The 56,797-nt window shown below is 67.9% G+C and carries 53 protein-coding genes (2 of these 53 running past the window's edge); 31 read left to right on the top strand and 22 right to left on the bottom strand.

Annotation, left to right across the window (positions count from 1 at the left end; genetic code table 11):
- A protein-coding gene (locus J2S97_RS08105) for a sigma-70 family RNA polymerase sigma factor (RefSeq protein ID WP_307048168.1) crosses the window boundary here: on the top strand, positions 1-417 show its 3' portion. Its footprint begins 384 nt before the window's first position; 417 of the gene's 801 nt are visible here — the last part of the coding sequence; the start codon falls outside the window, past its left edge; the stop codon is at positions 415-417.
- Here J2S97_RS08105 and J2S97_RS08100 read toward each other — a convergent pair.
- The gene (locus J2S97_RS08100) at positions 375-1,316 is read right to left on the bottom strand and encodes a glycosyltransferase family 9 protein (RefSeq protein ID WP_307048167.1); all 942 of its coding nucleotides are present in this window, start codon (positions 1,314-1,316) and stop codon (positions 375-377) included. The genes J2S97_RS08105 and J2S97_RS08100 overlap by 43 nt on opposite strands.
- A gap of 112 nt (positions 1,317-1,428) precedes the next feature.
- Here J2S97_RS08100 and J2S97_RS08095 point away from each other — a divergent pair, with 112 nt between their 5' ends.
- From J2S97_RS08095 to J2S97_RS08065, 7 genes are read left to right on the top strand one after another with little or no spacing between them, the layout of a single operon-like run.
- A complete protein-coding gene (locus J2S97_RS08095) occupies positions 1,429-1,983 on the top strand; it encodes a D-glycero-alpha-D-manno-heptose-1,7-bisphosphate 7-phosphatase (protein WP_307048166.1) in 555 nt (184 codons plus the stop codon).
- A complete protein-coding gene (locus J2S97_RS08090; protein WP_307048165.1) occupies positions 1,980-3,056 on the top strand; it encodes a glycosyltransferase family 9 protein in 1,077 nt (358 codons plus the stop codon). The genes J2S97_RS08095 and J2S97_RS08090 overlap by 4 nt, the downstream gene beginning before the upstream one ends.
- Entirely contained in the window at positions 3,053-4,069 is a 1,017-nt protein-coding gene (locus J2S97_RS08085) for a glycosyltransferase (protein ID WP_307048164.1), read from the top strand. The genes J2S97_RS08090 and J2S97_RS08085 overlap by 4 nt, the downstream gene beginning before the upstream one ends.
- On the top strand, positions 4,066-5,322 hold the full coding sequence (locus tag J2S97_RS08080) for a glycosyltransferase (protein ID WP_307048163.1): 1,257 nt from the start codon (positions 4,066-4,068) through the stop codon (positions 5,320-5,322). The genes J2S97_RS08085 and J2S97_RS08080 overlap by 4 nt, the downstream gene beginning before the upstream one ends.
- Positions 5,319-6,044 carry a D-sedoheptulose-7-phosphate isomerase gene (locus J2S97_RS08075; RefSeq protein ID WP_307048162.1) on the top strand — a complete coding sequence of 242 codons (726 nt, stop codon included), beginning with the start codon at positions 5,319-5,321 and terminating at the stop codon, positions 6,042-6,044. The genes J2S97_RS08080 and J2S97_RS08075 overlap by 4 nt, the downstream gene beginning before the upstream one ends.
- Positions 6,041-7,447 carry a PfkB family carbohydrate kinase gene (locus J2S97_RS08070; RefSeq protein ID WP_307048161.1) on the top strand — a complete coding sequence of 469 codons (1,407 nt, stop codon included), beginning with the start codon at positions 6,041-6,043 and terminating at the stop codon, positions 7,445-7,447. Before J2S97_RS08075 ends, J2S97_RS08070 begins: the two co-directional genes overlap by 4 nt.
- A 41-nt stretch (positions 7,448-7,488) precedes the next feature.
- Complete coding sequence (locus tag J2S97_RS08065) at positions 7,489-8,247, top strand: SDR family oxidoreductase (protein WP_307048160.1); 759 nt, start codon at positions 7,489-7,491, stop codon at positions 8,245-8,247.
- Here the strand turns inward: J2S97_RS08065 and J2S97_RS08060 are convergent.
- Positions 8,201-9,433 carry a glycosyltransferase family 9 protein gene (locus tag J2S97_RS08060; RefSeq protein ID WP_307048159.1) on the bottom strand — a complete coding sequence of 411 codons (1,233 nt, stop codon included), beginning with the start codon at positions 9,431-9,433 and terminating at the stop codon, positions 8,201-8,203. The genes J2S97_RS08065 and J2S97_RS08060 overlap by 47 nt on opposite strands.
- 241 nt (positions 9,434-9,674) lie before the next feature.
- Between J2S97_RS08060 and J2S97_RS08055 the strand changes: the two genes are divergently transcribed.
- The 3 genes from J2S97_RS08055 to J2S97_RS08045 all read left to right on the top strand — a co-directional run bounded on the left by J2S97_RS08055 (position 9,675) and on the right by J2S97_RS08045 (position 13,684).
- Complete coding sequence (locus J2S97_RS08055; protein ID WP_307048158.1) at positions 9,675-11,150, top strand: aldehyde dehydrogenase family protein; 1,476 nt, start codon at positions 9,675-9,677, stop codon at positions 11,148-11,150.
- A gap of 95 nt (positions 11,151-11,245) precedes the next feature.
- Positions 11,246-12,736, top strand: coding sequence for a D-glycero-beta-D-manno-heptose 1-phosphate adenylyltransferase (gene rfaE2, locus J2S97_RS08050; RefSeq protein ID WP_307048589.1), 1,491 nt, complete (start codon positions 11,246-11,248; stop codon positions 12,734-12,736).
- A gap of 90 nt (positions 12,737-12,826) precedes the next feature.
- Positions 12,827-13,684 (top strand): spermidine synthase, encoded by an 858-nt coding sequence (locus J2S97_RS08045; RefSeq protein WP_373460531.1) that lies wholly within the window; start codon positions 12,827-12,829, stop codon positions 13,682-13,684.
- 213 nt (positions 13,685-13,897) lie between these two features.
- On the opposite strand, the gene J2S97_RS08040 is transcribed toward J2S97_RS08045, so the two are convergent.
- Both J2S97_RS08040 and J2S97_RS08035 read right to left on the bottom strand, forming a co-directional pair.
- Positions 13,898-14,626, bottom strand: coding sequence for a GAF and ANTAR domain-containing protein (locus tag J2S97_RS08040; protein WP_307048156.1), 729 nt, complete (start codon positions 14,624-14,626; stop codon positions 13,898-13,900).
- 193 nt (positions 14,627-14,819) lie between these two features.
- A complete protein-coding gene (locus J2S97_RS08035; RefSeq protein ID WP_307048155.1) occupies positions 14,820-15,716 on the bottom strand; it encodes a LysR family transcriptional regulator in 897 nt (298 codons plus the stop codon).
- Between the two features lie 134 nt (positions 15,717-15,850).
- On the opposite strand from J2S97_RS08035, the gene J2S97_RS08030 reads away from it, so the two are divergent.
- From J2S97_RS08030 to J2S97_RS08010, 5 genes are all read left to right on the top strand, one after another.
- Positions 15,851-15,997, top strand: a complete 147-nt coding sequence (locus J2S97_RS08030) for a hypothetical protein (RefSeq protein WP_307048615.1) — start codon at positions 15,851-15,853, stop codon at positions 15,995-15,997.
- A 77-nt stretch (positions 15,998-16,074) separates the two neighbouring features.
- Positions 16,075-16,824 (top strand): 3-hydroxybutyrate dehydrogenase, encoded by a 750-nt coding sequence (locus J2S97_RS08025; RefSeq protein ID WP_307048154.1) that lies wholly within the window; start codon positions 16,075-16,077, stop codon positions 16,822-16,824.
- Positions 16,825-16,877: 53 nt separating this feature from the next.
- On the top strand, positions 16,878-17,249 hold the full coding sequence (locus J2S97_RS08020; protein WP_307048153.1) for a hypothetical protein: 372 nt from the start codon (positions 16,878-16,880) through the stop codon (positions 17,247-17,249).
- Positions 17,246-17,584 (top strand): YciI family protein, encoded by a 339-nt coding sequence (locus J2S97_RS08015; RefSeq protein WP_307048587.1) that lies wholly within the window; start codon positions 17,246-17,248, stop codon positions 17,582-17,584. The genes J2S97_RS08020 and J2S97_RS08015 overlap by 4 nt, the downstream gene beginning before the upstream one ends.
- A gap of 93 nt (positions 17,585-17,677) precedes the next feature.
- Positions 17,678-18,148 (top strand): YybH family protein, encoded by a 471-nt coding sequence (locus J2S97_RS08010; RefSeq protein WP_307048152.1) that lies wholly within the window; start codon positions 17,678-17,680, stop codon positions 18,146-18,148.
- Between the two features lie 56 nt (positions 18,149-18,204).
- On the opposite strand, the gene J2S97_RS08005 is transcribed toward J2S97_RS08010, so the two are convergent.
- The gene (locus tag J2S97_RS08005) at positions 18,205-18,840 is read right to left on the bottom strand and encodes a LysE family translocator (protein ID WP_307048151.1); all 636 of its coding nucleotides are present in this window, start codon (positions 18,838-18,840) and stop codon (positions 18,205-18,207) included.
- 36 nt (positions 18,841-18,876) lie between these two features.
- Complete coding sequence (locus J2S97_RS08000) at positions 18,877-19,155, bottom strand: hypothetical protein (RefSeq protein ID WP_307048150.1); 279 nt, start codon at positions 19,153-19,155, stop codon at positions 18,877-18,879.
- A 332-nt stretch (positions 19,156-19,487) separates the two neighbouring features.
- On the opposite strand from J2S97_RS08000, the gene J2S97_RS07995 reads away from it, so the two are divergent.
- On the top strand, positions 19,488-20,300 hold the full coding sequence (locus J2S97_RS07995; RefSeq protein ID WP_307048149.1) for a hypothetical protein: 813 nt from the start codon (positions 19,488-19,490) through the stop codon (positions 20,298-20,300).
- 28 nt (positions 20,301-20,328) lie between these two features.
- Here J2S97_RS07995 and J2S97_RS07990 read toward each other — a convergent pair whose 3' ends face one another.
- The gene (locus J2S97_RS07990) at positions 20,329-21,849 is read right to left on the bottom strand and encodes an amino acid permease (protein ID WP_307048148.1); all 1,521 of its coding nucleotides are present in this window, start codon (positions 21,847-21,849) and stop codon (positions 20,329-20,331) included.
- 247 nt (positions 21,850-22,096) lie between these two features.
- On the opposite strand from J2S97_RS07990, the gene J2S97_RS07985 reads away from it, so the two are divergent.
- The gene (locus J2S97_RS07985; protein ID WP_307048147.1) at positions 22,097-23,818 is read left to right on the top strand and encodes an HNH endonuclease signature motif containing protein; all 1,722 of its coding nucleotides are present in this window, start codon (positions 22,097-22,099) and stop codon (positions 23,816-23,818) included.
- A 7-nt stretch (positions 23,819-23,825) separates the two neighbouring features.
- Here the strand turns inward: J2S97_RS07985 and J2S97_RS07980 are convergent, their stop codons facing one another.
- Positions 23,826-24,743, bottom strand: coding sequence for an SDR family oxidoreductase (locus J2S97_RS07980; protein ID WP_307048146.1), 918 nt, complete (start codon positions 24,741-24,743; stop codon positions 23,826-23,828).
- 228 nt (positions 24,744-24,971) lie between these two features.
- Here J2S97_RS07980 and J2S97_RS07975 point away from each other — a divergent pair, with 228 nt between their 5' ends.
- The 4 genes from J2S97_RS07975 (at position 24,972) to J2S97_RS07960 (ending at position 29,749) form a co-directional block, all read left to right on the top strand.
- Positions 24,972-25,799 carry an IclR family transcriptional regulator gene (locus tag J2S97_RS07975; RefSeq protein ID WP_307048145.1) on the top strand — a complete coding sequence of 276 codons (828 nt, stop codon included), beginning with the start codon at positions 24,972-24,974 and terminating at the stop codon, positions 25,797-25,799.
- A gap of 231 nt (positions 25,800-26,030) precedes the next feature.
- Positions 26,031-27,758: a urocanate hydratase gene (locus J2S97_RS07970; protein WP_307048144.1), complete on the top strand. Its 1,728-nt coding sequence runs from the start codon at positions 26,031-26,033 to the stop codon at positions 27,756-27,758.
- Positions 27,755-29,347, top strand: a complete 1,593-nt coding sequence (hutH, locus tag J2S97_RS07965) for a histidine ammonia-lyase (protein ID WP_307048143.1) — start codon at positions 27,755-27,757, stop codon at positions 29,345-29,347. The genes J2S97_RS07970 and hutH overlap by 4 nt, the downstream gene beginning before the upstream one ends.
- A gap of 165 nt (positions 29,348-29,512) precedes the next feature.
- Positions 29,513-29,749, top strand: coding sequence for a hypothetical protein (locus J2S97_RS07960; RefSeq protein ID WP_307048142.1), 237 nt, complete (start codon positions 29,513-29,515; stop codon positions 29,747-29,749).
- 63 nt (positions 29,750-29,812) lie between these two features.
- Here J2S97_RS07960 and J2S97_RS07955 read toward each other — a convergent pair whose 3' ends face one another.
- The 9 genes from J2S97_RS07955 to J2S97_RS07915 all read right to left on the bottom strand — a co-directional run bounded on the left by J2S97_RS07955 (position 29,813) and on the right by J2S97_RS07915 (position 38,048).
- Positions 29,813-30,049, bottom strand: a complete 237-nt coding sequence (locus tag J2S97_RS07955) for a hypothetical protein (RefSeq protein ID WP_307048141.1) — start codon at positions 30,047-30,049, stop codon at positions 29,813-29,815.
- Positions 30,050-30,181: 132 nt separating this feature from the next.
- Positions 30,182-31,195: a cation diffusion facilitator family transporter gene (locus J2S97_RS07950; RefSeq protein ID WP_307048140.1), complete on the bottom strand. Its 1,014-nt coding sequence runs from the start codon at positions 31,193-31,195 to the stop codon at positions 30,182-30,184.
- Positions 31,192-31,659 carry a transporter substrate-binding domain-containing protein gene (locus J2S97_RS07945; RefSeq protein ID WP_307048139.1) on the bottom strand — a complete coding sequence of 156 codons (468 nt, stop codon included), beginning with the start codon at positions 31,657-31,659 and terminating at the stop codon, positions 31,192-31,194. Before J2S97_RS07945 ends, J2S97_RS07950 begins: the two co-directional genes overlap by 4 nt.
- Positions 31,660-31,826: 167 nt before the next feature.
- Complete coding sequence (locus J2S97_RS07940) at positions 31,827-32,687, bottom strand: phosphogluconate dehydrogenase C-terminal domain-containing protein (RefSeq protein WP_307048138.1); 861 nt, start codon at positions 32,685-32,687, stop codon at positions 31,827-31,829.
- Position 32,688: 1 nt separating this feature from the next.
- Positions 32,689-33,522 carry a sugar phosphate isomerase/epimerase family protein gene (locus tag J2S97_RS07935; protein ID WP_307048137.1) on the bottom strand — a complete coding sequence of 278 codons (834 nt, stop codon included), beginning with the start codon at positions 33,520-33,522 and terminating at the stop codon, positions 32,689-32,691.
- Positions 33,519-34,337 carry a triose-phosphate isomerase family protein gene (locus J2S97_RS07930; protein ID WP_373460520.1) on the bottom strand — a complete coding sequence of 273 codons (819 nt, stop codon included), beginning with the start codon at positions 34,335-34,337 and terminating at the stop codon, positions 33,519-33,521. The genes J2S97_RS07935 and J2S97_RS07930 overlap by 4 nt, the downstream gene beginning before the upstream one ends.
- On the bottom strand, positions 34,315-34,785 hold the full coding sequence (locus J2S97_RS07925; protein WP_028270688.1) for a ribose-5-phosphate isomerase: 471 nt from the start codon (positions 34,783-34,785) through the stop codon (positions 34,315-34,317). The genes J2S97_RS07930 and J2S97_RS07925 overlap by 23 nt, the downstream gene beginning before the upstream one ends.
- On the bottom strand, positions 34,782-36,527 hold the full coding sequence (locus J2S97_RS07920) for a dihydroxyacetone kinase family protein (RefSeq protein WP_307048135.1): 1,746 nt from the start codon (positions 36,525-36,527) through the stop codon (positions 34,782-34,784). The genes J2S97_RS07925 and J2S97_RS07920 overlap by 4 nt, the downstream gene beginning before the upstream one ends.
- Positions 36,528-36,683: 156 nt before the next feature.
- Positions 36,684-38,048: an MFS transporter gene (locus J2S97_RS07915; protein WP_307048134.1), complete on the bottom strand. Its 1,365-nt coding sequence runs from the start codon at positions 38,046-38,048 to the stop codon at positions 36,684-36,686.
- 215 nt (positions 38,049-38,263) lie between these two features.
- Between J2S97_RS07915 and J2S97_RS07910 the strand changes: the two genes are divergently transcribed.
- Both J2S97_RS07910 and J2S97_RS07905 read left to right on the top strand, forming a co-directional pair.
- A complete protein-coding gene (locus tag J2S97_RS07910; RefSeq protein ID WP_307048133.1) occupies positions 38,264-39,007 on the top strand; it encodes a FadR/GntR family transcriptional regulator in 744 nt (247 codons plus the stop codon).
- A 123-nt stretch (positions 39,008-39,130) separates the two neighbouring features.
- A complete protein-coding gene (locus tag J2S97_RS07905) occupies positions 39,131-41,119 on the top strand; it encodes a hypothetical protein (RefSeq protein ID WP_307048132.1) in 1,989 nt (662 codons plus the stop codon).
- A gap of 9 nt (positions 41,120-41,128) precedes the next feature.
- Here the strand turns inward: J2S97_RS07905 and hutG are convergent, their stop codons facing one another.
- Both hutG and J2S97_RS07895 read right to left on the bottom strand, forming a co-directional pair.
- A complete protein-coding gene (gene hutG, locus J2S97_RS07900) occupies positions 41,129-42,100 on the bottom strand; it encodes a formimidoylglutamase (protein WP_307048131.1) in 972 nt (323 codons plus the stop codon).
- Positions 42,101-42,196: 96 nt separating this feature from the next.
- Positions 42,197-43,642: an NCS2 family permease gene (locus J2S97_RS07895; RefSeq protein ID WP_307048130.1), complete on the bottom strand. Its 1,446-nt coding sequence runs from the start codon at positions 43,640-43,642 to the stop codon at positions 42,197-42,199.
- 111 nt (positions 43,643-43,753) lie between these two features.
- Between J2S97_RS07895 and J2S97_RS07890 the strand changes: the two genes are divergently transcribed.
- Positions 43,754-44,392, top strand: a complete 639-nt coding sequence (locus J2S97_RS07890) for a copper resistance CopC family protein (RefSeq protein ID WP_307048129.1) — start codon at positions 43,754-43,756, stop codon at positions 44,390-44,392.
- A gap of 40 nt (positions 44,393-44,432) precedes the next feature.
- Here J2S97_RS07890 and J2S97_RS07885 read toward each other — a convergent pair whose 3' ends face one another.
- The gene (locus J2S97_RS07885) at positions 44,433-45,065 is read right to left on the bottom strand and encodes an NAD(P)-binding protein (protein ID WP_307048585.1); all 633 of its coding nucleotides are present in this window, start codon (positions 45,063-45,065) and stop codon (positions 44,433-44,435) included.
- 456 nt (positions 45,066-45,521) lie between these two features.
- On the opposite strand from J2S97_RS07885, the gene J2S97_RS07880 reads away from it, so the two are divergent.
- The 5 genes from J2S97_RS07880 (at position 45,522) to J2S97_RS07860 (ending at position 52,731) form a co-directional block, all read left to right on the top strand.
- A complete protein-coding gene (locus J2S97_RS07880) occupies positions 45,522-46,553 on the top strand; it encodes a universal stress protein (RefSeq protein WP_307048128.1) in 1,032 nt (343 codons plus the stop codon).
- A gap of 97 nt (positions 46,554-46,650) precedes the next feature.
- On the top strand, positions 46,651-49,386 hold the full coding sequence (locus J2S97_RS07875) for a PEP/pyruvate-binding domain-containing protein (protein WP_373460519.1): 2,736 nt from the start codon (positions 46,651-46,653) through the stop codon (positions 49,384-49,386).
- Between the two features lie 135 nt (positions 49,387-49,521).
- Complete coding sequence (locus J2S97_RS07870) at positions 49,522-50,754, top strand: LolA family protein (protein WP_307048127.1); 1,233 nt, start codon at positions 49,522-49,524, stop codon at positions 50,752-50,754.
- Positions 50,751-51,806 carry an ABC transporter ATP-binding protein gene (locus J2S97_RS07865; protein ID WP_307048126.1) on the top strand — a complete coding sequence of 352 codons (1,056 nt, stop codon included), beginning with the start codon at positions 50,751-50,753 and terminating at the stop codon, positions 51,804-51,806. Before J2S97_RS07870 ends, J2S97_RS07865 begins: the two co-directional genes overlap by 4 nt.
- Positions 51,807-51,930: 124 nt before the next feature.
- On the top strand, positions 51,931-52,731 hold the full coding sequence (locus J2S97_RS07860) for an ABC transporter permease (protein WP_373460530.1): 801 nt from the start codon (positions 51,931-51,933) through the stop codon (positions 52,729-52,731).
- A gap of 61 nt (positions 52,732-52,792) precedes the next feature.
- On the opposite strand, the gene J2S97_RS07855 is transcribed toward J2S97_RS07860, so the two are convergent.
- Positions 52,793-54,241 (bottom strand): C40 family peptidase, encoded by a 1,449-nt coding sequence (locus J2S97_RS07855; protein WP_307048125.1) that lies wholly within the window; start codon positions 54,239-54,241, stop codon positions 52,793-52,795.
- A gap of 416 nt (positions 54,242-54,657) precedes the next feature.
- Here J2S97_RS07855 and J2S97_RS07850 point away from each other — a divergent pair, with 416 nt between their 5' ends.
- Positions 54,658-56,592, top strand: a complete 1,935-nt coding sequence (locus tag J2S97_RS07850) for a GGDEF domain-containing protein (protein WP_307048124.1) — start codon at positions 54,658-54,660, stop codon at positions 56,590-56,592.
- Between the two features lie 6 nt (positions 56,593-56,598).
- Here the strand turns inward: J2S97_RS07850 and J2S97_RS07845 are convergent, their stop codons facing one another.
- Positions 56,599-56,797 carry the 3' end of a cation diffusion facilitator family transporter gene (locus tag J2S97_RS07845; RefSeq protein ID WP_307048123.1) on the bottom strand. It continues 722 nt past the right edge of the window, so the window shows 199 of its 921 coding nt (coding positions 723-921); its start codon lies beyond the right edge, outside the window; it ends in the stop codon at positions 56,599-56,601.

The following is a 56,797-nucleotide window of genomic DNA, read 5'->3' as shown; positions in this document are numbered from 1 at the left end:
CCGCCGACTGCCGCTGAGCTGGCCGTGGAACTGGACGTGTCTCCGGACGCGGTTCGGGAGGCGATGGCGGCCGCCGCCGGCATGCATCCCGCTTCGCTCGACGCAGCGGAGGCACGCCCGGACGGGACGCCGCTTGCCGAATCCCTCGTCTCCGGGGATGACGATCCGCTGGACAGGCTGGAGGAACTGATCTGCCTCAACCAGGCCATCCGGGAGCTCAGCACGGAGGACCAGGAGCTGCTGTACCGGCGCTACTTCTGCGAGGAAAGCCAGACTGAGCTTGGCCGCAGGTTTGGCGTGTCGCAGATGCAGGTCTCCCGGCGCCTTTCACGTGTACTGGTGCGGCTCCAGGGCCTGCTGCAGGAAGGCAACGATCACAGCACTCCCAGCTCGCGGAGGGCGGTAAGCACATCCTGAACGCCGACCCCCAGCAACGCCGGGTCAGGCTCGGCAGCGAACACGTCCCCGCGGCGTAGCTCCGGGCGGGTCAGGACTATGTGGGGGCCCGGGGGCGGCCCCCACTGCTCGGGTGGCGCGGGACCGAAAAGGACTACGGACGGCCGGGCGTAGGCGGCGGCAAGATGCGCTGCCCCGGTGTCCGCTGACACCACCACGCCGGCTTCGGCCACCAGCGCGGCGAATTCCGAGAGGGGCTGCGAGCCCGCCAACACAGCTGTGTCGGGGAGGCCCGCCCGGCGGGCCACGCGGAGGGCCCGTTCACGTTCGTCGGCGCTGCCGGTGAACACCACCTCATGACCGGCCTCGTTCAGGGCTGACGCGATGGCGGCGAATCGCGTTTCGGGCCACAGCCGGCTGCCGTAAGCCGCCCCGACATGCACCACGGCAGCCGCCGCCAGTGGGATGGATACCTTGGGCCGGTCCAGCTGCACGTCGAGCGGATCGGCCGCTAGGCCGTACCAGCGCAGGAGACTCGTCCACCGTTCCCGTTCGTGCATCTGCTCTACCCACGGCGGCCCTCCGCCAGCTCCGCCATGGGCAATCATCCGCCGCGCCCCGACGGCTTGCAGCAGCGAAGTGCTTTCGGGCCCGCGGCCGTGGAAGTTGACCGCAATATCCACGGCCCCCGGCGCTATGGCCAGCGGCGCATCGAGCCCATTGGCCGGGAGCAGCTCGAAGCCCCCCACCAGCGAAAGGACGTCCTCCAGCCAGGCCGGCCCGGCGTAGACCAGGCGGTGGCCGGGAAACGCCCTGCGGAGCGCGTGGAGCGCCGGGACCGCCACTAGCAGGTCGCCGAGTTTGAGTGCCCGCAGGACCAGCAGCGTTGGCTGTCTGTTGGACAGCCCGGTGGAGACCATAAGTGCAACCTTCCTCGATCCGGCCCGCGTGGACCTCCTGGTTCCGGAGTCTAATCCGGGAAACCGGCCCGCAAGCTGTTTGAGCGGCCCGTCCGCGGGGAACAGGGTGGGTATGCGAAGTTCCAGCAGTCCGATACCCAAGGCGGTGCTCTTCGACCGGGACGGCACCCTGGTCCGCGACGTGCCCTACAACGGCGACCCCGGGCTGGTGGCTCCGATGCCCGACGCCCGGCGGGTCCTGGCGGAACTGCGCGGACGGGGCATCGCCACCGGTGTGGTCAGCAACCAGTCAGGAGTGGCCCGGGGCCTGCTGTCACGCAGCCAGGTGGACCTCGTCAATGACCGCATCGACAAACTCCTGGGTCCCTTCGATATCTGGGAAATCTGCCCCCACGGCACGGAGGACGGCTGCGGTTGCCGTAAACCCGCGCCCGGGATGATCCTCAGCGCCTGTAGGCGGCTCGGCATCGCGACCGCCGAAGCCGCCTACATCGGTGACATCGGCAGCGACATGGAAGCCGCCGAAGCCGCCGGGGTGCGGGGGATACTCGTACCCACTGCCCTTACCCGGCCCCAAGAGGTGGCTGCTGCCCGGGAGGTGGCGGCGGACCTGCCCGGCGCGGTGTCGCTGCTGCTGGGCCAGGCACCGGTGGGGAGCCGTCGATGACACGGGTGCTCGCTGCCAGGCTGGACAGCGTGGGGGACGTCCTGCTGGCCGGACCCGCCGTGCGGGCCATTGCCAACGGGCGGCGGGCCGACGGCGGTGCGCCGAACGACGTCGTGCTCCTGTGCGGACCGCAGGGCGGGGCTGCCGGATCCCTCCTGCCGGGCGTGTCGGAGGTTTACAGCTGGGCGTGTCCATGGATCATCAACCCCGCCCCGGCGGTCACCACGGAGACCGTGGACCGGCTGGTCGCGTTCATCCGCAATTCCAGGATCACCGAGGCGGTGATCCTGACATCCTTCCACCAGTCCCCCCTGCCGCTGGCGCTGTTGCTACGGCTGGCCGGAGTGCGGCGAATCACGGGGGCGTCCGTTGACTATGCCGGCTCGTTGCTGGATGTCCGGCTGCGGCCCGGCGAGGATTTTTCCGAAGACCAGCCGGAGGCTGAGCGCGCCCTCGGGATCGCCCTGGCCGCCGGATTTACCCTCCCGCCCGGCGACGACGGCAGGCTCCGGATCCGGGACTACCCCGATGCCCGTGAGCTCGTGGGGGACGGGGCGTACATCGTTGTGCACCCGGGATCCTCGGCGCCGTCCCGGGCGTGGCCGCCGCTGCATCATGCTGCGGCGGTTGAACTCCTCGAAGGCGCCGGTCACCGTGTGGTGGTGACGGGCGGTCCCGGCGAGATCTCGCTGACTGCGACGGTGGCGGGCCCGTCAGGGCTGGACCTTGGCGGACGGACCGACCTGCGGACCCTCGCAGGTGTCATTGCCGGGGCAAGCGCCCTGGTGACGGGAAACACCGGTCCGGCCCACCTGGCCGCCGCCGTCGGTACCCCCGTTGCCTGCCTGTTTTCCCCGGTCGTTCCGGCGGTCAGGTGGGCGCCCTACGGCGTGCGGCTCGAACTGCTGGGTGACCAGAGCGCGCCCTGCAAACTGAGCCGGGCGCGCGAGTGTCCGGTGCCGGGGCATCCCTGCCTCGCGTCGGTTTCCCCCGAACAGGTGGTGGATGCGGTGCAACGGCTCATCAGCGGAGTGTCCTCGCTGTCCACCCGGCGGAAGGTGCGGCACCAATGAGGATCCTGCTGTGGCATGTCCACGGTTCGTGGACGGACTCGTTCGTCCGCGGACCCCACGAGTATCTCCTGCCGGTGCTTCCCGGCGGCGGGCCCTGGGGGCTGGGCCGCGCGGGCAGGAACTGGCCGGAGTCCGTGCGCGAAGTCGCCCTCAACCGGCTGGACGCGGACAGCATCGACGCCGTCGTCCTGCAGCGGCCGGAGGAACTCGCGGAGGTGCACCGCGCACTGGGCCGGCAGCCGGGGGCAGGGCTCCCCGCGGTCTACCTCGAACACAACACGCCCAAAGGCGATGTTCCGTTCACCGTGCATCCGCTCGCGGACCAGCACGCCATACCGGTGGTCCACGTAACGCACTTCAACGCGCTTTTCTGGGACACCGGATCAACCCCCACCGTGGTGATCGAACACGGGGTGCCGGACCCGGGCCATCTCTACACCGGCGAACTTCCGGAGCTGGCCGTAGTGGTCAACGAGCCCGTCCGGCGGGGAAGGGTCACGGGCACGGACCTTCTTCCGCGGTTCGCCGCCGCGGCTCCGCTGCAGGTTTTCGGCATGGGCGGGGACGAGCTGCCCCGGCACACAGGTTTGCCGCCGTCGCGCCTGACCGTCCGCGGCGACCTTGCCACGGATGCGCTGCACCGGGAACTGGCCCGCTGCCGCGTGTATGTCCACCCCCTCCGGTGGACTTCCCTGGGACTGGCGCTGCTTGAGGCCATGCACCTTGGCATGCCGGTGGTGGCGCTGGCCACCACGGAGGCTGCCCGGGCGGTGCCGCCGGAAGCCGGTGCGATATCGACGGACGTCGGGGAACTGGTCCGCCAGGCCGAGCTCCTGGTCCGGGACCCCGACGAAGCCCGGGAACGGGGGCGGGCGGCCCGCCAGTCGGTCCTGGACCGCTACAGCCTGGGCCCGTTCCTCGGCGCCTGGGACACGCTCCTCGACGAGATCGCCTCCCGGCGGTTCAGGAAATCCAGGGTCCTCATCCCCTCGCACGAAAGGAAGCTCCAGTGAGAATATCCATGGTCTCGGAACATGCCAGCCCCCTGGCGGCGTTGGGCGGAGTTGACGCGGGCGGACAAAACGTGCACGTCGCCGCCCTGTCCACAGCCCTGGCCCGGATGGGACATCACGTCACCGTCTATACCCGGAAGGATGACGCAGCACTTCCACCACGGGTGGCCATCCAACCGCGGCTGGACGTGGTCCACGTTGCGGCTGGCCCGGCACGCCATGTGCCCAAGGACAAGCTCCTGCCTTATATGGACCGGCTCGCCGAGGGCATCGCGGAGGACTGGGGTGCCAGGCCCCCGGACATCGTGCACGCCCATTTCTGGATGTCTGGCCTGGCCGCGCTGGACGCGGCCCGCCGGAGCGGCGGGGCAGGCGTGCCCGTGGTGCAGACCTTCCATGCGCTGGGCACCGTCAAGCGCCGCCACCAGGGAAGCGACGACACCAGCCCGCCGCAGCGGCGCTGGCTGGAGCCCGCCGTGGGCCGCGCGGCCGACCGCATCATTGCCACCTGTTCGGATGAGGTGTTCGAGCTCAAGGCGATGGGAATCGACACGGCCAAGATTTCCATTGCCCCGTGCGGCGTGGACCTGGACCTGTTCGCGGGCTTCGGGGCGGCCGAACCGCGGCCCCGGAACCATCGCATCCTCTCCGTGGGCCGACTGGTTCCGCGCAAGGGCGTGGACCTCGTGATCAGGGCGCTGCCGCTGCTCCGCGAGGCGGGGTTCGACGACGTCGAACTCCTGATTGTGGGCGGCGGGGGCGGCGCCGCCGCCTTGGGAGCGGATCCCGAGGCCCGCCGTCTCTCGGAACTTGCCGTGGAACTGGGCGTGGACCACCAGGTGACCCTCCGGGGCCAGGTGCCGCGGGAGGACATGCCCGGCATCCTGCGGAGTGCGGACGTTGTGGTGTGTGCGCCCTGGTACGAACCGTTTGGCATAGTGCCCCTGGAAGCGATGGCCTGCGGCGTCCCGGTGGTTGCCGCCGCCGTCGGCGGCCTTACGGACACTGTGGTTGACCGGGCCACCGGCCTGCACGTTCCACCCCGGGATCCCGCCGCCATCGCCGTGGCCGTTGCCGAAATCCTCTCCGATCCGGAGCTCCGTTCGGAACTGGGGCGGGCAGGCCGGCAGCGTGCGCGTTCGCGCTACTCGTGGGACCGGGTGGCGGCCGAGACGGAGAAGGCCTACCGGCGTGCGCTGGCGGACGGTGCCGTGTCCCGGCGGATGGAGCCAGCGGAAGGGGCGGCGCTGTGACCACCGAATGGCCGCTCCGCGAGCAGGACCTTCCGCCTGTGCTGCCGCCGGTTCCCCGGCCTCCCGGACACTCCGGAGACCGGGGACCGGCCGGTGCTCCGGAGGGATCTGCCAGCCCGGATTCCGTCAACATTGTCCGGGCTCACCTGGACAATGTCCTTCCTGCGCTGGAATCGCTGCGCAGCCAGGCGCATCATCTGGCGGCCTGGGGTGAGGAGCTGGCGCGCCGGCTGCTGGCGGGCCAGCGGCTGCTCGCTGCCGGCAACGGCGGCTCGGCCGCCGAAGCCCAGCACCTGACGGCCGAACTGGTGGGCAGGTTCGACGGCGAACGGGTGCCGTTCTCGGCCATCTCCCTGCACGCCGAGACCTCCGCCGTGACCGCAATCGCGAACGACTACGGGTTCGAGGAGCTCTTTGCCCGGCAGGTCCGCGCCCACGGACGCTCGGGCGACGTGCTGATGCTGCTGTCCACCAGCGGAAAGAGCCCCAACCTTCTTCATGCCGCCGACGCGGCGGCACGGCTGAACGTCACCACGTGGGCGCTCACCGGTCCTGCACCAAATCCCCTCGCCGCCCGTTGCGACGAGGCCGTGACCATCCAGGCCCTTTCCGCCAACGCCCAGGAGGGCCACCTCATTGCCCTTCATGCCGTGTGCCGGGCGTTCGACGCCGAGGTGGGCCGCCGGGGCCTCTGCGGACCGTTCCCAGGGAGCAGGCCATGAAGATCGCGGTGGTGGGAGACGTGCTGCTGGACGTCGACATCGACGGCGAGGCAACCCGCCTGTGCCCGGACGCGCCGGTCCCCGTGGTGGACGTGTCCAACGTTCGGCGGCGGGCCGGGGGCGCCGGGCTCGTGGCCAGGATGCTCGCCGGCGACGGCCACAACGTCACCCTCGTGACCGTGCTCGCCGACGACGACGCCGCATTGCACCTTGGGCGGGCGCTGGAAGGAATCACAGTTGTGGCCGGATCATCAGGGGCTCCCACTCCCGTCAAGACCCGGGTGCGGGCCGAGGGCCACCCCGTGGTCCGGTTCGATGAAGCGTGCGCCCGCCCGCCCGTACCTCCCGTCACTCCGGCAATGCTGCACGCGCTGGAGCGGGCGGCAGTGATCGTAGTGGCCGACTACGGCAGGGGCCTCACCGCGAACCAGGAGCTCAGGGCCGTCCTGGCCGGGCTGGCCCAACGCGTACCGATCGTCTGGGATCCCCACAGGGCAGGGGCCGAACCTGTTCCCGGCGTCGCGGTGGTGACGCCCAACCTGGCCGAAGCCAAAAGCCTGGCGAATGCAGCCGGGGGGCCAGCGGCCGGAAGCGATGGCGGAGGCAACGCCGGAAGCGATGCCGACGATGAGCTTGGCGCGGTGGCGGAAGCACTCCGGCTGCGGTGGCGAAGCAAAGCGGTAATGGTCACCATGGGAGGCCAGGGCGCGTTGCTCGTCTACGACGCCGGTCAGCCGGCCCTGCCCATACCGGCGCCGAAAACCACGGTGACGGATCCCTGCGGCGCCGGCGACCGGCTGGCGGCCAGCCTTGCAGTGCACCTCATCGAAGGCCACACCCTCGACGTTGCGGCGGTGCTGGCAGTCCGGGAGGCAGCTGCCTTCCTGCGTCACGGCGGGGTCTCGGCGCTGGCCGGGGAGCCGCAGCCCGTGAAGGTGCACGGGCGCAATACCGACGCCCTGGCCCTGGCGCGCAACGTGCGCGAGGCGGGCGGGATCGTCGTGGCCACGGGCGGCTGCTTCGACCTCCTGCACGCGGGCCATACCCGCGCCCTGGCCGCAGCCCGGAACCTTGGCGACTGCCTGATCGTGTGCCTGAACTCGGATGAATCCGTACGGCGGGTGAAGGGGCCGGAACGGCCCATCCTCAACCAGGAGGACAGGACCGAGCTGCTGCTGGCCCTTGAATTCGTGGACGCCGTGCTGGTGTTCGATGAGGACACTCCGGAGGCATGCCTGGCCACCCTGCGGCCGGACCTCTGGGTGAAGGGCGGCGACTACGACGTCACCGAACTGCCAGAAACCGGCCTTGTGGAGAGCTGGGGCGGACGTTGCACCACCGTGCCCTACCACCCGTCGCGCTCCACCACCGGCCTCGCGGACGCACTGTCACGCGTCAGCTGACCTCCAACCGAATGCCCGAACGCCAGAATGAGAGGAACACCATGACTGAAGAGACCTTCCGCGAGAGTTCCCGCGCCATCCCCGATACTTTCCGCGAGACGTCCGGACCCCCTTTCCGTGCCGGACGTGTGCTCGTCACCGGCGGATCCTCCGGCCTCGGGGCCGCCGTCGTCGACGCCGTGCTGAAGGCCGGCGGCACGCCCGTGGTCCTGGACCGGGACATCCGGAACGTCTCGGCCGCAAAAGCCTTCGAAGTTGACGTCGCCGACCGCCGTGCCGTCAGCGAGGCGGTGCAGGAAGCCGCCGAAACCCTGGGCGGTCTGGACGCAGTGGTGACTGCCGCCGGCATCGATCGGTGCGGCAAGCTGGAGGACGTTGCACCCGAGGACTGGGAGAAGGTGGTCTTCGTGAACCTGTTCGGCACGGTGTCCGTGGTGCGCGCGGCATTGCCGTACCTGAAGGCGTCCCGGGGGCGCGTGGTCACCGTGGCCTCGACCCTGGGCAAACGCGCCCTGCCCGAGGCGAGCGCATACTGCGCCTCGAAGTTCGGTGTGCTGGGCTTCAGCCATGCGCTTGCCGCTGAAACCGGAGGGGAGATCGGGGTAACCACCATGATCCCCGGCGGCATGAAGACCCGATTCTTCGACGACCGCGCCGAGCAGTACAAGCCGCAGGACGACTCGAGGCTGAACGATCCCGCCAACGTGGCGGAGGCGATCCTTTTCGCCCTGAGCCAGCCCCGCGGCTGTGAAATCAGGGAGATGCTGATCTGCCACGAGGATGAGGGTTCATGGCCATGAGCAGCCGAACGTCGGCATAGACGTCCTCCGGGCGGACGCCGGACACCAGCGAGCTGTCGTGGCCGCAGCGCGGAGCGGTCCAACCCACCTGGGTGATGTCCGCTCCGCACTCCGGGCAGTGCGTCAGCCACGAGAGGTGCAGCCGGTGCAGGCTGCGGCTCAGGGGCCCGGCATTGAGGGCGTTGCCTGCCCAGTAGATCCCCACAGTCGGCGTCCCCAAGGCCTGGGCCAGATGCCGCGGTCCGCTGTCGTTGGCCACCATGACGTCACACCGGTCCAGGAGTGCTGCCAAGGTGCCGAGGTCAGCTTCGCCGGCGATGGGCCTGACGTTGTCCGAGCCGGAGGCCTGTGCCACGTCTGCTGCGAGTTGGCGCTCGCTGGCATCGCCCACCACGAGCACCCTGCAGCCATCTGCCGCGCAGGCCGCGGCCACCTCGGCGAAACGGGCGGCCGGCCAGCGCCTGCGCGGATCAGTGGCCCCCGGATGGACCACCACGACGCCGGCCGGAGCGTCAGCGTTTCCGGCCGCACCGGTCCCGTCTCCCGGCAGCGCCCCGTCCCCCAGTAGCGCCTCGGCAGCGGCGCGGAACCGGTCCAAGGGGCGCAGCTGTGCTTCCAGCCCGACCGGGGGTGCCCCGGCGAGCCCTGCCACTTCCAGTGCCCGCAGCGGCTCGTGCTGGTAGTACGCATAGGGCAGCGTGCGTTCCAACGGAACGGCGTCCGGCGTCCGTGTCCCCACAGTGTGGCGGGCCTCCAGCCGCAGGAGGAACGGATTCGAGTACCGCCCTCCGCCATGGAGCTGGAGCGCCAGGTCGAAGCCCTCACCCCGCATCTCGGCGAAGAAGGAGTCCGTCCTGGCCGGGTCCTCCCGGCCTGGACGGACTCCTTCGGCGTAAGGCAGCACCCAGACGCTGTCCACCGGGCCTGCCGTGCCCTCCGCCAAGGCGACGTGGACCGGCGTTCCGAGCACGGTGACAGTGGCCCCGGGGTAGGCGGCCTTCAACGCGGCAACTGCGGGAAGGGCAAACAGCAGGTCACCCAGGCCTCCGCCGCGCAGCACTGCGATCCGGGCTACGTCCGGGAATTTTTCCAGGATCGGACCTACACCCCTGCCCACCACCTGCGCGCCGCCGAAAGCGGGCGGAAGCGCGGCCGTATGCCTGCCCGCTCCATTGCCCGGTCCCATTCCGCCACTCCCTGCCGATGTGTGCGTCCCTGCCGTGCCGCCACCATAGTTCCGATCGGTGGTTCGTGGCTACGGCCGGGGCCGAATGCGCGCCCCGTCAAAATCCGAAGGCCAGGGCGGGTGTAACCGGGATTGAACCGGGGTACGGAACTGGGCATAGGAGGCCTCAGCGCGTCCGCACCCCCGTTTCACCTGGCAGTCGCCTGGAAGGGTGGCGCGGCCGTCTTTCGGAAGGAGTCCCATGTCCGCGATCGTCCAGCGCATCCACAACCGCGACCGGGAAATGATAATCATCCGCGACCCCCGGACCGGGGAGGACGTCGGTGCCTTGCCGGAGGCTGTGCCCCTCCACATCCGGAAAGCGGTCAATGCCTCCCGGGCAGCCCAACAGGCCTGGGCCGCAACGCTACCGGCGACGCGCGGATCCGGTCTCCGCGCAGCCGCCCGTGCCCTGGCCGAAGCGGCGCCGGAACTTGCCCGGATGAACAGCCGCGAGACCGGACGCCCCGTGGATGAGGCCCTTGCCGGGATCGCCGCCGGAGTTTCCACCCTTGAGCAGTATGCCGAACTCGGCCCGGTACACCGGGGGCACAGCCTGAGGGGCGACCCGCTGGCCTCTGACTACACCGTTGCCGAGCCCCGCGGGGTAGCCGTGGTGCTGACGCCGTGGAACGACCCCGTGGCCGTGGCCTGCGGCCTCATCGGCGCGGCGCTGGTCACCGGAAACACCGTGATCCACAAGCCCAGCGAGCGGTGCCCCCACCTTGGCGCAATGCTCGGGGAAGTCCTGGCCGCTGCTTTCCCGCCGGATGTGCTGATTTCGCTGACCGGCGGTTCGGGCATCGGCGCCCTGCTGACCGAACAGACCGGGGTGGACGTCGTAGCTCACGTCGGCTCCAGTGCGGCAGGTGCCCGGATCGCCAGGGCCTCCAACCTGACGGGGGCGCACGTCATCCGGGAAAACGGCGGCAATGATCCGCTTGTGGTGGACAACGACGTCGACCCCGTCTGGGCGGCGGAGCAGGCGGCCGTGGGAGCGTTCAGCAACAGCGGCCAGATCTGCACTGCCGTGGAGCGCATCTACGTGCACCGGGCCATCGCCGGGCCCTTCTGCTCGGCCCTGGAAAGCCAGGCCCGGCGCCGCAACCTTGACGGAGGCCTGGCACCCCTGGTGGACGTCCGGATGCGCGATACGGTCCACCGCCAGGTTGAGGATGCCCTGGAATCCGGGGCGCGGGCCGTCGAGGGCGGATCGGTGCCAAGCGGCCCCGGGGCGTTTTATCCGGCCACCGTCCTGCTCGATTGCACGGCAGACATGGACATAATGGCGGAGGAGACGTTTGGCCCGGTGGCGCCGGTGCAGGTGGTGGAGAGTTTTGATGAAGGGCTCAGGCTCGCGGCGGGCGGCCGCTACGGCCTGGCGGCAACCGTGCTGACGGGCCGGATCGCCCACGCACAGCAGGCCATCGCCGCACTGCCGGTGGGAACGGTCAAGATCAACGAGGTGTTCGGCGGCGCTCCCGGCGGGGCAGCCCAGCCGCGGGGAGAGAGCGGGCACGGCTTCGGCTACGGACCCGAACTGCTGGATGAATTCACCCGGGTCAAGGTGGTGCACGTGGCGGCCCCGCCGCCCGCAGCCCCGCCCAGTGCGCCGGCGGACGCCACGGCGGCGGAACCTGCGGCCCCGCCCGCAGCGGCGCGACGGGAAGCGCCGTGAGCGGCGGGGATGAACAGCACGGATTCACTGAACAGCGCGGACTCCCTGAACAGCGCGGACTCCCTGAACAGCGCGGCCTCCCTGATCAGCGCGGACTGGCAGACTGGCTGCCCGGCCGCCTTGCCGCCGTCGCGCCGTCCGTTACGGTCATCGGTGACGTCATGCTGGACGGATGGTGGAGCGGGTCCATTGACCGCCTGTGCCGCGAGGCTCCCGCCCCCGTGGTTGACATCGGAAGGCGCACTTTCGCTCCGGGCGGAGCGGCCAACACCGCCATGAACCTGGCAGCATTGGGGGCAAAGGTACGGGTAGCGGGACTGGTCGGCTGCGACGACGCCGGGCTGGAGCTGCGGCGGCAGCTCCGCGCCGCCGGCGTGAACACCAGCCACCTGCATGAGCATCCCGGCATGGTCACCACCTCCAAGATCCGCATCAGCAGCGCCGGCCAGGTCTTGCTGAGGTTCGACGACGTGGCGGGGAAGGTCCCGCCGGACGCGCTGGCGGCGCTCGCCGTGTCCTTGCCGGCGGCTGTCAGGGGCCAGGACGCCGTGGTGGTGTGCGACTACGGTACGGGCGCCCTGCAGGGTCCCGTCCGGAGCGCCCTCCTTGACGCGCTCGGGAGGAGGCCCGGCTCGCAGCTTGCCGTGGTGGACGCCCACGACCCCCGTCCCTGGGCAGCGCTGCGGCCGGATCTGGCCACGCCGAACGCGCAGGAAGCGGCCAGGCTCCTAGGCATCCGCTTCTCCTCCGGGAGCGACCGCCCGGACATCATGGCAGCCCGCCGGGAGGACCTCATAGAGGCCACCGGGGCGCGGGCCGTGGTGGTCACCCTGGACCGTGACGGAACGCTGCTGCTGCCCGCCGTCGGCGACTCGCACCGGACCTGGGCCAGGCCTGCCACGGAGAAGCAGGCCTCCGGCGCGGGGGATACGTTCGTGGCGGCACTGACGCTGGCCCGTGCCGCCGCACTGCCGCTCAGCACCAGCGTGGACTTTGCCCAGGCCGCGGCCGACGTGGTGGTCCACCACCCGGGAACGTCCGTCTGCAGCTCCGCCGACCTCACCCGCCACCTGGCAAGTTTTGCCGATACCGCCCTCAGCGCCGACGAACTCGCCCGCCTTATCCAGGGCGACCGCGCCGAGGGGCGCCAGATTGTGCTCACCAACGGCTGCTTTGATGTGCTGCACCGCGGCCATACGCGGTACCTTAACCAGGCCAAGCAACTCGGGGACGTCCTGGTGGTGGCGCTGAACAGTGACGAGTCGGTGCGCCGGCTGAAAGGGCCGGACCGGCCCATCAACTCGGTGGCTGACCGGGCCGGCGTGATCGCGGCGCTCAGCTGCGTGGACTACGTGACGGTGTTCGATACCCCCACGCCCATCCCGCTGATCGAGATGCTCCGGCCGGAGATCTATGCGAAGGGCGGGGACTACACCCCTGAAATGCTGGCCGAAACGGAAGCAGTGGAACGCTTCGGCGGCACAGTGGCCATCCTGGACTATGTACCGGACCTGTCCACTACCGCCGTCGTACAGCGGATCCGGAACGGTGACGGCGCAGCGGTCGGCGAGGCGCCGGTCAACTAGGGTTGAGGCATGAGCAATGCGGTGGCTGGCTAAGTGGCGCGTAAGGGCCGGGCTGCCGGCAGGAACGCTGAACGTTCGACGCCGGGAGTGGTGGAAGTGCCGAAGGGAACCCGCCCTGACGGTCCGGTTGAGGGCGTCTATTACATCGACACCGGGGACTGCGAGCTGATCGCGGACCAGGACAATTCGAACGGCTGGCTCCTGCGCATCAACGGCGTGATGAGCTCGCACATCGACCTGGCGGACCCGCTCTTCCTCGACTTCGAGTACATGCGGTGGATGTCCGCGCTGGTGGAATCCCGGTGGCCCCCGGAGACAAGGCCCAAGCTGCGCGCCCTGCATCTTGGTGGCGGAGCATGCTCGCTGGCCCGCTATTTCCACTCCGCCTACCCGGAGGCGCGCCAGGTGGTGGTGGAACTGGACGGCAAACTTGCCGAGTACGTCCGCGGCTGGTTCGACCTTCCCAAGGCCCCGCTGTTGCGGCTGCGCGTGGGTGAAGCGCGCGAGGTCACCGAGTCGCTGACACCGCAGACCCGCGACCTGATCATCCGCGATGTGTTTGCCGGCGCGCTGACGCCGCGGCCGCTGACCACCGCCGAATTCAATGAGCATGCCAAACGCGTGCTGGCACCAGGGGGCATCTACGTGGTGAATTCGGGCGACGCCCCGGACCTGAAAAATGCCCGCGAGGATGCCGCCGGCATCGCGGCCACGTTCGAACACGCGCTCATCATCGCCGACCCCGCCATGCTCAAGGGACGGCGGTACGGCAACATGGTGATGGCCGGCAGCGACCAGCCGTTCGACGACGACCCCCGGCTGGCACGCAGGCTCCTGGGCGGAGGTGTCCCCGCGCACATCTGGGATGACGCCAAGGTGCGCGCGTTTGCTGCCGGCGCGCCCGTCCGACATGATCCGGCGGCCCCGGATTCCGGTGCGGGGGACTAGGGCATCCGCCCCCTCCCGCAATAATGGCGCAAGACCAGCGAAACAAAAGTCCCGGCAGGAAAAAAGTTGCCTCAAGAATGGGCTGTCAGGGCTGCATTCGTCCGTTCGGGCCCTGCGGCAGCTGTAAGTTTGTGGAAGCTCTCCGCTTTCCCCCAAGACCGGAGGGCCAGGAAGCCCCTGCGCTTGAGTCCCAGGACTCGCGCGGGGGTTTCTTCATTCTTGCCCGACGCCTCCGCCGGGAATCTCGGCGCCGGACAGAATGTCCGTGGCGATGGTGTGAAGCTTGGTGTCGGTGGCGCGTGCGGCCAGGTGCAGGAGCTCCATCGCCTGATCCCGGCTGCAGCGGTTCTGGGCCATGATCAGGGAAACGGCTGCGTCGATGACCGCCCTCGATTTGAGGGCCGGCCGGAGGTTTTCCGGGTAAATCTCCGGCGGATGAACACGCAAGGCCAGCCGCAGGATCCGGGAAATCGAGTCCGCGTGCTCCTCGACGGAAGCGATTGTGGCGGCGTCGAACGCGTCGATGTCATGTGCGTAGCAGTTCAGGGCCGCGGCTGAGCCCGGTTCGGTGCCGATGGGAACTGCCAGGACTGAGCGGATCCCTCCTCCCGAAACGGCCGCCGCATAGTGGTGCCAGCGGCTGTCCCTTCCCAGATCCGGGACCAGCACTGTGTGCTGCTGCCGGAGTGCTGTCAGGCACGGGCCGTCGTCGAAGACATACTGTTTTTCGTCCATCCGACGCGCATCCTCGTCGCTGCTGGCCACCGTGGCCGGAGTGCCGTTGCGCTCAACGGTGATGGCGCACAGCATCGGATCGTGCCTGCCCAGGCGGGAGGCGGTGATCGTGGTCAGCCCCAGGAGGAACTCCGTGAACCCGGGGCTTTCCAGCAACAGGTCCTGCAGTTGTTCAGTGGTCGGGGCGCTGCCGGTGCCGGGATCCATGACGGCCTCGATCCTTCAATTGCCGGGTCCCTTGGGACCGGGCTGGGGGCCGCGGACTCTCGACCGCCCGCAGCCATGATGGTGGACGCACACAGATTCGACGCGCTCACACCAGCGAAGGCTCTCCGACATCTCCTACCTTTGACACTACGCCGTATGGCCCGCCGAACATATACCACCCGCCCGGCGAACGTCAGCGGCGGCCCAGGAGGGCCTCCCGGTATTCCACCGCCTGGTCCCGCAGTGCCTGCACGACGGCGGCCACCGCCGGCCGCCGCATGGAGTCCGGCCGCAGGACCATCCAGTAGGGGAGACGCTCGGAGAATGCCTCCGGAAGCAGCCGGACCAGGTCCTGGTGCAGGTCGCCCATGAAGCAGGGCAGGAAGCCGATGCCCGCACCGGCGCGTGTCGCCTCGACATGGACAAAAACGTTGGTGGAAGTCAGACCGTCCTTCATGGCGGGGACCAGGCGGCGGGGAGCGTCGAGGTCGTCCACTTGGAGCATGGAGTCCACGAAGTACACCAGCGGATGCTCCGTCAGTTCCTCCACCGTGGCCGGCGTCCCGTTTTCAGCCAGATAGTCGCGCGAGGCGTACATGCCCAGCACGTACTCGCCCAGTTTGAAGGCCTCGGCGCGGTGTACCTGGGGCTCACCCACCACCACCTCGATGTCCAGGCCGGACCGCTGCTGCAGGGCCCGCCGGGTCACGGTCACGATCTCCACGCTGAGTCCCGGATGCTTGCGCCGCAGCCGTGCGACGGCGGGTGCGGCGACGTAGGCGCTGAAGCCGTCCGTAGCCGTCATGCGGACCACCCCGGTGATGGGGTCCGGCGCCTGGCCCGGCTGGCCTAGGCTGCGCACCGCGCTTTCCACCTGTTCGGCCACCAGGACGGCCTCCGCCCCGAGTTCGGTCAGCTCCCAGCCGCCGGCCGCCCGGGAGAGAACGCGCCCGCCCAAGGTTTTCTCCAAGGCCGCTATCCGGCGCGAAACCGTCGTGTGGTTCAGGCCCAACGCCTGCGCCGCCGTCGTGAATTTGGCTGACCGCGAGACGGCCAACAGGACCAGCAGGTCATCCGGATTAGTATCCATATCTGCAATTCTGCACACAAGGGGTGCCGGTTTGGCCATTGAATCGCAGTGTTTGTGCGGCAATACTCATCTGAGCCCATTCAGTGCTGTGGATCACAGCACGTGTCGACGTGGACACTAAAGGAGAACCAAAGATGAGCGTAGCGATCTATCTGGTGGTGGCGTGTGCCATCACCACGGTGGCAGTGTTGAGCCTCAAGGAAACCAAGGGCATCGCCCTGGAGGACGTGGACCGGGCCGACGCCGAGCGCGAAGGCCTGGTTGGCGCGGGCGTCCGCTAGGCCAACCGGGTCCCGCAGGATGTCGCTGGACTGATTTTCGCTGGACTATCGAATTTCTGGAATGTAGGGCTGAAATTATGGAAAACACTCTGAACGGCCGAAAGGCCCTCGTTACCGGCGGCGCCAGCGGGATCGGCGCAGCGAGCGTCCGTGCCCTGGCGGCACGGGGTGCGAAAGTGGTGGTGGCGGATGTCGACGAGGCCGGCGCCACCGCCCTGGCCGATGAAGTCGGCGGCACCGTGTGGGCCGTGGACCTGCTGGACGTCGAGGCATTGGGAACCCTCAGCCTCGACTGCGACATCCTGGTCAACAACGCCGGGATCCAGCGGATCAGCCCCATCCAGGACTTCGATCCCGCGGATTTCCGACGCATCCTCACCCTGATGCTCGAGGCGCCGTTCCTGCTGGTCCGGGCCGCTCTGCCGCACATGTATGCCAACGGGTTCGGCCGCATCATCAACCTCTCCTCGGTGCACGGAATCCGTGCCTCCCCGTTCAAGAGCGCGTACGTATCCGCCAAGCACGGCCTGGAAGGGCTGAGCAAAGTGACGGCGCTTGAGGGCGGGGAGCACGGGGTAACGTCCAACTGCATCAACCCCGGCTACGTCCGCACGCCGCTGGTGGAGGCACAGATTGCTGACCAGGCCAAGGTCCACGGCATCCCCGAGTCAGAGGTCCTGGCAAAGATCATGCTCACCGAATCCGCCATCAAGCGCCTGGTCGAGCCGGAGGAAGTCGCCTCGCTGGTCGCCTGGCTCGCCTCGAACGACGCCGGCATGGTCACCGGCGCCAGCTACACCATGGACGGCGGCTGGTCGGCGCGGTAACCGCCTTGGCAACGGCGGGCTTCTCGAGGTAGCCCGTTGCTATGGTTCGGATCATGAACGTTGAAGCTAAGGCACAGGCCGCCACTATCTCTTTGGAGGGCCGCGTGTTCAGCGGCGTCGAGAACTCCGCGACCGGCGAAGTGGGACAGTCCACCACATTCACCTATCACCAAGATGGCGAGGTGATTTGGGCAGAGTACGCCGGAGGAGCAGTGGTCCGTGGCTATCTCGTCGGCACGCGCCAAGCCGGGAAGCTTAACTTCCGCTATGCGCACCTCGCTACCAACATGGAAACCTCAACCGGAGTTTGCGAATCAGTCATTGAGGTCCTGGACGATGGCCGGGTACGCTTTCATGAATCATGGGCTTGGGAATCCCGGCCTGAAACTGGTAACAGCATCGTCGAAGAGTTGAAGCAGCCCTGACCAAGTACCTCATCTCCTTCCCGAGCGACGCCATGGTGCTCACCGACGAGGAGTTCCCGATCGTCGTCGCCGCATCCCACGCTGTGATCGAGGAGGCGAAGGCCTCAGGCGTCTATGTATTCGGCGGCGGGATCAAGGAGGAAGTCGATCCCGTGCTGGTCTCCGCCGACGGGTCGGTGAGCACCGAGATCTATCCCGGCAGCGAACTCAAGGGCGGGTTCACCGTGCTGGAGCTGCCGACGCGCGAGGACGCGGTCGAGTGGGCGAGAAAGATCGCGGTGGCCTGCCGTTGCTCACAGGAGCTCCGCGAGTTCGGGTACGACCCGGACAGCTAGCTTGTACCCGGCCGGGAGGATTGCTGTCGTTGCCCGGCACCGTGGACATCCCTGAACTGCGGTGGGACCATAAACGGACTTCGACTGACGCCGATGGCGGCGTCAGTGCCGGGGCAACCACGGGAGGAAAAGATGCCGGGGTCCGGGTTTGAGCAGGCGGTGGAGCTCTACCACCAGGCGCTGGATGCCTTCGTGCGGGGAGACGCCGGGCCCGATAAAAAGCTGTTTTCGCGGCGGGATGATGTCACGCTCGCCAACCCCCTCGGCCCGCCTGCCCGCGGCTGGAATGAGGTCGAGAAAACGATGGAGGCAGCGGCAGCCTTGCTCCGTGAGGGTGAACCCATCCGCTTCGAGCGCATCTCCGCGTACGTGGCGGAAGATCTGGGATACATCGTTGAAATTGAGCGCACCCGGGGAAAGATCGGGGCAGCTGCCGATGCCGTCCCACTGTCACTACGTGCGACCACCATATTCAGGCTGGAAGACGGGCAGTGGAAGATCGCCCACCGTCACGCCGATCCCATCATCTCCCCACGGCCCGTGGAGTCCATCGTCGGTGAATAGTCGCGCCACGACCGTCAACGCAGCCATGGCCCGCAGCGATGGTGCCCATGGGACATTTAGTTCTTATTACCTGTCAGGGCGAGGGTGCCGCCCAGGGCGATCATCATGGCTCCGCCCGAGGTGCTGAGCGTCGAAATGCGCCTGGGGGAGCGGGCGAACCACTGGCGCGCCGTACCTGCTGCGAGGGCCCAGACGCTATCGGAGACCAGTGCGATCATCAGGAACACCGCCCCCAGGATGGCCAGCTGCAGCGGAATGGCGCCGGAGGCGTATTCCACGAACTGCGGCAGCACGGCCACGAAAAAGACCAGCGACTTCGGGTTCGTGGCACCGACAACGAATCCTTCCCGGAGGACCCGGAAAGTCGAGGCGGAACGCGACGGATCGGCCGCCGTCGTATTTCTCCCTCGGTGCCTGATGGCCTGGACGCCGAGGAACACGAGGTAGGCGGCGCCGGCAAACTTCACGATGGTGAAGAGCACGACGGACTGCGCCAGCGCAACGCCCACACCGAGCGCCACCGCAACGATCTGGGGAATCATTCCCAGTGCGTTTCCCAGGACACTCAGCAGGCCGCCCTTGCGGCCCAACGCCAGGCTGCGCCCAATCACGAACAGAACGCTGGGCCCTGGGACGGCAATTAGGACAGCGGCGGCCAGCGCAAACGTCAGCAGGTTGCTCAGTGGAACCATGCCTGATTCTAGCGCTGCCGGCCGCGCGAGCCGGTGCTAGTCGGGCCGCCTCACCTGGCGGTAGTCGTAGTAGACGAACTCGGGAACGAGGTCGGGGTGGGCGTCGGCCGCCGTCCGCAGGCCAAGCGAGGAACCGCGGATCACCGCCACCACGCCAAGCCGGCGGCCGTTGAAGGGGTCGTCACCGAGGACAACGTCCCCAACCTTGAACGGCACAGTGGCCGTTCGCACTCTCTCCGCAGCATCGTTGAGCCAGCAGATCAGGCGTCGCCGGTCGCGGGGGAGGGCGGGCCGGGAGACTCGAAGATCCTTCATCAAAACCACTCCTTTGCAGTGCCTGGACCAGCAGGACTCGCAGGCGGTCCGGATGCTGCAACAAGGGGTTCAAATTGTCCGGTGTTCGCCTGCTGACCACCCTAGAAGCCAAACCCCACCCGTCGCATGCGTAACTCCTACCCCTTCTGTACCGTCGGACACTCGAAATTTTTGGCGGACTACTTGGCCGGTTTCCCCGGGACGGGAGCAGGTGGAAACCCGGAAGCGGACTGAGTGACTGCCTGCAAAGACGGGTAGGGCGCACCCGTGCGGGTACGCTGTGGCGGTCCTAGGCTCGGGGACTACGGCCCGGGACGTCGTTAGGGGCAGCTGTGCGAAAAAATTCATCCGGCAGGCCGGTACCGGGGCAGCTCGGGGTTACCGCCGCCACCGTTGCCATGGTTGCCATCGTGGTGGGCCTGGCACAGGTCCCCAGCGGAGCCTGGACGACGGCGGGCGGGCCGGCCCCGCTGACCCCGCCGGCTGCTCAGGTGCCCCCTGCTCAGGCACCGTCTGATTCCGTGCCGGGCTCCCCGCCACCGTCCGCCGGGCCGACGCCGACCGGTCCGGCACCCGCGACGGCAGACCCCGCCGGGACCACCCATGGGCCGGCTGGTACGCCAGTGCCGGGAGGGCCGACTGCGGACGGGTCGACTGCGGGCCCACCGCCGGCGGGCGAACCGCCGGGCGGGCCAACTGCGGACGGGTCGACTGCGGGCCCACCGCCGGCGGGCGAACCGCCGGGCGGCCAGCCGCCGTCGGCTGCGGCACCGTCAGCCGCGCCGCCGTCGTCGGCTGCACCGCCGCCGGTGGCAGCACCGCCGCCCCCTGCGGGCGAACCGACCGGCGCCGCCCCCGATGCTCAAACGGTCCAGCGCGTGACCGACAGCTGCAGCCGCCGCCTGCAGAGCGACGCGTCCAACTCAGGGATAGTCAGCGGAACTGTGGTGCCGCGGCCGTACTCGCTGGTTTCCGTGGAGTATGTCGGAAGCCCGCACCGGTCGACGGCGGCCCCCGGCCTGGAGTCGTACGACGTCGAACTCTCCGTCACCACACAGCCCTCGGACGGGCCGGCCCAGACCGACCGGCGCGTCTGCCGCGTCTATGACTACGATTCGCACGTCGACTGGCTCCCGGGCGGCTGACATCCCAGGGGTCACGGCACCGGCATCGTCAGCGGCGGGCTTCCACCACAGGGATCGACGCCGTCTCATCCACCAGTTCGGCGCGCGAACGGCCGGTGCCGCGGACCCACAGCCGGTACGCCAGTACCAGCACACCCAGCCAGACGGCACCCACATGGAGGGCAACCCGGGAGTCCTCGAACGCGCCCAGGATGACGATCACCATGGCCATGAAGGCGATGGTCAGGATGGAGGCCGCCGGCCACCACGGTGACGGGAACTCCGACGCCGGCAGGCCCTTGCGTGCAATCTCCCGCTTCATTGCCACATGGGACGCCAGGATCATCACCCACACCCAGACGGTGGCGAAGGTCGCGATCGAGGCGATCAGCAGGAACACGTCCTTCGGCATAACAGCGTTCAGGACCACGCCCACCAGCAGGACAACCGCCATCATCACCACGGTCATCCACGGCACCCCGTGGCGGGAGACCTTGCCGAAACTGGCGGGGGCGTGACCCTGCCGGGCCAGTCCGAAGAGGATGCGTCCGGCCCCGAAAATATCGCTGTTGATGGCGGACAGGGCGGCGGTAATCACCACGGCGTTGAGGATGTGCGGGGCGGCGGGAATGCCGAGGCCGCTGAAGATCTGGACGAACGGGCTGCCGTTGGTGCCCACCTCGTTCCACGGGAACAGGCTCATCAGCACGGCCAGGGTGAGGACGTAGAACAGCAGGACGCGCACCGGCACGGTGTTGACCGCCTTGGGAATGACCTTTTTGGGATCGGCCGCTTCGCCGGCCGTGACGCCGATGGTCTCGATCCCGCCGAAGGCGAACATCACGACGGCGAAAGAGGCCAGAAGCCCTTCGAAGCCGTTGGGGAACATGCCCCCATGCTCCACGAGGTTGCCGATACCCGGGGCCACTGTCGCCCCGCCCGCCTGGAAACCGAAGATGATAATGGCGGCACCGCCGGCGATCATGGCGATGATGGCCACCACTTTGATCAGCGAGAACCAGAACTCCAGCTCGCCGAAGACCTTGACGCTGAGCAGGTTCAGGGCCGCCAGGAAGAAAATGATGGCCAGGACCCAGATCCACCGCTCCACGTCCGGGAACCAGAACCCCATATAGATACTGAAGGCTGTGACATCAGCGATCGCGACGATGGCCATCTCGAAGACATACGTCCACCCGGTCACGAAGCCGGCGAGGGGGCCGAGGTAGCGGCTGGCGTACTGGCCGAAGGAACCCGATACCGGGTGTCGTACGGCCATCTCGCCGAGTGCCCGCATCACCATGAACACGGCCGCGCCGCCGATCATGTAGGCGAGGAGAACCGCCGGGCCGGCCTTCTGGATGGCGGAGGCCGAGCCGTAGAACAGCCCCGTTCCGATGGCGGAACCGAGGGCCATGAAACGGATGTGGCGGACATTGAGTCCGCGGTTCAGGACGGTCTCGACGGCGGTGCCGACGGTGCCGCCGATAGTGCTGTCGGACGTGCCGCCGATAGTGCTGGTGCTGTTTTCGGGGGCCCCCGGTTTGGCTTCTGTCTGGGCTTGTTGCATGCGAATACCTTCTCGTCATTGGGAGGGGGATCGCTATCCAGCAGATCACTTTGGCGCCGTACGTGATGAGACTCACGGCGGTTTGGTGTCTTTCATCTCAGACTGTGCGGCTCGCTTACGTGGTCTCAAGTTTGACGGGCGCGGAACTCGCGGCCCTCTGGGGTGGGCGCGAACGGGCAGTTGCGGCCCCGGGACCGCGACCCGCCGGGGGATCATTAATGTCAGTGCCTGCCGGGATGCTGTGGGTATGGAAAGCAGAGCCGTGGTGGGGGCGTTGGAGGCCGTTGAGGCCTCCGTCGCCGTGCTGGCTGGTGGGCTCCGCGGAGTTTTTGATGGTCCGGTCCCGGAGGGTGCTGACCCTCTCCGGGACCGGGTGGATGCGTGTTTGGACGGGCTGGCCGAAGCGACCCGTATCGAAGCAGAGATGGCCGCCCTGAAGGTGCACCTGACCGCCGAATACGCCGATGCGGCAACAGCGATGGCGGCGCCGGCTGTGTCTCCGCAGGAACGGACCGCCCAGGAGATGGCCATAACGGCTGAGGTCGCGTGCGTCCTGACGGTCAGCGAACGCACCGCCAATGCGCTCCTCTCCGAAGCGCACACACTCACCCGCACGCTCCCGCTGACGTTGTCCGCGCTGCAGGCCGGAACCATTTCGTGGCAGCACGCCCGGGTCATGGTGGACGAAACCGCTAACCTCGACCGTGCTGGCGCTGCAGCTTTGGAGGCGTATTTCCTGGACCCGGACGCGCCCGCTCCGGCCCGCGGCTGCCCCGCCGGGGAACTCGTCCCGGCGCGGTTCCGGGCGAAAGCCCGCACCTGGCGGGAACGGCACCACCCGGTCAGCATCGAAACACGCCATGCCCTCGGTGTCGCGGACCGGCGGGTGGAGTACATCCCGGACCGCGACGGCATGGCCTGGCTCTCCGCCTACCTTCCGTCCGCTACCGCTGCGGGGATCTGGGACCGCACCACCAGCGCCGCGCGAGCCCTCCCGGGCCCGGACGAGGCCAGGACCCTCACCCAACTCCGCGCCGACGTCGCCGCGACCTGGCTCCTCACCGCCGGCCGCGAACGAACCCCGGCGGGCACCGCGAACGGTGTTGCCAGCGGCAACGGCGTGGACCGCGGGCTAGACGGCAACGGCGTGGACCGCGACGGCCTTGTGCCGTTGAATGAGATTCCCTCACCGGCAGCGCAGGTCCTGATTACCGTTCCGGTGTTCTCGCTGCTGGGTCTGACCGAGGAACCGGCCATGTTGGACGGGTACGGTCCGGTGCCGCCGTCCGTGGGCCGTGCCCTGGTGGCCGACGGGGCGTCGTCCTTCCTGCGGGTGCTGATTGACCCGCGGGATGGTGCTCCGCTGGAGATCGGCCGGACAAGCTACCGCATCCCCAAAACGCTACGGCAATGGTTGCGTCTCAGGGACGGGAAATGCACGTTCCCCGGCTGTAACAACCAGTCCCTGGACAACGATGCCGACCACCTCCTCGCCTGGGCCCGCGGCGGGACCACCGGGATCAGCAACCTCGGCCAACCGTGCCCTAAGCACCACCGGCTCAGACACGCCACCGCATGGACACCAACCGGCGCCAACGCCCATGAACCGCCCGGCTGGACCTCTCCTACCGGACGCCGCTATCCCAGCGAACAACCCGACTGGGAACCGCCACGCTGGCCAGCCGCGCTCTTGGCCATGGCCAAGAGCCTTGACCCGGGCGCGTCCGCACGGCCCGACTACGATCGTGACCTTGCCTTGTCCGAATTTCCTGGCCGGGACCGGGACCTCGACTTGGGAATGCTCGACAACCTCCTGCCCGACGATCCGTTGCCGGATTGGGACTTGCCGCCCCAACCCCTCGACGACGCGCTCGCAGGGGATCCATTTTCTGACCTATGGCTCTTGCTGACCTCCGGGGCCTGCAAGGACTCCCAGGATTGCGCCGCGCCCGCACAGGCAGCGGCTTGACGGAGCCTCAGCGGTAGCCGGTGGCGTCAGCAGGGCGTCCGGCCTCCTGAACCTCCACCAGGTAACGCCAGCAGTCCGGCCGGGACCCGTCGGTGTCGGTGAAGCCGTACTCGAGCGCCAGGCCGCCGGAGGAGAAGGAGCCGCCGGTGCGCCGGTCCACGTCAGGGTCAGCCGCAAGGGCCGCCACGGCGCGGCCCACGAAGCGCGGGCTCTCGGAGATCGCGGCGAAGTGGGGCTGCCTTGCCGCGGCGTCCCGCCAGTTGGCCTCCGTGACGCCGAAATGCTCCAGCATCATTTCGGAGCGCATCCAGCCCGGCGTCAGCGCCACCGCGGTGCAGCCGAACGGCTTCAGTTCCTCCGCCTGGCTGAAGGCAAGCCGCAGCACTGCGTTCTTGGCCTGGTCGTAGAACGTCGAGACCCGGTAATGGTCCGCGTTGTATTCGCGGGTGCCGTCAGTCATTTCCACCACCAGGCCGCCGGGATGCCGGATCAGCAGCGGCAGCGCGAAGTGGCTGGTGATCAGGTGCGTATCGACAGCGGTATGCAGCATCCGCAGGCCGGAGCCCAGGTTGTGCGACCACACCGGAGTGTCCCATTCGATGAGGTTTTCCCCGCCCCAGATGTCGTTCACCAGGATGTCCAGGCGCCCCTGTTCGTCGTCGATCCGCTGCACGAGCGACTCCACCGCCGCCGGATCCAGGTGGTCCACGCCGACGGCGATGCCCACCCCGCCGGCCGCATTGACCTGGGAAGCCGTCTCCTCAATGGTCTCCGCCCGGCCGTAATCTGACCGTCTGCCCTCGGTGCTACGGCCGGTGCAGTACACGATTGCCCCGGCTTCGCCGAGTGCAATGGCGGTGCCGCGTCCTGCTCCGCGGGTTGCCCCGGCGACGAGGGCGACCTTTCCTGATGATGGCTTGGTCATAGCTGCGTTCCCCACCCTTGCGCTTCGGCCGCCACGGTGCGGCCACAGTCCGTGACCTCCATCGAAGCACTGGCCGCACGCCCCTTGAGGCAACGTCTGGTATCCCGGACAGCTATGTGGTTCCATGGCATGTCCGAGCAGCCCGGCAGGGCGCACGCTTAAGTACGGGATACCGGACACCTGCCCATCATCAGCATAAGGGTCCGGCCAGGAACCAATGGAGGACACATGGCGGACGATGAGGCGCGCGCACGGGCGACGTCAAAGACGGCAGCAAAGGTGACGTCGAAAGTCCCGGCGGCAGAAAACACCCTGCGCATCCTCAAACTGCTGGCCTCAAAGCGCGGTCCCATGGCGGCGTCGAACATTGCCACCGCCCTGGGGCTGCCGCGCTCAAGCGTCTACCACCTGCTGGGCGTCATGGAGGCCAACGGCTTCGTGATGCACCTCCATGAGGAGCAGCGGTACGGACTGGGGATCAGCGCCTTCGAACTCAGCTCCGCCTATTCGAGGCAGGAGCCGCTGTCCCGGCTTGGCCGGCCGATGCTGGCCTCGCTCGTGGACGTCATCGGCGAAAGCGCGCACCTGGCGGTGCTTCACGGCCGCGACGTGCTGTACATCGTGGAGGAGCGCGCCAAGAACCGGCCGTCCCTGGTGACCGACGTCGGCGTCCGGCTGCCCAGCCATCTCACCGCCAGCGGGCGGGCGATCCTCGCGGCTTTGCCCAAGTCGCAGGTCCGCGCGCTGTACCCGAATGCCGCGGCCTTCACGGCCCGGCATGAGGTGGAAGGCGCCATCATGAAGTACTCGGCGCTGTCCTCGCACCTGGACCAGGTCCGGCAGCGCGGCTATGCCACCGAACACGGCGAAGTGACCCCCGGTTTCGGCTCGATTGCCGCCGCAGTGACGGACCATGTGGGATGGCCGACGGCGGCGGTCGCCGTGACCTTCCTTGAGGACAAACTCCCGGCGGACCAGTGGCCCGCCCTCGCCGCCCGCGTCCGGAAAGCGGCGGACGAACTTTCCGTACGCATCCACGGCCGCCCCGCCCAGTAGTTCCGGCCCACCCGCGTCCTCACCCAACTGACTGGCATTTGACGTCGTCAAACCGGCTTTTCGCGACGTTAAATGCGAGCTAGTTGGGGGCGGGAGGGTGCGTCTGGAATCCCGGACAGCACTCCCCGGCAGGCACTGTTTCCGCCCGTCCGGACAGGCTTTAGTGGATACAGAACTTCAATCACCCCGGCAACCGCCGGACGAACCGTCAAGCACACGAAGGAGCCCCTCATGGCACCCGCCGATTTCACAACCGGTGCCCGCCCGGTCAAAGCAGCCCGCGGTACCGAGCTCACCGCCAAGTCCTGGCAGACCGAAGCCCCGCTGCGGATGCTGATGAACAACCTGGACCCCGAGGTCGCCGAGCGCCCCGATGACCTGGTGGTCTACGGCGGCACCGGCCGGGCGGTCCGGTCCTGGGCGGCGTTTGATGCGATCACCCGCACCCTGGAGACGATGGAAAAGGACGAGACCCTGCTGGTCCAGTCCGGCAAGCCGGTCGGTGTGTTCCGGACCAACGAATGGGCCCCGCGGGTGCTGCTGGCCAACTCCAACCTGGTCGGGGACTGGGCGAACTGGCCCGAGTTCCGCCGGCTCGAGGCCGAGGGCCTGATGATGTACGGGCAGATGACCGCCGGGTCCTGGATCTACATCGGCACCCAGGGCATCCTGCAGGGCACCTACGAAACGTTCGCCGCGGTCGGGCGCAAGCTCCAGGGCGAAGGCCGCATGGCTCCCAGCACGGGAACCGAAGGACCCCTCGCCGGGACCCTGACCCTGACCGGGGGCTGCGGTGGCATGGGCGGGGCCCAGCCGCTCGCGGTCACCCTGAACGACGGCGCCTGCCTGATCGTTGACGTCGACGAGACCCGGCTGCGCCGCCGCGTCGGCAAGCGCTACCTGGACGAGGTCGAAACCGATCTTGACACCGCGATCGCCAAGGTCCAGAAGGCCAAGGACGACCGGCGCGGCTGGTCCGTGGGCTACGTGGGCAACGCCGCTGAGGTCTTCCCCGAACTCCTGCGCCGCCACAAGGCCGGCGAGCTGAGCATCGACGTCGTCACCGACCAGACCAGTGCGCACGACCCGCTGTCCTACCTGCCCGAGGGCATCACCGTGGACGAATGGCACACCGAGGCCGCCGCGGACCCGGAAGGCTTCACCAAGAAGGCCCAGGCCTCCATGGCCCGGCAGGTCCAGGCCATGGTCGAGTTCCAGGACGCCGGGGCCGAGGTGTTCGACTACGGCAACTCCATCCGCGACGAGGCCCGCACAGGCGGCTATGACCGGGCGTTCGAGTTCCCCGGCTTCGTCCCTGCCTACATCCGGCCGCTGTTCTGCGAGGGCCTGGGCCCGTTCCGCTGGGTCGCGCTCTCCGGTGACCCCGAAGACATCGCCGTGACCGATGCGGCGATCAAGGAGCTCTTCCCGGAGAACACGCACCTGCACAAGTGGCTCGACGCCGCGGCCGAGCGGGTCGAGTTCGAGGGCCTGCCGGCCCGGATCTGCTGGCTCGGCTACGGCGAACGCGCCAAGGCCGGGCTGCTCTTCAACCAGCTCGTCAAGGAAGGCAAAGTCAAAGCCCCCATCGTGATCGGCCGCGACCACCTCGACTCCGGCTCCGTCGCGTCCCCCTACCGCGAAACCGAAGCCATGGCCGACGGTTCCGACGCGATCGCCGACTGGCCGCTGCTCAACGCCCTGCTCAACACCGCCTCCGGCGCCACCTGGGTCTCGCTCCACCACGGCGGCGGCGTCGGCATCGGCCGCTCCATCCACGCCGGCCAGGTCTCCGTCGCCGACGGCACCGACCTCGCCGCGGAAAAGCTGGCACGCCTCCTGACCAACGACCCCGGCATGGGCGTCATCCGCCACGCCGACGCCGGCTACGACCGCGCCCTAGAGGTCGCCAAAGAACGCGGCGTCCGCATCCCCATGAACGAAGGAACCACAAAGTGACCATCACGACCCACGAACCGCTCACCGTCACCCTCGGCTCCAGCGGCGTGACCCCCGAGGACGTCGTCGCCGTCGCCCGCCACGACGCCAGGGTGACCATCTCCCAGGAGGCCCTGGACACCGTCGCCAAGGTCCGCGCCCACATCGACGACCTGGCCCACAGCGAGGTCCCGGCGTATGGCATCTCCACCGGCTTCGGAGCCCTGGCCAACCGGCACATCCCCAACGAGCTGCGCACGCAGCTGCAGAAGTCGCTGATCCGCAGCCACGCCGCCGGCATGGGCCCGGCCGTTGAACGCGAAGTGGTCCGCTGCATCATGTTCCTGCGTGCCAAGACCCTCGCCTCCGGCCGCACCGGCGTCCGCCCTGTCGTCCTGCAGACCATGGTGGACGTGCTCAACGCCGGCATCACGCCGGTGGTCCGCGAATTCGGCTCGCTCGGCTGTTCCGGCGACCTCGCCCCGCTGTCCCACTGCGCCCTGGTGCTGATGGGCGAGGGCGAAGCCACTGGTCCGGACGGCACGCTCTACGGCGCCGCCGGCACACGGCCTGTGGCCGAACTCCTCGCCGGGCACGGGATCGAACCCGTCACGCTCGCGGAGAAGGAAGGACTGGCGCTCGTCAACGGCACCGAAGGCATGCTGGGCATGCTGCTGATGGCCATTGCGGACATCCGCCAGCTGCTCACGACGGCGGACATCACCGCCGCGCTCAGCGTCGAAGCGCTGCTCGGGACGGACCAGGTCTTCCTGCCCGAGCTGCACGCCGCGCTCCGCCCGCACCCGGGCCAGGCCGCGTCTGCGGACAACATGCTGCGGGTACTGTCGAATTCTCCGATCGTGGCGTCGCACCGCGTGGGCGATTCCAAGGTCCAGGACGCCTATTCGCTGCGTTGCGCACCCCAGGTGGCCGGTGCCGTCCGCGACACGGTGGACCACGCGGCGCTCGTCGCCTCGCGCGAACTCGCCGCAGCCATCGACAACCCCGTGGTCCTGCCGGACGGCCGCGTCAGCTCCAACGGCAATTTCCACGGCGCTCCGGTGGCGTACGTGCTGGACTTCCTGGCGATCACTGTGGCTGACCTGAGCTCCATCGCTGAACGCCGCACGGACCGCATGCTGGACCCTGCGCGTTCACACGGGCTGCCGGCCTTCCTGGCCGCGGATCCCGGCGTGGACTCCGGCCTGATGATTGCGCAGTACACGCAGGCGGGGCTGGTCTCGGACAACAAGCGGCTTGCGGTCCCGGCCTCGGTCGACTCCATCCCGAGCTCCGCCATGCAGGAGGACCACGTCTCCATGGGCTGGCACGCGGCGCGCAAGCTTAGGAGGGCCGTGGAGAACCTGCGCCGCGTCCTGGCAATCGAGCTGGTGACCTCGGCGCGGGCCATCGACATGCGGACCCAGCTGTCCGGCGGGGAACTGACTCCGGGGCCGGCCGGAACCGCAGTCCTCGCAGCGCTCCGCAACGTGGTGGACGGCCCGGGGACGGACAGGTTCCTGTCGCCGGAACTGGAGGCAGCCGACCGGCTCGTGGCGTCCGGCGAGGTCCGCGCGGCAGCCGAATCCGCCGTCGGAATTCTGGCCTAGAAATGAATATTGTGCACCAGAGATGACAAATTCCCGGCGCCCCCGAAATACTTCGCGACACAACAGGCGGGGGCCCGGGAATTGTAGTAGAACTAAAGATGTAGTGATGAAGTCCACACCAATGATGTTGTGGCAAAAGAACATATACAAAGGGGTAGAAGTTCAATGAAAGCACGGGGGACGGTTCTGTCCAGGCGGATGGCATTTGCTGCCACGATTTCCGATTGGAGAACCCTCAAAGCAGGCGAACGGGTCGAAATCCTCAAGCATGCGCATGTGGTGGCCGCAGGTCAAGTTGAGGAAGTTTCCGTAAGCGGAAACGTGCTGTGGCTGGTGCCCTCGAGCCCGTCGGAATCCCAGCTCTTTATGAAGTCCGACGGCGTCCACGTCCGCAGGACATAGGGGGCGCGGACATACGCGCAGGTACACAAGGCTGGGACATAAGGCAGGAAATAAGCCGCGGAGTTAGGCGGCGATGTCCTCGTAGGTTTCACCGAAGGGGACCGACTCGTCCAGTGCCACGGTGTACGCACCGGGCTCGTGGCGGGTAACGCGGATACCGCAGTTACCGTCCTCGACGGCGGCTTCGATGAGTTCATTGACGGCGCTGTCCAGCCCGTGGTGGACCTCTTCGGCAGTCGAAAAGGTCAGTCGAACGGACCGAACGTTGCTGGTCTGGGATTCCATGATGGCTGAGCTCATTGCAGGACTTTCTCTAAACTGTTTGCCGGATGGCCACAGACCAGTCTACCGCCGTTGTCAAAAAACGTAAGATGTCTGGCATTTGTCCCGCAGGGTTTCGGGTCCACCGAAGCCCTGCGGGACAGTCGTTTTTCAGCCTTCCCCGCCCGAAGCGGGCACCCCGGGCAGGAACTCCGAGGGCAGTTCGGACACCGGAATAACCACCATGTCCTGGACCTTCCAGTCCAGGTCGATACAGGCCTGTCGGGCGTCCTCGAGCTGCTTCATGGACGGCATGTGCCCGTCCGCCGGGACCACGAACGATTCGACGTGGAACACGTGGCCTTCGTCGCGGATCCGGGACTTGGCGGTCCCTGTCCACTCCAGGCTGGAAAGGTAGTTGTCGATCCGGCCGCCCAGCGGGTGGGGTTCGGCGTCGTCGAAGGTCCTGGCCCGTTTGTCCATCAGCGCGGAAACGGCCGCACGCGTGTTGCGGATGCCGTCATGGAGGATGCTGGCTGAGATCACCAGGGCGGCCACCGCATCCGCCCACCACCAGCCGAGTCCGATCCCCGCCACGCCCACAGCAGCCGCCAACGCGGTCATCCAGTCGGCCTTGTTCATGTCGGCGTCCGCGTAGAGGACCTTGTCGTGCAGCTTCTCGGCCAGTTTCATCTTCACGTGGCCCAGATAGACCGGCGGCCCTGCCGTCAGGAGCATGGCAAAGATCATCACCCAGCCCAACCATATGGTCTGCCCGAACAACTCGAAGCCGCCAATCGTCGGGTGCTCGGCGGTCAGCAGGCCGATGCCTGAATCCACAATCAGGTAGGCGCCCATCACGGTAAGGGCAACGGCAGCCACCACATGCGCGATGCCCACCGCCCGGTGGAAGCCGTACGGGTGTTCCTCGCTCGGGCGCCTGCGGATGGCGCGGGAGGCGACCAGGAAGGACAGCGGCGGCAGGAACGACAGCAGATCTTCCACCCAGGCGGCTTTCATGGCCTGCGAATTGCCCAGGACCACATAGACCAACCCGGTGGAGGCGGCCAGGAAAGCCAGGGTGATCCACTCAAACTTCACGGCCCTGCGCAGGGCAGCCTGCTGTTCCTCCGGCAACGTGGTGTGGCCGAAGCGGACCGGCCCATGGGTCACGGAAGACCTCATTTCGCAGCCTCCGAAGCCATGAGGAACCTGTCCAGCTCGAGCAGGAACGAGTTTTCTCCCTTGGGTACGAGCATCACGTGTTTCCGTCCCTGGCCGCGGCTGTCGACGGATTCCGCATAGACCCGGGTGAGGCCCGCATCCTTTTCCCACGGGGTTTTGTCGTGGAGGCCGCCGATCACCAGGTCCAGCTCGCCGTGTTTGAGGCCTTCGGCCAGCACATGTTCGGTGCCTTCGGACCACTCGATCTCGGCGCCCAGTTTGGCTGCGAACGCGCGGACCAGGTCCGGCTCCCTGCCTTGGGGTTCTCCGTTGGCCGTGAGGCTGACCCACTCGCCGTTGTCGCTGGCTCCGACCCTCAGGGTGCCGCCGGTGACGCGGTCGAGTGTTCCGTCCGGATCGGCGGGGAAGGAGGTCCCGCACGCCGTCAGGGCCAGCGCACCGGCAAGCATTGCTGCTGCCATCATCCGGGGAATCTTCATGCTGTCCTGAACCTCCGCCAAGTAGTTGCCACTGTCATTAGACAGCCTACTTACGGTTGGCGGATAGGAGGGGCAGTGCTCCCTCACGCAACTGTCCCCGCGCCGCGTGTGCGGTGCGGGGACAGGTTCCCGGTTCTGGTTGCGGAACCGGCTTAGCGCTTGACGGAGTCCAGCTTCAGCATCTTGGCGATGACGCCGTCCAGCTCGGAGTCGTCGAAGATCTTCTTCCAGTCGTCCTTGATGATGGTGTCCTTGCCGTACTGGATGGCGATTTCGCAGGCCTCCGAGAACGGGTTGGAGCCGCGGAGGGCGTTGGTCAGGGCGATCTGCACGTGGCCGAACAGCATGGCCTTGGCTGCCTCTTCCGGGACGCCGGCGGTGTGCACGGTCTCGTGCAGCGCCTCGTTGAGCAGGGTGCCGATCATGCAGGCCACGGTTTCCACCAGGGTGGGTTCGAGGATGGCGAGTTGCTTTACCGTGACCCAGTGCACGTCGATGACGGGGGCGTAGATGGTGCGGATGACGGCCTCGGCGGAATCGCGGGTCCCTGCCGGTGCGTCCTCGTCGATCGCGGCAACCACGTTCTGCGGGGCGCCTTCGCCGCCGAAGGTGTCGGCCCATTCCTCTTTGGTGGTGCGCTCGAGGAACACGGACGGGTGGCACGGGTGCGCCACGGCCTGGACCACGTCGTCGCGCTTCGCCAGCAGCCCGGCGTAAGCGGCGGCCGGGTCCAGGGTGAGCAGGATCGCGCCGGCCTTCATCTGGGGGACCACGCCTTCGGACACAACGCCCAGGACGGTGTCGGGGACGGCGAGGATCACTACGTCGGCGCCCTTGACGGCGTCGTCGGTGGAGGTGAGCTCGCGGCCTTCGGTTCGGACGCGGTCCTGGCCTGCGGGGGAGTTCTCGCTGTAGAACACGGTGTGGGCGCTCTTCTGGAGGTTCCGGGAAACGCGCATTCCCATTTTGCCACCGGCTCCGATGACGGCGACGGTCAATTGTTCTGCTGACATTTCACTTGCTCCTTAGGAAATCGATGCTTTGCTGGGTCCACTGGTTTTCGAGGCGGATGGTTTCCGCCTCTGAGTCCTGCCACGGCAGCCAGTGTTCGACGATCTGGTTGATGTTTCTTTCTTTGGGCTGAAACTTCCCGGCCATGTAGTCATAGTCGAGAAGGCCTTCGCCGAGGGGAGCGCCGGAGTACGTGAACCCGACCCATCCCTCCTTGCGGCTGAACGCAAAGTCTTTGATGTGCATGTTGAGGACGTAAGGTGCGACGGCGTCAATCACCTCACGCGGCGGCTCCAGCGCCGCGACCGTGTTGGCCGGGTCGCTGCAGACGCCCAAATACGGGCTGTCCACGCGGCGGATCACGTCCAGGATCCGGGAGGTGGGGACCTGTTCGTAGGTTTCCACGGCGATCTTCACCCCGGCTGCCTTGAATTCCGGCAGGACCTCGGTGAAGATTGCTGCTGCCTCGTCCGCCGTCGGGGTGTGGCCCGGGACGTTGAACATTGTCCGCAGCAGCGGCGATCCGAGGATCCCCGCGATGTGCAGGAACTTGCGCAGGTGCTCGGGGCGGATGCCCTTGGTGCCCAGTTCCAGCGCGACGCCAAGCCGGTCCGCGGTGGCCCGCACGGCTTCCAGTTCCGCGTCGGTCATGGATTCCAGCGGGGCGTAGTCGCAGATCTGGAAGAGCTCCACGCCCAGGGCCGCGGTCCGCTCCAGCGCCTGGTGGAGGCTGAGCGGTTCGGAGACCTTGTCCGAGAGCTGCCAGAAAAACGCGTAGCTGCTCAATCCAATCCTTGAGCCCGATCCGATCCGTGAGCCCTGGCCGACGCCGCTCATGCGGCCACCTGCTTCGAGGCCAGCCGTGCGGCAGCCTCATCCAGGATGGCCTTGAGCGCCTTCGGATCGTGGGCAAAGCGGCCCAGGAACAGGCCGGCGACGGCCATGTCGAGCTGGCTGATCAGGCCGGGGCCGGCGCTGCCGCCGTAGATGACCCGGCTGTCGGCCTGGCCGGGCAGGGAGCGCAGGTGCGCGTCCAGCCCGGCGATGACCGCGCTGATGTACTGCGGGGTGGCGGGTTCGGGTGCGCCGATGGCCCACTGCGGCTCGTACGCCACGATGGTCCGGCCGGCGGGTCCGAGGGACTGGGCCCGCACCAGGGCCGCATCGATCTCGGCGCTGCAGCGGGTCACGGCTTCCTCCACGGAGCCCTGCACCAGTTCACCGACGCACAGGACGGGGGTCAGGCCGTTGCGGTAGGCCGCAGCGGTCTTGAGCCCGATGATCCTGTCGTCCTCGCCGAAGATCCGGCGGCGTTCGGCGTGGCCCACTTCGGCGTACCGGCCGCCGAGTTCGGCAACGGTCTTGCCGCCGACCTCGCCGGTGTAGGGTCCTTCGTCTTCCCAGAAGATGTCCTGGGCGCCGGCGGCTGCCCCTGCGGTCCCGAGGAGGCGGGCCGCTTCGGGCAATACCGGCAGGGTGGGCAGCACGAACAGTTCGATGTCGCCGTTCTGGACCGCCGGGTGCGCGAACGCGATGGTGGCCACTTCGCGGCAGTATTCGAGCGTGCGTTCGTAGCCGAAGTACATCTTCAGGCTGACGCCGATGATGACCTTGGGTTTTGTTGCTGTCTTAGCAGGAAGTGACACCTTCATAGTCCTTAATCAGGGTGACCTTTTCGGCCGATGCGGAGGTCTCGTCAAAGGTGTAGGTGAGCCATTCGCGGGCGAGCCGGCGGGCCAGTTCCAGTCCGACGACGCGCTGGCCGAAGGTAAGGACCTGGGCGTTGTTGCTCAGCACGGAGCGTTCCACCGAGAAGCTGTCGTGCGCCGTGACGGCACGGACTCCGGGGACCTTGTTCGCGGCGATGGCCACGCCGAGCCCGGTGCCGCAGACCAGCAGGGCACGGTCGGCCTTGCCGGCGGCGATGAGTTCGGCGGCGGCGATGGCCACGGACGGGTACGGGGTGTGGCTGGTGGCATCGACCCCGACATCGGTCACGGATTCGACCAGTTCGGAGGCCTCCAGGTCAGCCTTCAGGGCTTCCTTGTACTCGAATCCGGCGTCGTCGGCTCCGATAACCAGGCGCAGTTTGGCGCTCATGCTTTCTCCTTAATGGTTGTCTGTTCGATGAGGGTGTTGTGGATGGCCCGGACGATCAGGGCCATGGATACCGCTCCGGCGTCCGGGGTGCCCAGGCTCTTCTCGGCGTGCGGGCGGGCGCGGCCCATGAGGGGCAGCAGCTGGGCGGTGTCTTCGGCGGCCTGCTGAGCAACGGTGGCGGCGGCGCCCCAGGCCTCCGTGAGGGACAGCCCGGCATTTACTCCGGCAGCCAGGGCGTCGCGGAACGGGACGAGGACGTCCACCAGGGTCTTGTCCCCGGGTTTGGCCTTGCCGAAGTCCATGATCGCGGCCGCGGCGCCGGCCACTCCGGCGGCGACTGCTCCGGCGTCGGGGGCTTTGGTGTCCCCAACCGCGTCACCGACGGCCCGCAGGGCCATGCCCCAGAGGGCGCCGGACGTGCCGCCGGCCTTGTCGGCCCAGGCGTCTGCGGCGAAATGCAGGGTGGTGGCGGCCCCGGCACCGCGGGTTACGGCGTCGCGGGCGGCGTCGACGGCGGCACGGACGCCGCGTTCCATACCGATGCCGTGGTCGCCGTCGCCGGCGATGGCGTCGATCCGGCCGAGTTCGTCGGCGTTGGCATCCACCACGGCCTTCGCAGCACCGAGCGCTGCGAGGATCCGGACGGCGCCGGCGCGGGACTCCGTCGTGGCGTCAGGAATGGAGAGTTCGACGTCGGCCAGCTCGCCGCCGTCGGACGCCTCCAAAGCAGCGGCGGTGACAGCGCCGCGGCGGAAGGCCGGGGCATCGGCGGGAGCATTCCAGAGGGTCTCGAGTTCGTCGTCGAGCCAGAAGAGGGTGAGGGAGGTGCCGGCCATGTCGAAGCTGGTCACGAGTTCGCCCACCTGCGGGTCCACGGCTTCCAGGCCGGCTTCGGCCAGGAGCTGGGCGACGCGGCGGTAGACGACGAAGAGCTCTTCGTACTTGACGCTGCCCAGACCGTTCAGGATGGGGACCACACGGGCGCCGTTCAGGTCGACTCCTTCGGGGACTTCGGTGAGGAGCTTGGAAACGAGCAGTTCGGCGAGTTCGTCCGCCGTCGGGATGTCATCCTCGCCGATGCCGGGTTCGCCGTGGATGCCCATGCCCACGGCCATCCGCCCCTCGGGGACGGAGAACAGAGGGTGGTCGGCGCCCGGCAGGGTGCAGCCGGTGAAGGCGACGCCAAACGAGCGGGTGCGGTCGTTGGCGCGCTCGGCGATGGCGACGACGTCGTCCATGGAGTAGCCGGCTTCGGCGGCTGCGGCGGCCACCTTGAAGACGGTCAGGTCCCCGGCGATGCCGCGCCGCTTGGTGCGTTCGGCGAGCGGCGCGGAGGAGACGTCGTCGGTGACGGCGATGCTGCGGCAGTCGATGCCTTCCTTGCGGAGGCGGTCCTGGGCCTGGTTGAAGTGCAGGACGTCGCCGGCGTAGTTGCCGTAGCCCAGCAGAACGCCGGCGCCGTTGTTGGCGGCTTTGGCCACGTTGAAGACCTGCTGTGCTGAGGGGGAGGCGAAAAGGTTGCCCATGGCGGCGCCGTGCGCCAGGCCCTGGCCCACCAGGCCGGCGAAGGCCGGGTAGTGGCCGGAGCCGCCGCCGATCACGAGCGCCACCGTGTCCGGGGTGCTCTGGGTGTTACGGACAACGCCGCCGGAGACGCGCTTCACCCAGCGGCCGTGGGAGGCGACAAAGCCTTCGATCATCTCGTCAGCGAAGGCTGCTGGTTCATTGAACAGGCGGGTCATGGGGAGCTCCTGGGCCTAACTACGGGGAAGTCGGTTCGGGGTGCGGGGTGGGGTTGGCGGCGGCGGTGAGCGAAATCGGTCTCGACAGGCTCGACCACCGGATTGTTTGGGCTGGTGCGGAGGCGTCCCCGGCTAAGGGGGACGCCTCCGGGTCTGTTACGGCTCGGCGTGGTGTCCGGCACCGGCCGGGTCGAGGGCTTCGGCCGGGACGCCTTCGCTGACCTTGCCGGACCGGCTCAGCGCCACCATGAGGATGGAGGACAGGAGCATGAAGCCGCCGACGACGAACATCGGTACCGTGTAGCCGCCGGTCAGGTCCTTCAGCCAGCCGGTGACGTACCCGGCGCTGAAGCCGGCGAGGTTGCCGATGGTGTTGATCAGGGCGATGCCGGCTGCCGCCGCAGCTCCGGTGAGGAACTGGGTGGGGACGGTCCAGAAGTTGGGCAATGCGGCGAAGATGGACATGGCCGTGATGGTGATGACGGCGATCGTGGCGGCCGGCGAACCGGCGAACAGTGCCAGCGGGATGCTCAGTCCGCCGATGAGGGCCGGAAGGGCGATGTGCCAGGTCTTGACGCCGCGCTTGGTGGCATCCTTGGACCAGAAGTACAGGGCGAACGCTGCAGGCAGGTACGGGATCGCCGTGATCAGGCCCTTCTGCAGCACATCGAACTTGGTGCCGTAGATGCCTTCGAAGCCCGCGATGATGGTGGGCAGGAAGAACCCGAGGGCGTACAGGCCGTAGATGAAGCCGAAGTAGATTGCGGAGAGCATCCAGACCCGGCCGTTGCCGAAGACGGTGCGGACGCTGACGTGCTTGTTGCTGGCAGCGGTTTCCTTCTTTTCCTTCTCCAGCGCGCCGGTCAGCCAGGTCTTTTCCTCCTGCGACAGCCACTTGGCCTTGGCGGGGGAATCAGCCAGGTAGAACCAGGCGATGATGCCGACGATGATGGCCGGGATGGCGACGCCGAAGAACATGACACGCCAGCCCTCGAGTCCGAAGAGTCCGTGCTGCTGGATGAGGAGGCCGGCCAGCGGGGCACCGATCACGGTGGTCAGCGGCTGGGCCAAGTAGAACAGGGCGAGGATCTTGCTGCGGTGCCGGGCCGGGACCCAGAGGCTCAGGAACAGGATGGCGCCGGGGAAGAAGCCGGCCTCGGCAACGCCCAGGATGAAGCGGAGGACGTAGAGCTGTTCCACGTTGCCCACCCAGGTGAACAGGAGGGAGACGATGCCCCAGCTGACCATGATGCGGGCCAGCCAGCGGCGGGCGCCGAACTTGTGCAGGGCCAGGTTGCTGGGTACCTCAAGCAGGATGTAGCCGATAAAGAAGACGCCGGATGCGAAGCCGAACTGCGCCGCAGAGAGGGCCAGGTCGGCGTTCATGCCGTTGGGGCCGGCGAAGGAAATGGCCGTCCGGTCCAGGTAGTTGATGAAGAACATCAGGGCAACGAACGGCACCAGCCGGATCGCCACTTTCCTGATTGCAGATTTTTCGACCACCGATTGTGTGGTGTCCACGTTGACTCCTAGATGTTGATGTCCCGGCCGCATCCTGCGCTGGAGGCGTGGGGCTGGTTTCGAGGCTTAGCGTCGGGGGCGGATCAAGGTGGGGGGCTAGGCCTGTGACTTCCACCATAAGCCAGAAACGATAAATTGGTCAACCGGTTGACTGATTTATTTTTTGTGGGGTACCGATGCCGTTTTTGAGTGCGTCCGGTTGCTACCCTGAGACTGTGTCCGCAAACTCCGCCGCCTCGACGGCCAAAATCAGTGCCGCGCTCGGTTCCATGGGGCAGGGTTCTGTCGTCTCCGAGGTCGCCGAGAGGCTGATGGCCTACTTCACCAGCGGCGACATTGCCGCCGGAACCCGCCTTCCCGCCGAGCGGCAGCTGGCTGCTTCGCTCGGGGTGGGCCGATCGGCCGTGCGTGAAGCGCTCGCCGCCCTCGAAATCCTGGGCATCGTGATCGTCCGCCCGGGGTCTGGGACGTATCTGCGTGACGGTGTCTCCGAGCTCCTGCCGCGGACCCTCAGCTGGGGACTCATGCTGGGTGAGCCGAGGACACGCGAGCTCATCGAACTGCGGAGCGGCCTGGAGGTCCAGGCCGGGCAGCTTGCCGCGGCCAGGATTACCGACGAGGCACTGGAGCGCATGCGGGCCAACCTCGACTCCATGGAAAAGAACCTGGACAACCTCGCGGCATTCGTTGAAGCCGACGCCGCCTTCCACAAGGAGATCGCCACCAGCTCCGGAAACCAGGTACTGCAGGAGCTTCTGCAGAGCATCCGCTCCCTGCTGCGGATCTGGGTTGACCGTGCCCTTACTGATGAAGGGCATGCTGCCGCGGCGCTCGCGGAGCACCGGGCCATTTTCGAGGCGCTCGAATCACACGACGCCGACGCGGTCACGAAGGCCATGGCCTCCCATATGACGACAGCCTCGCGCCGTCTGCTGGCCGGCTACGACGCCGCGCAGTAGGCCGCGCAGTCAACACTGGTGGACGGCCATTGAGCCGCCGCGCCCCATCCGATATCGTCAATGCGACAGGACCGGCCCGGGGTCAGCTGGGCGCAGTCACCAGCCACCAGAGAGCAGCCTTCCGTGTCTACCGAGCACTCCGCAACCCTGCACTCCGCAGCAACACTGTCCGCCCAGGCGGTTTCCGACCTGCGCCCCGCGCTCGAGCGGCGCCTTGATCCGCAGATCCGCAAGCTCGCAGTGGGCGTCTGGACGGCGGAGCTGATCGGGGACGAACTGGCGAACATCAGCTACGGCGGCAGGCCCGTGTTGCGTGCCATCAAGGCTGTGGTGCGGGACCACGAATGGCGCACCTTTGCGCCGTCGGTACGGGATCTTGCCGAACTGAAGGACGACGACGGCGTCAGCCTCCGTATCCACGTCGACTATGCGGCACCCGGCTCAGCGGACGGTGCCGGGGCAGAAGCCGGTGCCGTTGCCTTCGAAGCCATGCTGATGCTCCGGATTACACCGGCCACGGTCGAAGTATCGTTTTCCGGCCGGGCGAAGACAGCGTTCCGGCGGAACCGGATCGGGCTGGTGGTCCTCCATCCCACCAGCGAAGCCGGACGGGACGTCAGCGTGGTCTCACCGGACGGCAACGTCACCGCCGGAGCCTTCCCCACGGACATCAGGCCGGACCTGGTCTTCACCGACATCTCCTCGCTGGAGTGGGCCGACGCCGGAACCGCCTTCGACCTGGGCTTCTCCGGGGACATCTTCGAGACCGAGGACCAGCGGAACTGGAGCGACGGTTCCTTCAAGACCTATAGCACCCCGTCCGCGCTACCCACCCCGGTGGACGTTGCCGCGGGGGACACCGTGACCCAGTCGGTCAGCATTGAGGCCCTCAGCATCGAGACGCCGGACAATCCCCTCCCCGTCGGCGAGGACCAGGCGGCCTTCACCGTGGGCGAACCGGTGGGAACTGTCCCGGCGCTGGCGCTCTCCGTGGACCCGGCGGGCGTGGCCCCAGCGGACCCGGCCGGCAGCGGTCCTGCCGCAACAGCTGCCGCAGGCTCCGGGCAGGGAGCGCAGCTGCCCGGCCTCAACGCCGTCCTCGTGGAGCTGTACGAACCCCGGGAAGCCTGGCCTGCCAAGCTTGCCGCCGCAGCCCGCGAGGCCGACCGCCACGGCGCCGCCCTGGACGTACGGATCGTTTCGCCTTCTGCAGACGGTGTGGCGGAAGCCCTCCGAGGTGCCCTGGACGGGCAGCTCTCGCGGATCGTCCGGCTGGGACTGTTCCACCCCGAGACGCAGTGCACGGATCCGGCGGCGTTGGCTGGGCTGAAACCATCTCTTGAGAACGCAGGATTCAGCGGGCAGCTCCTGGCCGGCACCCGCTCGCATTTCACCGAACTCAACCGGTGGATTGCCGGCGGCGGCAGCAGCCCCGTCCCGCCGGACGCTGATGCCCTGGCCTTCAGCCTCACGCCGCAGGTCCACAGCACGGAGATTCCCCACATCGTGGAGACAGTGCCCGTCCACAGGAGCACCGCGGCCAACGCCCTGAGGCTCGGCGACGGGCGCCCTGTCCACGTGGGACCCATTACCCTCAAGCCCCGGTTCCACGCCCCGGACCAGCATGCCGACGGCGATGAGCTCCAGGACCACAGCTTCACCGCAGCGTGGACACTGGCCAGCCTCGACGCCCTGACCCTTGGGGGCGTGGCCTCCGTGACCTACTTCGAGGCCGGATCTCCGCGGGGCATCGCTGCAGCAGACGGCACCCTCAATCCCGCAGGCGAGCTGCTGCAGAAGCTCGCGGCGTGCAAGGGGGAACCCGTGCTGGCCGCCACCCGGCAGCCGGTTCAACGGGCCACCGGGCAGACCCTGGTGACGGTCTACCCGGTGCAGTCAGCCGCCGGCCTGCAGGTGTTCCTGGGTAACCTCAGCCCGCGCGAAGCCACAGCGGCCCTGTCCCTGCCGGGCGGCTCCGATGCGGCGACGGCCGACGTGACGGTGATCGGCGCCTCTGCCGGCGCCACCGCGGCTGCGGATCCCGCGGACGACGGCGCCCTGGCGGTAACGCTGGGACCGTGGTCCACCGCCGTCGTCACCTTCGGGGACTGACGCAGGCCGCTAGCCCAGCAAGGTGTTGACCAGCCGGGCCGCCACTTTGGCTGTGCGCTGGTCGGTGTCGAACTTCGGGTTCAGCTCGGCGACGTCCAGGTGCAGCAGTTTCCCGCTGGCGGCCACCTGGCGGCACACGGCGCTGACCACGGCCAGGGGCACCCCGAACGCGGCCGGGGCACTGACTCCCGGTGCCACTGCGGCGGGCAGCACATCCAGGTCGATGGTCAGGTAGAGCACGTCCACAGTGTCCAGGAAATCGGCCACGAACTTCCGGGTGGCCTCCGCTGAGGATTCCTCATCCAGCAGGTACTTCACGCCCAGCCGTTCGGCGGTCCTGAACAGGGCACGGGTGTTGTTGGGCTCGGAAATTCCGACGACGGCGTAGTTCAGTTTGCGTTCGGCGGCCTCCTCCGCCCGGGCCATCTGCAGGAAGGGTGTGCCGGAGGACGGCTCGGGCGCGTCGCGGAGGTCGAAGTGCGCATCCAGGTTCAGCACACCCAGCCGCCTGCCGCCGCGGACGGCTTCGGAACCGGCCACGCCAAGGTAGCTGGCGAACGCGGTCTCGTGGCCGCCGCCCAGCACCACCGTGAGGTTGCCGGCGTCGAGCATTTCAGCGACTGCCAGCCCGGCACGGGCCTGGCCGGCCTCCAGCGCATTGTCCTTGACGGTCACATCACCGGCATCGAACACCTCCCGCGGGAGGTGGAACGCGAGCGGACCGAGGGCGGCACGGATGGCGCCGGGGGCCGCGGCGGCGCCCACCCGGCCCTTGTTGCGGAGCACGCCCGCGTCGCTGCTGAAGCCCAGAATGACGGCGGGACGGCTGCCGTGCCCTGAGTGTTCCGGCGGGGGCGCGGCAGGCTCGAGGCGATACGGCTTGACGGCCTGCCACCAGCGGCGGTGCTCGTCGCCGTCGCCGTCGAAACGGCCCCTCCAGGTGAGCGGCGGGATGTCGACTTTAAGGGCTGTGCGAGGCATACTCCAAGCTCACCGCAACAGGGCACCGAAAACCAGCCCCGCCGCCGTCGGGCTGTCCCAAATCCCGGACAGCCCCCAACGCCGCCGGTGGGGACGCTAGTGGATGCCCAGAGCCTGCTCGATGGGGCCGACGGCGAAGAAGAGCAGGAACGCGGCGGCCACGGCCCACATGAGCGGGTGGACGTCGCGCACGCGGCCCTGGACGGTGCGGATCAGGACGTAGGCGATGAACCCGGCGCCCAGGCCGTTGGCGATCGAGTAGGTGAACGGCATCAGGCTGAAGGTGAGGAACGCGGGAATCCCGATGCCCCAGTCCTGCCAGTCGATCTTGCCCACTTGGGAGACCATCAGGAAGCCCACCACGACAAGCGCCGGGGCTACGGCCTCGAACGGCACCAGGTTGATCAGCGGGGTGAAGAACATGGCCACGAGGAACAGCAGGCCGGTGACGATCGACGCCAGGCCGGTGCGTGCGCCTTCGCCGATGCCGGCACCGGATTCTACGTAGATCTGGTTGGAGGAGACGGACGCGCCGCCACCCACGATGGCACCGAGAGCGTCGACCTGCAGCACGCGGTCCACGTCGGGGATGTTGCCGTCCTTGTCCACGGTTCCGGCCTCGTTGGCCAGGCCCACCATGGAGCCCATGGCGTCGAAGAAGATGCTCAGCAGGATCACGAACGCCAGCAGCGTTGCCGCCACGAAGCCCAGGTGTTCGAAGGCGCCGATGGGGTTGGCCTTGCCGATCAGAGACAGGTCGGGTGCGGCCCACTCCGTAAAAGTCGGGGCCACCAGGGACCAGCCCTGCGGGTTGAAGGGTTTGCCCGGGGCGATGCTCGGGCCGATGTGCAGGGTGAATTCCAGGATCACCGCGAGCACGGTGGCGGCCACGATGCCGATCAGGATGGCGCCCTTGACCTTCCTGACCACCAGGGCAATGGTCAGGATCAGGCCGAACACAAACACGAGGGTGGGCCAGCCCAGGAGCTTGCCGTCGAAGCCAAGGCCCACCGGTACCGTGGTGCCGGCGGCATCCGGGATGCGGCGGACAAAGCCTGCGTTGACCAGGCCGATCAGGGCGATGAACAGGCCGATGCCCACCACGATGGCCGTTTTGAGCCCGTCCGGAACGGCTTTGAACACCGCGGTGCGGAACCCGGTGAGGACGAGGATCAGCATGGTGACGCCGGAGAGGACCACGAGCCCCATCATGTCCGGCCAGGTCAGGCCCGGATTCGTTGCGACTGTCACGGCCACGAACGCGTTGACGCCCAGCCCGGTGGCCATGGCGAACGGGTGCTTGGCCCAGGCGCCCATGAGGATGGTCAGGATGCCTGCCACAAATGCGGTGACGGCTGCGACGGCCGGGAAGCCCAGGGTTGCGCCGCTGGAGTCGGCCACGGAGAGGATCAGCGGATTCAGCACCACGATGTAGCTCATGGCGAAAAACGTGGCAAAGCCGCCGCGGATCTCCCGGGAGAAGTTGGACCCCCGCTCGGATATTTTGAAGTACCGGTCCAGTGCAGAGCCCTGCTTAAGCATTAGTCCTCCGGGAGAGTGTTGGGGATTACTTGAATCCTAGTAGGTTGGCGGCTCCCGACCCCGTGATTTCGCCTAGTCTGTAAGGAAGCCAACACACAGGAGTAGCCCCCAATGCGTCCCATCCGCCACCTGCTGAGCGCCCTTCTTGGGGCACTGTTTTTCGCGGCCGCCGTGCTGTTTGCAGCGGCGCCCGCCTCAGCCCATGACGCCGCCGAATCCAGCAGCCCGGCCCAGGGAGCCACCGTGGCTACCCCTCCGGAGAAGGTGACGGTCACGTTCAACAACGACCCGCTCGCGCTGGGATCACAGATCCGGGTGAATGATGCGGCGGGCACCAACTGGGCAGAGGGCCCCGTGGAGATCGTGGACAACGTGGCTTCGCAGAAACTCCGGGCCGGTGCTCCGGCCGGGCAGTTCACCGTGGTGTGGCGCGTGGTCAGTTCTGATTCGCACCCGATCGAGGGCACCTTTACGTTTACGGCGACCGCCGGAGCGGCTGTCCCCGGGACTACAGGCACGGGGACTGCGGGTCCGACGGCCGGCAGCACAACACCGGCACAGGCCCCCACGGCGGGCACGCCCGAGCCCGGCACCACGACGTCGCCGGAGCCGGCGCCGGACGCATCCGAGCCGTTCCCGTGGAGCCTGGTGCTCTTCGCCGGGACCGCCCTGGGCATCCTCGTAGCGCTGGCTGTGCTGGCACGACACAACCTCAAGACCCCCGACGGCGACGACGGCGAGGAGCAGTGAGTTGGGCCGGGTGATTCCGGGTCTAGGTGGGCTGCGCCATCTAGGCCGGTGCCCGCAGCGCGGCGAAGCTTCCCGTGAGCACTGACGGAACACTGTCCGGATACACCTTGGCGGAAATCGCCTGCCCAACAACCTTTGCCTGGCGGAGAACTTCCTTTGGCGTGGGGGTGATGAGCTCACCAACCCCGACCAGGTAAATGCCGATGGCACGCATGGCGGTCGCCAGGTTCTGCCCGAGGGCCAGCCCCAGGTCGGCAAGCATGCGGCGCAGCTGGCTGTGCGCACCGCGGGTCAGGACAATGTGGTGGGCCAAAAGGACGCCGTCCGGCGTGTGGACGGCCCACTGATGCGTGGACGGCTCGGAGAGCCCGGTGCCCAGCAGGTTCAGTTGAACGGCCCGGGTGTTATTGCGGATGTCCAGGTTGTGGCTGCTGGCGTAGTTCCGCAGATGCCGGAGGATTTCGTTGCGCTCCTGCATGGTGGCTGAATTCGGCGCGTCACAGCGGGGCAGCGAGACGGTATTGGCGGATTGGATGCCGCCCAGGGTTTCGAGCGCATCCACGGTGATGGAATCCACGCCGCGCCGCCGGAGCTCACTGGCAATCGCCAGGCCCGGCAGCCCTGAGCCGATGATCACCGTGGTGGTCTGCTCGGTCCCGCCACAAATTGGCATGCTCGACACTGCTGGTTCCTCCTCGAATGGTTCACTGTGCAGATCCCTCCTGCACTTTCCGTAACCCCCAAAGTCCGGCCGCCGCGCATGAAGCTGGATTGTGTTCTGAAACACAGATCTCAGATTCGCAACGCCTCGACACTACAGAACTTTTCGACCTCTGGATAGCCCTTGCCGGACATTGGCTACCCCAACAATCTCACACCTGTAATTTTCGACATCGGAGGTGGGATCTCTATGTTTCCGCGCTGTAAAAAGTGGGAGCAAGCTCGGGGTCACAGGCCCGGCCAGGCGGCGGATTGGGGGCGCTTGCTTACCGTTCAGCAACCGAGAATAGTTATCAGAGAGAGCTGATTTTCAGCCAACAGCAGTACCTGGCTCCCGGTGCACCCCGCGGGCGGAGACTTCTGGCAGAATAGCGGCAACATCAGGCAGTATCGCGAGGAGGCGGACCCCATGGGCCGAGATCAGGTGCACCCGTCAAGGGATGACGACGGCGGTTCTGCCGCCCCCGAAGGGATCGTTGTGGGCGTGGACGGTTCCGACCATAGCCAGTGCGCACTCGTATGGGCCGCCCGGGAAGCCGAACGGCGCCGCCGCCCGCTTCACATCGTGACTGCCTACTCCGTGCCGATTTTCGCGGCGTCGGGCCTGGACGGCGGCTACGCCACCGTCGATGACTCGGTGATCCGCGAAGGCGCCGAAGCCATCCTCAAGCAGGCCATGGACAAAGTGGCTCCCTATGACATTGACGTTGACGCTTCAGTAGAGAACGGCGACGCCTCAGGGGTGCTGCTGGAGATGTCCGAATCCGCTGAACTTCTGGTGTTCGGCACCCGCGGCAGGGGCGGCTTCGTGGGCAGGCTCCTGGGCTCGGTCAGCAGCGCCCTGCCGGCACACGCCAAGTGCCCCACTGTTACTGTGCCGCTGATCTGTGCCGACCGCCTCGGCGAAACCACGGACGACAAACACGTCAAGGCCGAGCAGGCCAAGTCCGGCCGCCAGCCGGTGGAACACGTAGTAGTGGTAGGCGTTGACGGCTCCGAGCAGGCCCGCGTGGCTGTGCTGGAAGCTGCGGACCAGGCCGAACGGCTCGGCGCGCCCCTTCGGGTGGTCTGTGCCGTGCCGCAATACAGCGGTTCGCTGGCATGGGTCCCGGCGCCCATGGACAGGGAAGCGCTGTTCGCGGACATCCGCGTCCAGCTCGACGCCGGTGTGGCCTGGCTGAAGAGCCACTATCCCAAGCTGACCGTGGAAACGCAGCTCGTGGACGGCTCGCCTGTCGACGTGCTGGTTGACGCCAGCAGGCACGTGGAGCTGGTGGTCGTGGGAACCCGCGGCCGCGGCGGCTTCACGGGAATGCTGCTGGGGTCGACGTCGGACGGCATCCTTCATCATGCCAAGGGGCCGGTGCTGGTGGTTCCGGACAGGGACGATCCGCGGCTTGCCGACCGTGCCAGCTTCGGGCCCATGCTCGGCGCGGCCTAACCCGCCTTCCTATCCGGACGGCCTCGCCGGCCTTCCCATCGAGACTGCCTAGCCGGACTTCCCAGTCCGTCCGCCCAGCGACACCAGGAGGCCAGCGGTGAACCAGGTCAACACCCCTGATGTGCCGGCGGATGGCCTGGTCCTGGGTTTGGAGCTGATCAACGCCGGAATGCTGCCGCGAGTGGGAGGCAAGGCCGCCAACCTCGGTGAAACCACCGGTGCCGGGCTCCCCGTTCCGCCCGGGTTCTGCCTGACCACGGACGCGTACCGGAGGGCGGTGCGGCCCGCGGGACTCGAAGAGGTGCACGCCGCACTGGCAGCCACCGGGACCAATGACCTTGGGGCTCAGGCCGGGCTTGCGGCCCGGGCGCGTGAACTCATCCTTGGGGTGGAGATTCCGCCCGAGATTGCCGATGCAGTCCGCGAATCCTATGCCGCGCTGGGGACCGACGTTCCGGTGGCCGTAAGGTCGTCGGCGACGGCCGAGGACCTTCCCTTTGCGAGCTTCGCCGGGCAGCAGGACACGTACCTCAACGTAGTGGGCGCCGACGCCGTGCTGGCCGCGGTCCGTCAGTGCTGGGCTTCGCTGTGGACCGACCGGGCGGTGAGCTACCGGGCCACGCACGGGATCAGCCCCTCAACGGTGGCGCTCGCAGTGGTGGTCCAGCGCATGGTGGATGCTGCCGTGGCCGGGGTCCTGTTCACTGCGAACCCGGTGACAGGCAGGCGCCATGAAGCCGTGATCGATGCCAGCCCGGGGCTGGGCGAGGCAGTGGTTTCCGGTGCGGTGAACCCTGACCACTTCGTCGTGGATACGGACTCGAAGGAGATCCGGGAACGGCGGCCGGGGGACAAGGGGATCGCCATCCGTCCGGTCCCGGGAGGCGGCACCGAGCGGGTCACGCTGGCGCCGGACTCCGCCCCCTCCTTGAGCGATGTCCAGATCCGGGCGCTGGCTGCGCTGGGCAGCCGCGTGGAGCGGCACTACCGTGCCCCCCAGGACATCGAATGGGCCATCGACGGTGCGGACAAGCTCTGGCTGACGCAGTCCCGGCCCATCACCACGCTGTACCCGCTTCCGGACCCCCGTCCCGACCTGCCGGAGCGGGAGGGGACGCGCGTCTACCTCTGCTTCAGCCTCGCCCAGGGCCTGACCAGGCCGCTCACGCCGATGGGCACGGCCGGCCTCAAACTGATTGCGTCCTCCATTGCACGCGCGGCCGGTTTTGACGTGCCGGTGCCCCGCAACGGTCCGGCCCCGTTCCGGCAGGCAGGATACCGCCTCTTCTTCGACACCACCCCCGTTGTCCGCAGCAGCGTGGGCCGTGCGATCGTGCCCCGCGTCTTCGACATCATGGAAGCCCGATCCGCCGCCGTCCTGCGCGGACTCTTTGCCGATCCCCGGTTCTCCGTGACGCTCAGGACCCCCTGGCGGCTCCTCCGGCACGTCGGCCCGCTGGCTGCAAAGGCCCGGATTCCGGAGACCCTGCTCCGGGCACTGTTCCGCCCAGAAGCGGCGCTCCGGCGCGTGGATGGTTTCGGCGAGCGACTCAGGGCTGCCCTCGTCGTCCCGGCCAAAGCCACTGCCGCGGAACGGCTGAACCACGCCGAACGCATCCTCGGCGAGGAGCTCTTCCCGATCGTCCCGGCAGTGCTCCCGCTGCCCGCGCTGGGGTTTGCGCTGCTGGGCCTCGCAGGGAAGCTGGCCGGGCATGGCGTGGAAGCCGGTGCACTGCAGCCTGTGTTGCGCGGGTTGCCCAACAACGTGACCACGGAGATGGACCTTGCCCTGTGGCAGCTCGCCACGGACATCCGTGCGCACGCCGGAGCCGCTGCAGCCTTTGAGGAGTCGTCCCCGCCGGAACTGGCCGCGCGGTACCGCGCCGGTGAGCTGCCCGCCGTCGTGCAGTCCGGGCTGGCGGGCTTCCTCGCCCGGTACGGGCACCGCGCCGTCGCGGAGATCGATCTCGGCATGCCCCGCTGGTCCGACGACCCCGGGCACGTCCTTGGCGTCCTCGCCAACTACCTCAAACTCGACGATCCCGCGCTGGCGCCGGACAGACAGTTCGCCAATGCTGCCCGCGAGGCGGAGGCCCGGATCGAGCAGCTCACAGCTGCTGCAGGGAGCCGCGGCGGCCCGGCAGCCCGGCTCCGCGCCCGCCTGGTCCGGGGCGCGCTGAAACGGACGAGGCTGTTTGCCGGGCTGCGCGAACTGCCGAAGTACCACATCGTCGAGGGCCTGGCCTCGGTGCGCCTACAGCTCTCGGCCGTCGGAGCGGAGCTCGCCGCCGCCGGCCGCATCGCCGAAGCCGACGACATCTTCTTCCTCGACTTCACCGAAGCCCACCGGGGCCTCGCCGGATCGTCCCTGCACGGGCTTGTGGCGGAGCGCCGTGAGGCGTACGCCGCCGAACTGGGCCGCCGCCGCATCCCGCGGGTGCTGCTTTCCGACGGAACGGAGCCCGAGGCGCTCCAGGCGCGCGGAGGAAATGCAGCCGGAGCCTGGCCAGCCGGAGTCCTGTCCGGCACGCCGGCCTCGGCCGGAACCGTCACCGCCAAGGCACGCGTCATCCTGGACCCGCACGGCGCCCGGCTGGAACCGGGAGAAATCCTGGTGGCCCCGTCAACGGATCCCGGCTGGACGCCGCTGTTCCTCACCGCCGGCGGACTGGTGATGGAAATGGGCGGCCCCAACTCCCACGGCGCGGTGGTCGCCCGGGAATACGGGATTCCCGCCGTCGTGGGCGTCCCGGACGCCACCTCCGCCATCAGCACCGGCCAGGTCATCACGCTCGACGGCGGGGCCGGCACGGTCGCGCCGTCAGCAGGCTGAACCGCGGCCTGGACGCACCAGCCACCGATCGGGCAGGACAGGACAGGCAGCCCGGGAGCTGTTCCAAGGGGTGTACGGGGCGGGCCCGAGGCGTACTCTGGAATCAATAAGCTGCGATGTCGGAGCGGAGTTGTCATGACCAGAAAGTGGCTGCGGTGGATGCCCGCCGTTGCCGTGCCTGCCGTTATTGCCGCCGCTGCGCTGGCCGGCTCGCTGCCTGCAAGCGCAGGGGACCCGCTGCCCGCCAAAACGCCGGCCGAGGTGCTGGCCCTGGTGGCACAGCACAGCGCTCCGTCCCTCTCCGGGACCCTGGAGCAGACCTCCCGGATTGGCCTTCCGGAACTGCCCCAGGCGGGGCCGTCATCCGGGAGCGGCGGGGCCGCCTCCGTCCTGGAGCTGTTGAGCGGCCCGCACACCACACGGGTCTTCCTGGACGGACCCAGCAACGTGCGCGTCCAGGTGCTGGACCGCTTCGCTGAACGCAACGCGGTGCGGAGCGGCGACCAGGTGTGGTTGTACAGCTCCAAGGACAACACCGCAATGCACCTGACACTCCCCGCCGACGCCGGCCACACCAAGGATTTCGGCCATTACAAGCATCGGGACACCGGGATGCACGGTGTGATGCCGACGCCGGAGGAACTGGCCGGGCGGCTGATTGCCGCCGCCGATCCCACCACTGAAGTTGCCGTGCATCCGGAGGTCAACGTTGCCGGCCGGGCTGCCTACAACCTGGTGATCACGCCCCGGACAGAAGGCACCCTTATCGGTTCGGTCGCCGTGGCGGTCGATGGTGAGAGCGGCCTGCCGCTCAGTGTCGAACTGAAGGCCCGCGGCCAGGAAGAGCCGGCGTTCAAGCTGGCGTTTACCAGCCTGTCGCTCGAAGCGCCGGACGCTTCCCTGTTCGCCTTCAGCCCGCCTCCGGGCGCCACTGTCAAGGAAATTGAAGTCCCGGCCCACGGGACAGGACACTGGGGGAAAGGGCACTGGCCTAAACACGGAACGGAAAGCGGCGTAGTCCCCGACGCCGAAGATCCAGCCCCCGTAGCTCCTGACGCCGTTCCGCCGGACGCCGTAGAGCCCGACGCCGTCGCACCTGACTACAGGGATCCCAACGGCGCCCTCGCGCGGCCCACGGTGACGGGTACCGGCTGGGAGAGCGTGGTTGAATTCCCTGCCAGCCCGGCGTCCGCAGAGGCCGATGCGATGCTGTCTAACGATCCGCTGCTTCAGCAGGCCGCTGTTGCGGTGCCTGGCGGACGGCTCTTCAGCACCGCCGTCGTGAATGTGCTGTTCACCGATGATGGCCGCGTCTTCGCCGGGTCCGTTCCCGCGGAGCGCCTGCTGACCGCTGCTGCCGCGAGGTGACAGCCGCGGGCCGAGGCACAGAGCTCGCCATAGAGACGCGCGGGCTCAGCAAACGGTTCGGCCATCAGCTGGCCGTGGACGGAGTCAACCTGTCCGTTCCGAGCGGGTCCGTTTTTGGTTTCCTGGGTCCGAACGGCTCCGGGAAAACCACCACCATCCGAATGCTGCTGGGTCTTGCCGGGGCCACCGAAGGCTCCGTCAGCGTGCTGGGGCTGGAGATGCCGGACCGTTTCCACGAGGTCCTGCCTAGGGTAGGCGCCCTGGTGGAAGGCCCGGCGTTCTACCCGTTCCTTTCAGGGGCGGCCAATCTTCGGCGCCTCGATGCCGCGGACCCCTATGCGGCAACCTCCACGCGGCGTGCCCGGGTGGAGGCAGCGCTGGAACGCGTTGGACTGTCACACGCCGCCGGGAAGAAGGTCCGCGCGTACTCCTTGGGCATGAAACAGCGCCTGGGCATCGCCAACGCGCTCCTCTCGCCCCGGGAACTGCTGGTGCTCGACGAACCGACCAACGGCCTCGATCCGCAGGGAACGCGCGAGGTCCGCTCGCTGGTGCGGTCGCTGGCGGCGGACGGTGCCACGGTTTTCGTCTCGAGCCACCTGCTCGCCGAAGTGGAGCAGATCTGCACCCACGCAGCCGTGATGAGCGCGGGGCGGCTCGTGGCGCAGGGAACACTCCCGGAACTGCGCGACGCGGGCAAGGCCCGAATCCGCCTGGTAACGCCCGACGCCGGCCTCGCCGAGGGCGTCTTCGCCCGGCTGGGCATGACCCCGGTGGGCGGCCGAAGCAACGGAGCGCTGGTGTATTCCGCCTCGGTTGGAGAGGCGGGCGTCCCGGCCGGAACCGCCGCGCGGGCCGCCCCGGGCGGGCATGCTGACGGCGCTGCCCCACCTGACGGCGCCGAGCCCGCCGGCGGCGATGTGGTGCCGGAGGCCGTGGTGGCCGCCCTGGTGGCGGCCGGAGTGCGGGTCCGCGGGTTTGCCGTGGAGCAGGGCAGCCTGGAAGACCGCTTTGTGGCGCTGACGGGGGAGGGGTTCGACATTGCCCAGTAGAGAAGTGCCCGACAGAGAAGTGCCCAACAGGGCATTGCCTATCAGGGAAGTGGCCGGTACGGACGGTGCCGCCGACGTTGGCACAGCCGAACCGCCGTCGGACAGGTCATCCTCCGGGTGGCCGCTGCTGGCCTCCGAGCTGGCCGTCCTTTTCCGGAGGCGCCGGACCTGGGCCATGATGCTGGCGCTCGCCGCCGTGCCCGTGCTGATGGCAATCGCCGTCCGGGCCTCCTCGGCCGTACCGCCCGGCCGGGGGCCAGCCTTCCTGGACAGGATCACCCAGAACGGGCTGTTCGTGGGGGTGACGGCCATGCTGGTCTGCGTGCCGCTTTTCCTGCCGCTCACCGTGGGCGTGGTGGCTGGCGACACCATTGCCGGCGAAGCTGGCCTGGGGACCCTGCGATACCTGCTCGTCGCTCCGGCCGGACGGGTGCGTTTACTTCTGGTCAAATACGCGGGCGCCGCCGGGTTCTGCATTGTCGCCCCGCTGGTTGTGGCACTGGCCGGCGCCGGCATTGGCGCTGCGCTGTTTCCGGTGGGACCGGTGACGCTGCTGTCCGGCGACGTGATCACACCGGAGGAAGCGGTCGTCCGCCTGGTGCTCGTGGCCGCCTACCTGACGGTGTCGCTGCTGGGACTCTCCGCCGTCGGGTTGTTCCTGTCCACCCTGACGGATGTTCCCGTGGGCGCCATGGCCGCCACGATCGTGATCTCGGTGGTGTCCCAGGTGCTGGGTGAGCTGCCCCAGCTGGAATGGTTGCACCCCTGGCTGTTCAGCCACTATTGGTTCGGGTTTGCCGACCTGTTGCGCCAGCCCATTGCGTGGGATGCCTTCGGCGACAATGCGTTGCTCCAGGCCGGCTACATCGCCGTCTTCGGGGCGCTCGCCTATGGCCGGTTCGTCACGAAGGACATTCTCTCCTAGTGGCCGGAGCGGGTCCCGTGCGCTCCGGACACGGCTCCCTGTACCGGCGCGCTCCGTGCTCCTAGTAGCGGGCGGCGGTGGGGTGCAGCTGCATTCCGGCCATCCAGGCCAGGTCCGTCACAGTGATGCCGTCCTCCGGGTTGAGTGCCTGGACTACGCGCCCGCCGCCAAGGTAAATCCCTACATGGTAGAAATCGGGGGCTGATCCCCAGACCAGGAGGTCGCCGGGCTGCGCCTGCGACAGTGGCACGTGCACGGGAGCCTGGGCGTACTGCTGGGCTGCCGTGCGCGGAAGGTATTTGCCCGCCGCGGCGAAGGAGTTCTGTACCAGTCCCGAACAGTCGAATCCAAGCGGGCCGGAGCCGCCGTACTTGTAGAAGTAGGGGGACCCCACCTTGTCCAGTGCCGCCGAGATGGCGGTCTGGTTGGAGGCGCCCGGGGACGGGGCAGGAGCTGGGGCCGGAACTACGGGCGGAGGGGTAACCGGCTCTGGCCGAACGGGGGCCGGGGCGACCGGAGCAGGAGCCGCAGGAGCGGCCGGTGCAGCCGGAGCGGGAGCCGCAGGAGCGGCCGGAGCGGGAGCCGCAGGAGCGGCCGGGGCGGGTGCCGCAGGAGCGGGTGCCGCAGGTGCCTGCGCGGCCGGCCGGTTTTGGTTTTGCGCGCTGTTTTGTGCAGCTGCGGCCGGCGCAGCGGCGGCCGCGGTGACAGCCGCCAGCCGATCCTGGGCTCGCTGGCGGTCCATGGCGTCCACCCTGGCGGACTCGAGCGCCACGGTGGTGTTCTTGAGGCTTGCAAGTTGGTCCACCAGCACGGTCCGCTGGGACTTCGCCTCGGACACCGCCTTCGCATTGGCCGCGTTGGCGCGTTCCGCGTCAACCTTGCGGTCTTCGGCCGACTTGGCGGCATCGTCGGCGGCCCGGTTGGCGTCTTCCGCGGCTGCGGTCAGGGACTTGGCGGCCGAGGCGGCGTTATCGGCCGCTTCGAAGGCCCGGCTGCGGCTGGCAGAGATGGCTTCAAGGGTGGCGGCCTGCTGCAGTGCATCGCCGTTTCCACTGACAAAACTGCTCAGTGCGGGATTGAGCCCGCCGTTCCGGTACAGGTCCCCGGCCAGCTGCCCCACCTGCTTGCGGGTCTTGGCCTGCTCGGCCTCGGCGGACGCGGCTTTCGCCGACGCGAGCGTGGCGGCATCCCGGCGGACCTCGAGGGTGACCAGGGCATCACCGTAGGCATTGTTGGCCCGCATGGCCGCCGCAAAGCTGGCTTCCTGGGCTGCGGCGGCGTCCGCCAGGATGCGGTCGATCCGGGTGACCTGGTCCGCCGTCGCGCTTTCACTTGCCTTGGCTGCCGCGATCTCTTCGGGGGACGGAATCTCCGGCGACGCCGGAACAGCCACAGTGGGCACCGCTGCGGGCGGCAGCGGTGCGGCCTGGGCGGGCAGGGTGAGGGATCCGAGGAGTACGACGGCGGTGCACAGCACGGCCGCTTTGCGGCCGGATCCGGTCAAACCCATCAATAAACCTCGCAGCAGTCAGGCTGGAATGAGCGAGGAGTTTGGATTTTCACACGTGATCGTCACAAGTAAATGCCCCGCTGCGGAGACCCAGCACACCCGAGGCTACGTGCCAGCAGAAACTTTGGCAACACTGGTCACATCACTAACATAAACAACAAGGGTGTGATTTCGTCACATTGGTTTCGGCGTGTCTGCAAAACCGGCGCAGTGAGCGATTCCCTGTTCGTCAACAGGCCTGTTCGACTATCGTGGCCCCTAACCGGCTCTCTGCTCGCAGGGTATCCGTTCTTCCTTGCGACGGGGGCGTTGTGGAAAATCGTGGGCACCACTTGTGGTCGGATGGCGAAGCTGACAGCGGACCTTCCCGCAGGCCCGGACGCCGGGGAAGGCGCCGCGGCCTCAACGCGGAAGGCTTGTCCTTCACGGTCCGCTGGGTGTTCGCGGTGTCGGCGGCGATGCTGGTTGCAGGTCTGATTGAGTATGGCGTCGCCCGGCAGCACATCATTGACCGCGGGCTGGAGGATTCCCGCCGGACCTACGAGGCTGTGGCCGGAAGGCTTGAGCAGCTCCTCGTTGCGGACACGAACCCGTTGCAGCGCGAGCAGTCGATTGCTGCCGAGGTCCGCCATCTGCAGCACAGCCAAGGCACTGTGTATGTGGGTTTGTTTGACGCGGCGGGGACGCTGATCGTCCGCGGCGGCGACGGCGACGGCGGCGCATCCGACCATGCTGACGCCTCCCGTTTTTCCGAGGTGCTCTCCTCCGGCGAAACGACAGTCGAAACCGAAGCCGAAATTGGCGGTAGAGGAATTACCCGGTACGAATTCCTGGTGCCGGTGTCGGCCCCGGAAGGAACGCTGATACTTGAGATAGACCAGCATGCGGACATCATCACGGCATTGATCGGAGACCTGGGACCGCACAAGATCGTGGGGCTGTTCACTGCGATAGTGGTCGCCATACCGTTGTCGTATGTCTTCGGCGGACACTCCCTGCAGCGGCATCAGATGCGCACGAAACAGCAGGCTGACGGGGACCCGCTGACCGGCCTGGCGGGTCGCCGTCCGTTCAAGCCGTTACTTGAGGCAGCACTGACGGACACACGGTACGCCGTCACGTCCCTTGTTCTGCTCGATATTGACGGATTCAAACAGATCAACGACCGGCTGGGCCACAGCCACGGCGACCGCGTCCTGCAAGGCCTTGCCGATTCCTTCCAAGTACTTCCCGGGACCGACACCCCCTTCCGCCTCGGCGGTGACGAATTCGCCGTCATCCTCCCCGGCAGCGATGAAGACCGGGCAGCCGACGCGCTCGACCAGATCCGTGCTGACCTTGCCAAACGGTTCCCGGGCGTGACGTTCAGCGCGGGCATCGCCGCAAGTTCGGACGAGTCGCTGACCTTGACGGAACTGTGGGAGCGCAGCGACGCGGCGCTCTACGAGGCGAAGCGCCTGGGTCGGCGTCGAAGCATCTCCTTCAAGTCCATGGCCGAGGGCCACACTGTCAGTGCCGAGAAAATCGACGAGCTCACCGCCCTGGTTTCCAGCAATGCGCAGCTCAACGTGGCGTTTCAGCCCATCTGGGACCTGCGCCGTGGCGTGGTTCTCGCCCACGAGGCATTGTTGCGCCTGCCGGCAGGATCAAGGATCAACGGACCGCAGGAGGCGTTCGATCTTGCCGAACGGCTCGGTATTGCGGCGGCGCTGGATGCCCGCGCGCGGTTAGCCGTCCTGGCGGCTGTCGGCAGCCAGCACTGGGAAGGGCTGCTGTTCCTGAACCTGCACCCTGACGGGTTGCCATGCTTCGACCTTGACCGTTTGGTCTCCGAGCTGGCCGCAGCGGGACTGGAACCTGAAGACGTCGTTCTGGAGGTGACGGAGCAGGCCGGTCTGAACCATCCTGATTCGATCCGTACTCTCAGGCATGCCCAGGACCGGGGCTTCCGGCTTGCCTTGGATGACATGGGCAAGAGCAACGCAGGACTGCATGCCCTCAGGCTGGTCCGATTCGACATCATCAAAATTGACGGGGACGTGATCTCCCGGCTCGACAACGACCCTTCGGCGGTGGCCACCGTGGCGGCCGCTGTCACGTTCGTCCAGCAGGCCGGAGGATGGATCATTGCCGAGGGAATCGAGGAACCCGGCATGCTCACCATGCTCCTGCAACGCGGCCTTGCCGGCGCTGCCTTGCAGCAGCCTGTCATCGCCGGACAGGGCTACCTGCTGGGCCGTCCTAGCGAGCGGCCGGTCGGACTCGACACGCACCTGTCCGTCCTCGACGAGTTCGCCGTCGGCCTGGCGCAGGGCACTCGGGACCTGGACGGACAACAGAGGATTCCCTAGTGCCGCTCACGCGTGCTGGTGGGACTCGTGCTCGGAGTGGCTCTCGGGTTCCAGCTGGAAGGTGCAGTGTTCGGTGTCGAAGTGCGAGCCGAGGCAGGAGCCGAGCTTGTCCAGCACTTGGTCGGCGCCGCGGGCGCTCAGCACGGCGTCCTCCACCACCACGTGGGCGGAAAAGACCGGCATTCCGGACGTGATGGTCCAGATG

The organism is Arthrobacter oryzae, from assembly GCF_030812315.1.
Taxonomy (GTDB): domain Bacteria; phylum Actinomycetota; class Actinomycetes; order Actinomycetales; family Micrococcaceae; genus Arthrobacter; species Arthrobacter oryzae_B.
Note: the sequence above shows the minus strand (reverse complement) of the source record. Positions and strands in the feature narration are given on the sequence as shown.

Coding starts and splice junctions, on each gene's coding strand:
- J2S97_RS07985 (WP_307048147.1), top strand. CDS start 22,097: ATGGAAAGCAGAGCCGTGGTGGGGGCGTTGGAGGCCGTTGAGGCCTCC.
- J2S97_RS07930 (WP_373460520.1), bottom strand. CDS start 34,337: ATGAAGGTGTCACTTCCTGCTAAGACAGCAACAAAACCCAAGGTCATC.
- J2S97_RS08000 (WP_307048150.1), bottom strand. CDS start 19,155: ATGAAGGATCTTCGAGTCTCCCGGCCCGCCCTCCCCCGCGACCGGCGA.
- J2S97_RS07880 (WP_307048128.1), top strand. CDS start 45,522: ATGGGCCGAGATCAGGTGCACCCGTCAAGGGATGACGACGGCGGTTCT.
- J2S97_RS08010 (WP_307048152.1), top strand. CDS start 17,678: ATGGCGGCGTCAGTGCCGGGGCAACCACGGGAGGAAAAGATGCCGGGG.
- J2S97_RS07935 (WP_307048137.1), bottom strand. CDS start 33,522: ATGAGCGGCGTCGGCCAGGGCTCACGGATCGGATCGGGCTCAAGGATT.
- J2S97_RS08100 (WP_307048167.1), bottom strand. CDS start 1,316: ATGGTCTCCACCGGGCTGTCCAACAGACAGCCAACGCTGCTGGTCCTG.
- hutG (WP_307048131.1), bottom strand. CDS start 42,100: ATGCCTCGCACAGCCCTTAAAGTCGACATCCCGCCGCTCACCTGGAGG.
- J2S97_RS08020 (WP_307048153.1), top strand. CDS start 16,878: ATGAACGTTGAAGCTAAGGCACAGGCCGCCACTATCTCTTTGGAGGGC.
- J2S97_RS08025 (WP_307048154.1), top strand. CDS start 16,075: ATGGAAAACACTCTGAACGGCCGAAAGGCCCTCGTTACCGGCGGCGCC.
- J2S97_RS08040 (WP_307048156.1), bottom strand. CDS start 14,626: ATGGATCCCGGCACCGGCAGCGCCCCGACCACTGAACAACTGCAGGAC.
- J2S97_RS08060 (WP_307048159.1), bottom strand. CDS start 9,433: ATGGGACCGGGCAATGGAGCGGGCAGGCATACGGCCGCGCTTCCGCCC.
- J2S97_RS07980 (WP_307048146.1), bottom strand. CDS start 24,743: ATGACCAAGCCATCATCAGGAAAGGTCGCCCTCGTCGCCGGGGCAACC.
- J2S97_RS07960 (WP_307048142.1), top strand. CDS start 29,513: ATGAAAGCACGGGGGACGGTTCTGTCCAGGCGGATGGCATTTGCTGCC.
- J2S97_RS07895 (WP_307048130.1), bottom strand. CDS start 43,642: ATGCTTAAGCAGGGCTCTGCACTGGACCGGTACTTCAAAATATCCGAG.
- J2S97_RS07955 (WP_307048141.1), bottom strand. CDS start 30,049: ATGAGCTCAGCCATCATGGAATCCCAGACCAGCAACGTTCGGTCCGTT.
- J2S97_RS07950 (WP_307048140.1), bottom strand. CDS start 31,195: ATGAGGTCTTCCGTGACCCATGGGCCGGTCCGCTTCGGCCACACCACG.
- J2S97_RS07885 (WP_307048585.1), bottom strand. CDS start 45,065: ATGCCAATTTGTGGCGGGACCGAGCAGACCACCACGGTGATCATCGGC.
- J2S97_RS08005 (WP_307048151.1), bottom strand. CDS start 18,840: ATGGTTCCACTGAGCAACCTGCTGACGTTTGCGCTGGCCGCCGCTGTC.
- J2S97_RS08035 (WP_307048155.1), bottom strand. CDS start 15,716: ATGGATACTAATCCGGATGACCTGCTGGTCCTGTTGGCCGTCTCGCGG.
- J2S97_RS07970 (WP_307048144.1), top strand. CDS start 26,031: ATGGCACCCGCCGATTTCACAACCGGTGCCCGCCCGGTCAAAGCAGCC.
- J2S97_RS07945 (WP_307048139.1), bottom strand. CDS start 31,659: ATGATGGCAGCAGCAATGCTTGCCGGTGCGCTGGCCCTGACGGCGTGC.
- J2S97_RS07890 (WP_307048129.1), top strand. CDS start 43,754: ATGCGTCCCATCCGCCACCTGCTGAGCGCCCTTCTTGGGGCACTGTTT.
- J2S97_RS07975 (WP_307048145.1), top strand. CDS start 24,972: ATGGCGGACGATGAGGCGCGCGCACGGGCGACGTCAAAGACGGCAGCA.
- J2S97_RS08055 (WP_307048158.1), top strand. CDS start 9,675: ATGTCCGCGATCGTCCAGCGCATCCACAACCGCGACCGGGAAATGATA.
- J2S97_RS08065 (WP_307048160.1), top strand. CDS start 7,489: ATGACTGAAGAGACCTTCCGCGAGAGTTCCCGCGCCATCCCCGATACT.
- J2S97_RS08085 (WP_307048164.1), top strand. CDS start 3,053: ATGAGGATCCTGCTGTGGCATGTCCACGGTTCGTGGACGGACTCGTTC.
- J2S97_RS07990 (WP_307048148.1), bottom strand. CDS start 21,849: ATGCAACAAGCCCAGACAGAAGCCAAACCGGGGGCCCCCGAAAACAGC.
- J2S97_RS08095 (WP_307048166.1), top strand. CDS start 1,429: ATGCGAAGTTCCAGCAGTCCGATACCCAAGGCGGTGCTCTTCGACCGG.
- J2S97_RS08030 (WP_307048615.1), top strand. CDS start 15,851: ATGAGCGTAGCGATCTATCTGGTGGTGGCGTGTGCCATCACCACGGTG.
- J2S97_RS08070 (WP_307048161.1), top strand. CDS start 6,041: ATGAAGATCGCGGTGGTGGGAGACGTGCTGCTGGACGTCGACATCGAC.
- J2S97_RS07855 (WP_307048125.1), bottom strand. CDS start 54,241: ATGGGTTTGACCGGATCCGGCCGCAAAGCGGCCGTGCTGTGCACCGCC.
- J2S97_RS07870 (WP_307048127.1), top strand. CDS start 49,522: ATGACCAGAAAGTGGCTGCGGTGGATGCCCGCCGTTGCCGTGCCTGCC.
- J2S97_RS07925 (WP_028270688.1), bottom strand. CDS start 34,785: ATGAGCGCCAAACTGCGCCTGGTTATCGGAGCCGACGACGCCGGATTC.
- J2S97_RS07920 (WP_307048135.1), bottom strand. CDS start 36,527: ATGACCCGCCTGTTCAATGAACCAGCAGCCTTCGCTGACGAGATGATC.
- J2S97_RS08090 (WP_307048165.1), top strand. CDS start 1,980: ATGACACGGGTGCTCGCTGCCAGGCTGGACAGCGTGGGGGACGTCCTG.
- J2S97_RS07940 (WP_307048138.1), bottom strand. CDS start 32,687: ATGTCAGCAGAACAATTGACCGTCGCCGTCATCGGAGCCGGTGGCAAA.